This window comes from Kocuria sp. CNJ-770, from assembly GCF_001942375.1.
Lineage (GTDB): Bacteria > Actinomycetota > Actinomycetes > Actinomycetales > Micrococcaceae > Kocuria > Kocuria oceani.
This window is the reverse complement of sequence record NZ_MKJW01000078.1, coordinates 84,969-142,639: the sequence shown is the minus strand read 5'-3', so window position 1 is coordinate 142,639 and position 57,671 is coordinate 84,969. Positions and strand designations below refer to the sequence as shown.

The 57,671-nt window shown below is 67.5% G+C and carries 41 protein-coding genes and 1 riboswitch (1 of these 42 only partly in view); of the genes, 24 read left to right on the top strand and 17 right to left on the bottom strand.

The genetic code is table 11. The annotated features are described in order from the left end of the window. From BJF77_RS05025 to BJF77_RS19905, 11 genes are all read left to right on the top strand, one after another. Positions 1-357, top strand: partial view of a carbon-nitrogen hydrolase family protein gene (locus tag BJF77_RS05025; RefSeq protein ID WP_075871467.1) — the end only. 435 nt of this gene lie to the left of the window's left edge; the window shows 357 of its 792 coding nt (coding positions 436-792); the start codon falls outside the window, past its left edge; the stop codon is at positions 355-357. A gap of 76 nt (positions 358-433) precedes the next feature. Then, positions 434-997, top strand: coding sequence for a hypothetical protein (locus tag BJF77_RS05020; protein ID WP_075871466.1), 564 nt, complete (start codon positions 434-436; stop codon positions 995-997). Positions 998-1,230: 233 nt separating this feature from the next. After that, complete coding sequence (locus BJF77_RS05015; protein WP_075871465.1) at positions 1,231-1,800, top strand: GIY-YIG nuclease family protein; 570 nt, start codon at positions 1,231-1,233, stop codon at positions 1,798-1,800. A 125-nt stretch (positions 1,801-1,925) separates the two neighbouring features. Beyond that, a complete protein-coding gene (locus BJF77_RS05010; RefSeq protein ID WP_075871464.1) occupies positions 1,926-2,993 on the top strand; it encodes a LacI family DNA-binding transcriptional regulator in 1,068 nt (355 codons plus the stop codon). Between the two features lie 285 nt (positions 2,994-3,278). Next, entirely contained in the window at positions 3,279-4,526 is a 1,248-nt protein-coding gene (locus tag BJF77_RS05005; protein WP_075871463.1) for a M20 family metallo-hydrolase, read from the top strand. A gap of 79 nt (positions 4,527-4,605) precedes the next feature. Next, positions 4,606-5,331: a DUF5058 family protein gene (locus BJF77_RS05000; RefSeq protein ID WP_047803631.1), complete on the top strand. Its 726-nt coding sequence runs from the start codon at positions 4,606-4,608 to the stop codon at positions 5,329-5,331. A gap of 27 nt (positions 5,332-5,358) precedes the next feature. Beyond that, complete coding sequence (locus tag BJF77_RS22515; RefSeq protein WP_369821362.1) at positions 5,359-5,628, top strand: hypothetical protein; 270 nt, start codon at positions 5,359-5,361, stop codon at positions 5,626-5,628. Further along, entirely contained in the window at positions 5,625-6,089 is a 465-nt protein-coding gene (locus tag BJF77_RS22510) for a hypothetical protein (RefSeq protein WP_369821361.1), read from the top strand. Before BJF77_RS22515 ends, BJF77_RS22510 begins: the two co-directional genes overlap by 4 nt. 67 nt (positions 6,090-6,156) lie before the next feature. Then, positions 6,157-7,386 carry an amidohydrolase gene (locus BJF77_RS04990; protein WP_075871462.1) on the top strand — a complete coding sequence of 410 codons (1,230 nt, stop codon included), beginning with the start codon at positions 6,157-6,159 and terminating at the stop codon, positions 7,384-7,386. Then, the gene (locus tag BJF77_RS04985) at positions 7,383-8,837 is read left to right on the top strand and encodes an amidase (RefSeq protein ID WP_075871461.1); all 1,455 of its coding nucleotides are present in this window, start codon (positions 7,383-7,385) and stop codon (positions 8,835-8,837) included. Before BJF77_RS04990 ends, BJF77_RS04985 begins: the two co-directional genes overlap by 4 nt. A 132-nt stretch (positions 8,838-8,969) precedes the next feature. Continuing rightward, positions 8,970-9,152, top strand: coding sequence for a hypothetical protein (locus BJF77_RS19905; RefSeq protein ID WP_139318442.1), 183 nt, complete (start codon positions 8,970-8,972; stop codon positions 9,150-9,152). A gap of 98 nt (positions 9,153-9,250) precedes the next feature. On the opposite strand, the gene BJF77_RS04980 is transcribed toward BJF77_RS19905, so the two are convergent. The 3 genes from BJF77_RS04980 to BJF77_RS04970 are packed head-to-tail and all read right to left on the bottom strand — an operon-like array spanning position 9,251 to position 14,658. Next, positions 9,251-10,981 carry a DUF3320 domain-containing protein gene (locus BJF77_RS04980; RefSeq protein ID WP_075871460.1) on the bottom strand — a complete coding sequence of 577 codons (1,731 nt, stop codon included), beginning with the start codon at positions 10,979-10,981 and terminating at the stop codon, positions 9,251-9,253. Continuing rightward, on the bottom strand, positions 10,968-11,963 hold the full coding sequence (locus BJF77_RS04975) for a hypothetical protein (RefSeq protein WP_139318441.1): 996 nt from the start codon (positions 11,961-11,963) through the stop codon (positions 10,968-10,970). Before BJF77_RS04975 ends, BJF77_RS04980 begins: the two co-directional genes overlap by 14 nt. Next, positions 11,917-14,658 carry a DUF4011 domain-containing protein gene (locus BJF77_RS04970; RefSeq protein ID WP_075871458.1) on the bottom strand — a complete coding sequence of 914 codons (2,742 nt, stop codon included), beginning with the start codon at positions 14,656-14,658 and terminating at the stop codon, positions 11,917-11,919. The genes BJF77_RS04975 and BJF77_RS04970 overlap by 47 nt, the downstream gene beginning before the upstream one ends. Positions 14,659-15,229: 571 nt before the next feature. Here BJF77_RS04970 and BJF77_RS04965 point away from each other — a divergent pair. The 8 genes from BJF77_RS04965 to BJF77_RS04930 all read left to right on the top strand — a co-directional run bounded on the left by BJF77_RS04965 (position 15,230) and on the right by BJF77_RS04930 (position 32,753). Next, positions 15,230-18,112 carry a PD-(D/E)XK nuclease family protein gene (locus BJF77_RS04965; RefSeq protein ID WP_158041185.1) on the top strand — a complete coding sequence of 961 codons (2,883 nt, stop codon included), beginning with the start codon at positions 15,230-15,232 and terminating at the stop codon, positions 18,110-18,112. Then, positions 18,109-21,498 carry an exodeoxyribonuclease V subunit beta gene (locus BJF77_RS04960; RefSeq protein ID WP_075871456.1) on the top strand — a complete coding sequence of 1,130 codons (3,390 nt, stop codon included), beginning with the start codon at positions 18,109-18,111 and terminating at the stop codon, positions 21,496-21,498. The genes BJF77_RS04965 and BJF77_RS04960 overlap by 4 nt, the downstream gene beginning before the upstream one ends. Positions 21,499-21,639: 141 nt before the next feature. After that, positions 21,640-22,818: a DUF3320 domain-containing protein gene (locus tag BJF77_RS04955; protein WP_075871455.1), complete on the top strand. Its 1,179-nt coding sequence runs from the start codon at positions 21,640-21,642 to the stop codon at positions 22,816-22,818. A gap of 98 nt (positions 22,819-22,916) precedes the next feature. Then, the gene (locus tag BJF77_RS04950; protein ID WP_075871454.1) at positions 22,917-24,851 is read left to right on the top strand and encodes a DUF262 domain-containing protein; all 1,935 of its coding nucleotides are present in this window, start codon (positions 22,917-22,919) and stop codon (positions 24,849-24,851) included. Positions 24,852-26,294: 1,443 nt separating this feature from the next. Further along, a complete protein-coding gene (locus BJF77_RS04945; protein ID WP_075871453.1) occupies positions 26,295-26,957 on the top strand; it encodes a hypothetical protein in 663 nt (220 codons plus the stop codon). A 70-nt stretch (positions 26,958-27,027) separates the two neighbouring features. Next, complete coding sequence (locus BJF77_RS04940; RefSeq protein WP_139318439.1) at positions 27,028-28,983, top strand: dual specificity protein phosphatase family protein; 1,956 nt, start codon at positions 27,028-27,030, stop codon at positions 28,981-28,983. 577 nt (positions 28,984-29,560) lie between these two features. Continuing rightward, the gene (locus BJF77_RS04935; protein ID WP_075871451.1) at positions 29,561-31,984 is read left to right on the top strand and encodes a sigma-70 family RNA polymerase sigma factor; all 2,424 of its coding nucleotides are present in this window, start codon (positions 29,561-29,563) and stop codon (positions 31,982-31,984) included. A 280-nt stretch (positions 31,985-32,264) separates the two neighbouring features. Next, entirely contained in the window at positions 32,265-32,753 is a 489-nt protein-coding gene (locus BJF77_RS04930) for a hypothetical protein (protein WP_075871450.1), read from the top strand. Positions 32,754-32,855: 102 nt separating this feature from the next. Here BJF77_RS04930 and BJF77_RS19360 read toward each other — a convergent pair whose 3' ends face one another. From BJF77_RS19360 to BJF77_RS20990, 6 genes are all read right to left on the bottom strand, one after another. Next, complete coding sequence (locus BJF77_RS19360; RefSeq protein ID WP_255396142.1) at positions 32,856-34,619, bottom strand: DNA methyltransferase; 1,764 nt, start codon at positions 34,617-34,619, stop codon at positions 32,856-32,858. Further along, positions 34,603-35,310, bottom strand: a complete 708-nt coding sequence (locus tag BJF77_RS19355) for a type IIL restriction-modification enzyme MmeI (protein WP_139318438.1) — start codon at positions 35,308-35,310, stop codon at positions 34,603-34,605. Before BJF77_RS19355 ends, BJF77_RS19360 begins: the two co-directional genes overlap by 17 nt. Beyond that, complete coding sequence (locus BJF77_RS20795; protein ID WP_187347254.1) at positions 35,283-35,501, bottom strand: hypothetical protein; 219 nt, start codon at positions 35,499-35,501, stop codon at positions 35,283-35,285. The genes BJF77_RS19355 and BJF77_RS20795 overlap by 28 nt, the downstream gene beginning before the upstream one ends. Beyond that, positions 35,498-38,788 (bottom strand): helicase-related protein, encoded by a 3,291-nt coding sequence (locus BJF77_RS04920; protein ID WP_075871449.1) that lies wholly within the window; start codon positions 38,786-38,788, stop codon positions 35,498-35,500. Before BJF77_RS04920 ends, BJF77_RS20795 begins: the two co-directional genes overlap by 4 nt. Positions 38,789-38,968: 180 nt before the next feature. Next, the gene (locus tag BJF77_RS19350) at positions 38,969-40,144 is read right to left on the bottom strand and encodes a hypothetical protein (protein ID WP_222844964.1); all 1,176 of its coding nucleotides are present in this window, start codon (positions 40,142-40,144) and stop codon (positions 38,969-38,971) included. Next, the gene (locus BJF77_RS20990) at positions 40,114-40,725 is read right to left on the bottom strand and encodes a DUF262 domain-containing protein (RefSeq protein WP_075871448.1); all 612 of its coding nucleotides are present in this window, start codon (positions 40,723-40,725) and stop codon (positions 40,114-40,116) included. Before BJF77_RS20990 ends, BJF77_RS19350 begins: the two co-directional genes overlap by 31 nt. Positions 40,726-41,285: 560 nt before the next feature. Here BJF77_RS20990 and BJF77_RS04910 point away from each other — a divergent pair. The 5 genes from BJF77_RS04910 (at position 41,286) to BJF77_RS04890 (ending at position 47,172) form a co-directional block, all read left to right on the top strand. Then, positions 41,286-43,154 (top strand): hypothetical protein, encoded by a 1,869-nt coding sequence (locus BJF77_RS04910; protein ID WP_083664969.1) that lies wholly within the window; start codon positions 41,286-41,288, stop codon positions 43,152-43,154. Between the two features lie 144 nt (positions 43,155-43,298). Then, on the top strand, positions 43,299-44,012 hold the full coding sequence (locus BJF77_RS04905) for a class I adenylate-forming enzyme family protein (RefSeq protein ID WP_075871447.1): 714 nt from the start codon (positions 43,299-43,301) through the stop codon (positions 44,010-44,012). After that, on the top strand, positions 44,009-44,794 hold the full coding sequence (locus BJF77_RS04900; RefSeq protein WP_075871446.1) for a TIGR03084 family metal-binding protein: 786 nt from the start codon (positions 44,009-44,011) through the stop codon (positions 44,792-44,794). Before BJF77_RS04905 ends, BJF77_RS04900 begins: the two co-directional genes overlap by 4 nt. A 373-nt stretch (positions 44,795-45,167) precedes the next feature. Then, positions 45,168-46,004 (top strand): alpha/beta fold hydrolase, encoded by an 837-nt coding sequence (locus BJF77_RS04895; RefSeq protein WP_222844963.1) that lies wholly within the window; start codon positions 45,168-45,170, stop codon positions 46,002-46,004. Between the two features lie 476 nt (positions 46,005-46,480). Beyond that, positions 46,481-46,666: riboswitch (cyclic di-AMP (ydaO/yuaA leader) on the top strand. Positions 46,667-46,671: 5 nt separating this feature from the next. Further along, positions 46,672-47,172 (top strand): NlpC/P60 family protein, encoded by a 501-nt coding sequence (locus BJF77_RS04890; protein WP_075871444.1) that lies wholly within the window; start codon positions 46,672-46,674, stop codon positions 47,170-47,172. A 76-nt stretch (positions 47,173-47,248) separates the two neighbouring features. Here BJF77_RS04890 and BJF77_RS04885 read toward each other — a convergent pair whose 3' ends face one another. The 8 genes from BJF77_RS04885 to BJF77_RS04850 all read right to left on the bottom strand — a co-directional run. Continuing rightward, positions 47,249-48,022: a GntR family transcriptional regulator gene (locus tag BJF77_RS04885; protein ID WP_083664968.1), complete on the bottom strand. Its 774-nt coding sequence runs from the start codon at positions 48,020-48,022 to the stop codon at positions 47,249-47,251. A gap of 199 nt (positions 48,023-48,221) precedes the next feature. After that, positions 48,222-49,571, bottom strand: coding sequence for an NAD-dependent succinate-semialdehyde dehydrogenase (locus BJF77_RS04880; RefSeq protein ID WP_075871443.1), 1,350 nt, complete (start codon positions 49,569-49,571; stop codon positions 48,222-48,224). After that, positions 49,568-52,621: an FAD-binding and (Fe-S)-binding domain-containing protein gene (locus BJF77_RS04875; RefSeq protein WP_075871442.1), complete on the bottom strand. Its 3,054-nt coding sequence runs from the start codon at positions 52,619-52,621 to the stop codon at positions 49,568-49,570. The genes BJF77_RS04880 and BJF77_RS04875 overlap by 4 nt, the downstream gene beginning before the upstream one ends. 402 nt (positions 52,622-53,023) lie before the next feature. Next, positions 53,024-54,145, bottom strand: a complete 1,122-nt coding sequence (locus tag BJF77_RS04870; protein ID WP_075871441.1) for an alcohol dehydrogenase catalytic domain-containing protein — start codon at positions 54,143-54,145, stop codon at positions 53,024-53,026. A gap of 81 nt (positions 54,146-54,226) precedes the next feature. Further along, entirely contained in the window at positions 54,227-55,747 is a 1,521-nt protein-coding gene (locus BJF77_RS04865; RefSeq protein WP_075871440.1) for a tripartite tricarboxylate transporter permease, read from the bottom strand. Between the two features lie 13 nt (positions 55,748-55,760). Then, positions 55,761-56,369: a tripartite tricarboxylate transporter TctB family protein gene (locus BJF77_RS04860; RefSeq protein ID WP_083664967.1), complete on the bottom strand. Its 609-nt coding sequence runs from the start codon at positions 56,367-56,369 to the stop codon at positions 55,761-55,763. After that, on the bottom strand, positions 56,338-57,318 hold the full coding sequence (locus tag BJF77_RS04855; protein ID WP_075871438.1) for a tripartite tricarboxylate transporter substrate binding protein: 981 nt from the start codon (positions 57,316-57,318) through the stop codon (positions 56,338-56,340). The genes BJF77_RS04860 and BJF77_RS04855 overlap by 32 nt, the downstream gene beginning before the upstream one ends. An 80-nt stretch (positions 57,319-57,398) precedes the next feature. Beyond that, the coding region (locus tag BJF77_RS04850; RefSeq protein WP_187347253.1) for a 4-hydroxythreonine-4-phosphate dehydrogenase PdxA at positions 57,399-57,671 on the bottom strand (273 nt) is incomplete at its 5' end.

Sequence of the window (57,671 nt, the reverse complement as noted above, 5' to 3'; positions counted from 1 at the left end):
GGCCTGCTGACCTGCTACGACCTGCGCTTTCCGGAACTGGCCAGGGCGCTGGCCGACGCCGGGGCGCAGGTCCTGCTGAGCTGCGCGGCGTGGGTGCCCGGGGAGCACAAGCTGCGGCAGTGGCAGGCCCTGTCCACGGCGCGGGCCATCGAGAACGGGGCCTACGTCGTCGGGTCGTGCCAGGCGGAGCCGATCTCGATCGGCCACTCCCTCGTGGTCGACCCCATGGGCGCGACCGTGGCCGAGCTGGGCCCCGACCCCTCCCTCGCCGTGGCCGAGGTCCTGCCGGAGCTGATCAGCTCCGCACGGCAGCGCTTCCCGATGGCCGCGCAGCGACGGCTTCCCGCCCCCGGATGACGCGCGGTCAGGCCCGGAGCACCACCTGCGTGAGGTGGCTCACCTAGACTCGGGGCCACGGAGACGAGGGACGGACATGAGCATCGAGGACCAACGGCGCTCCCGGGCGGCGGCCACGGGATCACAGGAGCCGACGTCGGACGGTCGCGCCCGCTCCGAGGCCGTGGCCCGGGAGGCCGCGGCACCGAACGCCGACCTGGAACAGGCGCTGGCCGAGGTGCGGAAGGTCGGGGTCGAGGCCAGCGAGCTGCTGCGCACGGAAGGCCTGACGCCGGCCCGGCTCGTGCACTTCCCGCCGGGCGCCCGGTCCTATCCCCTGATCGGCCGGGCGATGTCCGGGGTCCGGTGCGGATACGGGTGGCACGTCGTCCGTGGCCTGGTCGTGGGCACGGACGGCCGGCTGTGGGCGCGCACACCGGGCCCCGACGCCACCCCGCACCACGACCTGGGCGCGTGGCGGCTGGAGGTGGAGCCGCCCGGCGGCCCGGGGAAGCTGCCGCCTCCCGTGGCGTTCGACGGCGCCTCCCTGCACACCGTGCGCCGGATCTCCGAGGACGAGCACCTGAAGGTCGACCTCATCGACCGCCTCACGGACGGCTATGCCCGGTTGCTCATCCTCCACCACCGGCAGCGGTCCTGAGGGGGCGAGTCACGGCCCGGACACGGCCCCTCCCGACGGGCGGACGCACGGCCTCTCCACACCGTCGTGCCGCGCAGTGCGTCACCGACGGCGGCCTGCCCTCCTCGTGCTTACAGTCGAAGCTGTGATTGCAAAAGGAAACGGACCGTCCGAGGTGCCCTTCCCCGGCCGGTGGCGGCAGCTGGTCACGACGTGCCGCCGGCGGACGGTGCGGCAGGTGATGACGCGTGAGCATGCAGCCCACTGACTTCAGCCTGCCCAACCTCCCGCTCAGCGCCCCGCTGCAGGCGGATCCGGGCCGGGAGCGCGGCGTCTACTCCTGGTGGCTGGACACCACCCGCTGCCCCACCCCCGAGGCGGCCGGCCTGCTGCAGCTGCCGGACGTGCCGCGGCTGGTGCACGCCTCCGGCGGGGCGGAGCTGCTCTACGTGGGCCGGGCCCGCCGCAATCTGCACCAGCGCATCGTGGGCCAGCACCTGCGACGCACCCGGTCCTCGGCGCTGCGGCGCACCCTGCTGGCGGTGCTGCTGCCGGGCGACCCGTCCTGGCGGGAGGGCGCGGCCCTGGACGGGCGGGGCCGCGTGGTGCTCGGCGAGGCGCAGGAGCAGCGGCTCACGAACTGGATGCAGGAGCACCTGCTCCTCGGCTGGGCGGTCTGTGAGACCAAGGACGACGTCGACGCGCTGGAGCAGCGGTGGATCGCCGAGCACCGGCCGGTGCTGAACACGGACGGCACCGATCACGGCGCTCAGCTGGCCGAGTTGAAGGAGACCTTCCGCGCGGGCCTGCCCCGGCGGCCCTGACCCCGGCACACGGGGTCCTTCTCGACCACGCCGGCCATCGGCCGCACGTCCCGGAGCTGCTGCGGCGACCCCACGGTTCGCACGGCAGGCCGCCGCCCCGGCGGCTCACCACTTACACTCGGAGCGTGCCGAGAACCCCCAGCACGCACCGCTCCCGAGGGCCGAAGCACCCCACGCTGGCCGACGTCGCCCGCGCCGCCGAGGTCGACCCGTCGACGGTCTCCCGCACGCTCCGCCGGGGCGAGGACAGCGCCCGGACCGAGCGCGCCCGGCGGATCTGGGCGGTCGCCCGCGCCCTCGACTACCGCCCCAACCTCGCCGCCGCAGCGCTGCGGACCAACCTGACCCGCCTCATCGCCGTCTTCATCCCCCGGCTGCGGGACGAGGTGCTCGCGCTGATGTACGAGGGCATCGAGGAGACCCTGGAGGCCGCGGGCTACCAGTGCGTCGTGCTCGCCACCGGTGACGACCCCGACGTCCAGCTGGCCAAGCTGCAGATCGCCCTCCAGCGCCGCGTGGACGGCGTGCTGGTCGGCGACGCCGTCATCGGCTCGCCGTTCCTGGCGCGCGTGCGCGCCGCCGGGATCCCCTGCATCCTGTTCAACCGGCCTCGGCGCGGCTACCGCTCGATCACCATCGACGACCGGGCGGGCGGGCGGATGGCCGCCGAGCACCTCCTCGCCCGGGTCGAGGGGCCGCTGGCCGTCTACGGCGCCATGGACCACGCCCAGAACCTGATCCACCGGGTCGACGGCTTCCTCGACGCCTGCCGCGCCGCCGGCCGGGCGGTCGACCCGGAGCTGGTCTTCCACGGCGGCCTCTTCGCGGAGGACGGGCTCGGGATGGCCGAGCGGCTACTCACGCTGCCCGACCCCCCGCAGGGCATCTTCGCCGTCAACGACGCCGCGGCCGTCGGCGTCCTGGGCGAGTACGTGCGCCACGGCGCCCGCCCCGGGGAGGACGTCTTCGTGGTCGGGTTCAACAACGTCTTCCTCGCCCGGGTGATGTCCGTGCCCCTGACGACGGTCGCCAGCCCCATGCGGGAGCTCGGTGCCGCCGCGGCCACCGCCCTGCTCGAGCTCATGGCCGGCGGCCGGCCCACGTCCCGGGTCATGCCCGTCGAACTGCTCGTGCGCGCCTCGACCGGCGGACCCGGCCGACGGGCCAGGACCGAGGCGCTTCCCGGGGCCTGAATCCCCCGCCGCCGGAGACCTTCCCGTCGACGACGAAATGCAATCGATTGCGAAAACCGTTGACCCCGGCCGCCCCACCCCCTAGCGTTCGAGACATGGCTCACGTCCGCGGCGGAGCCCGGCCGGCACCCGACCGGCCACCTCCGCGGTGGACCACGACCGGCACGCCGCCGGACGGAGCCGCCGCCCGGCGGCGCGTCGCCGGGGACGGGCGCTGCCGGAGACCCTCCGGCACCGCACCGTTCCCCACCGACGGGCCGAGACCCCCGACGAGGGAGGACCCCGATGCCGTTCGACGTGGTGGAGGCGACCCAGCGGGTCCAGGAGCAGATCGACCGGCTCTCCCGGCTGCGCGCTGAGGACCGGCCCGGCTGGAGCCGGCAGGTCTTCGGCGAGCCCTACCGCGAGTCCCGCGCGTGGGTCGCCGCGACGATGCGGGAGGCGGGGCTGGAGGTCCACCGGGACGCCGCCGGGAACCTCGTCGGCCGGCTGGCCGGCACGAGCCCCTCCGCCCCGGCGCTGATGACGGGCTCCCACACGGACACCGTCGACGGCGGGGGCCGCTTCGACGGGGTGGTCGGCGTGCTCGGGGCGATCGAGGCCGCCCGCAGCATCCGCGAGTCCGGCACCCCGCTGAGCCGGGACCTGCTCGTCTTCGACTTCCTCGGCGAGGAGTCCAACGAGTACGGGCTCAGCTGCCTGGGCAGCCGGACCATGGCGGGAGAGCTGACCGCCGCCGACCTGGACCGGCGCAATTCCTCCGGGCGGTCGCTGGGCAGCGCGTACGATTCCTTCGGCCTCGACCCCTCCGCCCTGCTGGATCCCGCCCGCACGGCCCCGGGGCCGCTGCACGGGTACGTGGAGCTGCACATCGAGCAGGGACCGACCCTCGAGCGGGAGGGCGAACAGATCGGCGTGGTGACCTCGATCTGCGGGATCGAGCGCTTCGTGGCCCACTTCGCCGGCCGCGAGGACCACGCCGGCACCCGTCCGGTCGCGGACCGGCACGACGCCATGGTCGCCGCCGCCGAGGCCGTCCTGGCCGTGCGCAGCGAGGGGTGCGGCGCCCCCGGCGTCGCCACCACCACGCACGTGCGCAACCGCTCCTCCTCCCCCAACGTGGTGCCCAGCGCGGTGGACGTCTCAGGGGAGCTGCGCAGCATCGACCGGTCCTGGCTGACCGGGGCCAAGCGGCGCCTGGGCGAGCAGATCCTCAGCGCCTCCCGGGGCTACGGCGTGGACGTGGACTTCGACTGGACCTCGGACAACGAGATCGTCGAGGCCCACCCGCGCGCCTACGACCTCGTCGCGGCGACGACCGCGGAGCTGGGCTACTCCTGGCGGCCCGTGCCCAGCGGGGCCACCCACGACGCCGTGCACCTGGCCTCCCTCGCGCCGATGGCGATGATCTTCGTGCCCTCCCGCGACGGCCGCAGCCACTGTCCTGAGGAGTGGACCGACGCCGCGGACATCGGCCGCGGCGTCCACGTCCTGGCGGAGACCCTCCGCGCCCTCGACACCGCCCGGCTGTGACCGTGCGCCCCGCACCGGGCGTCCTGCCCGCCCCGACCCTCGAGCTCCCGTTCCGTCATCCCGTTCTGGAGGGACCCGCATGAGACCGCTGTCCGAGTACGTCAACCTCCCCTTCCTGTGGGTCTGCGCCCTCGGCGTCTTCGCCGTGATCATCCTGCAGACCGTCATCTACGTGCGGGCCGCCCGGACCGCCGGGCCGGACCTCGGGTTCACCAAGGAGGACCTGCGCCGGTCCTTCAAGTCCGGCGGCATCGCCGCGATCGGCCCCTCCCTCGCGGTGGTCGTCGTGGCCATCGCGCTGCTGCCGCTGTTCGGCGCGCCCGCCGTGCTCGTGCGCATCGGCCTCGTCGGCTCGGCCGCGACCGAGACCTCCTCGGCCAACCTCGCGGCCGGGACGATGGACGCCGAGCTCGGCGGCGCGGGCTGGACCCCCGAGGTCTTCGCCGTCGCATTCCTGGCCATGAGCCTCTCGGGCGGGCTGTGGATGCTGGCCACCCTGGTCCTCACGCCCATGCTCAAGCGCGGGGACACGAAGCTGCGGTCCGTGAACCCCGCCCTGATGGCCATCGTGCCCTCGGCGGCCCTGCTCGCGGCCTTCGCCTCCCTGGGCGTCGCCGAGCTGCCCAAGGGCAGCGTGCACGTCATCACCGTGGCCACCTCGGCGCTGGTGATGGCCGTGTGCCTGGTCCTGACCAAGCGCCTGAACGCCCCGTGGCTGCGCGAGTGGGGCCTCGGCATCTCCATCATCGTCGGGCTGGTCGTGGCCTACTTCGCCCACGGCGCGGGCCTCGGCCCCGCCGCCTGACCCCCGTCGCGATCCCCAGGAGCTCCCATGGCCACCACCACCAGCTCAGCAACCGCCGCCTACGCGGCCTACGACCGCACCACGTCCCGATGGGGCCGGATCACCATGACCATGGGCCTGCTGCTGTCCCTGGCCGGCCCCGCCTACCTGCTGTTCTTCAGCGGCCTGGACATCCCGCTCTCCACCGTGGTCACCGCCTACCTGGCCGTGGCCGCGGTCTTCGCCGTGCTCGCGATCGTCGAGCCCCTGACCTACTTCCCGGTCCTCGGACCGGCCGCGATGTACCAGGCTTCATGATCGGCAACATCGCCAACAAGCTGCTGCCCTCGGCGATCGTGGCGCAGGCCGCCATCGACGCCAAGCCCGGCACCCGCCGCTCCGAGCTGGCCGCCGTGATGGCGATCTGCGGCGCCGCCGTGGTGCACATCTTCTCGCTGCTGATCTTCGTCGGCATCCTCGGCACCTGGCTCGTCAGCATCGTCCCCGCCTCGATCACCGAGGTCGCCCAGCTCTACATCTTCCCCGCCATCATCGGCGCCGTGATCGTCCAGCTGGCCGCCTACGTCAAGCAGCCGCGGATCACGATCATCGCCCTCGCCGTCGGCGCGGTGGTCCAGCTCCTGCTCGTGCCCGTCCTGGGCCCGACGTTCCGGAACTTCGCGACCGCCGTGGTCGTGCTGCTGACCATGGTGCTGGCCTGGGTGCTGCGCAACCGGAAGACCCGGCACGCCGGTCCCGGGGACGAAACCCTGCTGTGATCCCACGGCCTGCCCACCCGGACGGGCCGCCCGCGCTCTACGCCCACGAATCCCACGAAAGGACGTCATGACCACCACCGTTCCCGAGGTCCCCACCGCGCTGCGCGACGACCTGCACGAGCTCTACCGCCACCTGCACCGGAGCCCCGAGCTGTCCATGCAGGAGCACGCGACCGCCGAGCTGATCCGCGACCGCATGGAGGCGCTGGGCTGCGAGACGTTCGTGTGCGGCGGCACCGGCGTCGTCGCCGTCCTGCGCAACGGCGAGGGGCCCGTCGTCGGCTTCCGCGCCGACACGGACGCCCTGCCCCTGGCCGAGGACACCGGCCTCGACTACGCCTCCACGGCCCGCGGCACCCTGCCCGACGGCACTGAGGTGCCGGTGATGCACGCGTGCGGCCACGACACCCACATCACCAGCGCGATCGGCGCCGCGACCCTGCTCGCCGGCGACCGCGACGCGTGGGCGGGCACGGTCGTGTTCCTGTTCCAGCCCGGCGAGGAGACAGCCGAGGGCGCCCGGGCCATGCTCGACGACGGGCTGTGGGACCGGGCCCCGCGCCCGGAGGTCGTCTACGGCCAGCACGTGTGGCCGGGCCGCGCCGGGCAGGTCGAGATCAGCACGGGCCCGGCCATGGCGATGGCCGACAGCTGGCGGGTCACCGTGCACGGGCGCGGCGGGCACGGCTCCCGCCCCGAGGACACGATCGACCCGGTCGTGCTGGCCGCCCACATGATCGTCCGGATGCAGAGCATCGTCTCCCGCGAGGTCCCCGCCCAGCAGTCCGCCGTCATCACCGTCGCGACCTTCCACGCTGGGCTGAAGGAGAACATCATCCCGCCGACGGCGGTGTGCACCGTCAACGTCCGCAACCTCGACCGCGCGGTCCGGGAGAAGGTGCTCGCCGCGCTGCGCCGCGTGATCCTCGCGGAGGCCGACGCCTCGGGCGCACCGGCCCCGGACATCGAGGAGCTCTACACCTTCCCCCTGCTCGTCAACGACCCTGCGGAGACGGCCGCGCTCAAGCAGGCCCTCGGGTCCGTCCTGGGCGAGGGAAACGTGCTGGACCGTCCCGCCCAGATGGGCAGCGAGGACTTCGGGCACCTGCCCGACGCCATCGGGGTGCCCGGCGTCTACTGGTTCTTCGGCGGCACGCCCGACGACGTGCTCGACGGCGGGAAGCCGGTGCCGACCAACCACTCGCCCTTCTTCGCCCCGGTCATGGAGCCGACCCTCACCACGGGCGTGACCGCCGCGGTCACGGCGATCCTCTCCCGCCTGGGCGTCGCCCGATGAGCGCCCGCGCGGACACCGCCCTGCTCGAACTCTCCGCCCGGGAGCTCTCGGCCGCGATCCGGCAGCGGAGCGTGTCCGCGCGGGAGGTCCTCGAGGCCCACTTCGCCCGGATCGACGCCGTGAACCCGGTGATCAACGCCGTGGTCACCCAGGTCCGGGAGCAAGCCTACGCGGCCGCCGCCCAGGCGGACGAGCTGACCACCACCACGCCCGCCGACGAGCTGCCGCCGCTGCACGGGGTGCCCATGACGCACAAGGACACCCACGCGACCGCCGGGATCCGCACCACCCTCGGCTCTCCGGTGTTCGCCGAGCAGGTGCCCGACCACGACGACCTGGTCGTGGCGCGCTTCCGGGCCGCCGGGGTGATCAGCACCGGCAAGAACAACGTGCCGGAGTTCGCCGCCGGCTCGCACACCTTCAACGAGCTCTTCGGCACCACGCACAACCCCTACGACCGCACCCGCAGCGCCGGCGGCTCCAGCGGCGGGGCGGCCGCGGCGATCGCGTCCCGGATCCAGCCGCTGGGGGACGGCTCGGACATGGGCGGGTCGCTGCGCAACCCGGCGGCGTTCTGCAACGTGGTCGGGTTCCGGCCCTCCGCCGGGGTGCTGCCGCTGGCGCCGTCTGCCGACGCCTGGGCGTGGCTCGCACGCTGCGGGCCGATCGCCCGCAGCGTGGACGACGTCGTCCTGGCGATGTCCGTGCTCGCCGGACCGGACCCCCGGGTTCCGCTGGCCTGCCCGGTGGAGCGGGCGGCGTTCCGCACGCTGGCCGCCGAGGAGCTGCCCGAGCCCGACGCCCGGCCGCTGGCCGGGGTGCGGATCGGGCTGAGCACGGACTTCGGGGTGGGCGTGCCGGTCGAGGCGGAGATCGTGGAGGTCCTGAGGGACCAGGCGCGGGTGTTCGAGGAGCTCGGGGCCGTGGTCGAGGAGGCGGTGCCGGACCTGCGTGACGCCGACGAGGTGTTCGATGTGACCCGGGCCTTCGACATGGCCGTGAACCTGCGGACCGTGGTCGCCGAGCACCGGGAGCTCGTGAAGCCGGAGGTCGTCTGGAACGTGGAGAAGGGGCTCGCGCTCACCGCCGGGCAACTGATGGACGCCGCCCTGGCGCGCACCCGCCTGCACGAGGCGACCCGGGCGTTCTTCGGCGACTACGACCTGCTCCTGTGCCCCACCTCCCAGGTCCTGCCGTTCCCGTCCGAAGAGCGGTGGCCGCGGACCGTGGCGGGCGTGGAGATGCAGACCTACGTGGAGTGGATGCGCTCGGCCACGCTCATCTCGGCGACGGGCTGCCCCGCGGTCTCGGTGCCGGGCGGGTTCAACCCGGGCGGGCTGCCGGTCGGGCTGCAGCTGGTCGCCGCCCACGGCCGGGACGTCGAGCTGCTGCGTGCCGCCCGCGCCTACGATGTCGCGACCCGCCACGCGGACCGGGCGCCCGTGCTCTAATGCAGATCGGCACTGCGCCGGACGCTGCCGGCGGTCCTTCAGACCGGTGACGCCAGTCGGACAGAGAGACGTCGTGCTGGACAGCCGTCGCCGGGTGATCCCGCATGCGGACGCAAAGGACCGGCTCATTATGTGGGTGACCGATCACCTGTTGCTGGGGTGGTGCCGTGCGGGCCGAAGGACGAGACAGACGCACTCGAGGCCCAGTGGATCGAGGAGCACCAGCTGGCGCTCAATATAGGTGGCACCGAGCCCGGCCGTCTCCTCATGGACCTGAAGCGCGGATTCATGACTGCCATCACCCGCCCAGGCTGAGGCATTCTTTCTCCGCATGAGACTGAGGTGCGGGCGGCGACCGGCGTGAGCGGAGAATGCCGCGCACAGTTTCGCCGAACCGAGACCGTGTCCCTACTTCACCACGTCGAACGATGAGCATCCCTAGTCAGGGCGATAAAGCACGTGACTACGGATTCAGCAGCGCCGCTTCGTTCAGACTGAAAAAGACGCGCGAGTGCCGCGATCAATTCCTCCCGTGAAACGGCGCCGACATCGCGGAGCATCATCGCGCACGCGAGACCAAGTTCATCGTCGTGGATCTGCTCCACCTTTCGAGCAGTTCCGTTCGCGGGAACGCGTACACGATCGACAGGTCGGTTCGGCAGGTCCACGAAAGCATCGTCACGCGCCACTTCCGCCAGCTCGATGGCAGCATCGATGTTGTCACGGACCCGGTAGCCGATCCGTCCGATGCCCCACGCCGATCGGAGACGGTGGTGAATCAGGTCGATGTGGACCGGTCCCTCGACCTCCGCGATTTTCTGCACCGCGGAGGCCAGGTCGGACCGACTCTCCTTCTCTGCCGGGTCCGCCCACCGAGGACGTTGCCCGACTTCGGCGAGCACGTACTCGGTCGACCACGAAGGCACAGACGAGTGCTCGACCGGTGCGGTCTCGACCTTGGGCCGTCCCAAGCGAGTCGGTGCGACTCCCGCGTCGGTGTCGTCTGCCTCGCGGACAGCATTCTCGATGGCCGCCCGCAGACGCTCCTCCTCACCCTTGCGGTCGCGGTACCAGGCGGTGCCCCAGATCCTGTGCAGCCGCCAGCCGAGCCCCTGGAGGACCTGCTCACGCAGACGATCGCGGTCCCGGGCCGCCGGCGCCGAATGGTACTGGTATCCGTCGCACTCGACACCGAGAGCGAAGATCCCCGGGCGCTCCGGGTGCCGGACTCCGATGTCGATGCGATAGCCGGCCGCGCCCACCTGGCATTCCAGGACATAGCCCCAGGAGCGGATGACACCGACCACCGACTCCTCGAACGGGCTCTCAGGCCCGAGCCCGCTGGCACCCAGGTCGACGGCCAGCGATTTCCGCCCTCGTTCGGCATAGTCGAGATAGGCGCGCAAATGTTCCACGCTTTCGTTCTCGGACGGCGGTATGTTCCCTGCTCTCAGCGAGGCGACGACCTCGACCCGCTGCCGAGCACGAGTGATGGCCACGTTGAGCCGCCGCCACCCCTTGGGCTTGTTCAGCACGCCGAAGTTCGTGGTGATCTTTCCCGCTTCGTCCGGGCCGTATCCGATGGAGAAGATGATGACGTCGCGCTCGTCGCCCTGCACGGATTCCAGTGACTTGATGAAGAAAGCGTGCAGACGGTCGGCGTTGTCGAAGAACCGATCGAGGTCTCGTCGCGTTTCTCGCGCCTTGTCGAGAGCGTCGTAGATCGCCTCCGCCTGAGCCGTCGAGAAGGTGACGACGCCGAGGGTGAGATGCGGCCGGTTGGTGAAGTGATCGATTACCCGGTCCGCGACCATCGCCGCTTCGAGAGGGTTGTCCGCTCCCCCACCACGCCGGTAGACGCCTCCCGCGTGGAAGAACTCGACGCCGACCTCCGAGCCGTCGGACTGAGCGCTCGGGTAGGTGACCAGCTTCCCGTCGTAGAACTTCTGGTTGGAGAACGCGATCAAGTCCTCATGGCGGCTGCGGTAGTGCCACTTGAGACCGAGGTTGTTGAAGGCACCACAGCCCTTGGTCAGCTCCAGCACGGACTGAAAATCGGAGACGTCGGTTTCTCCGTCCCCTTCGTCGTCCCCGACGCGCTCGAAGAACGACGTCGGGGGCAACTGCTTGTCATCGCCGGCCAAGATGAGCGCCTGGCCGCGGTAGATGCAGTTGATGGAGTCCCCCGGGGGTGACCTGAGACGCCTCGTCGAAGATGACGACGTCGAATTTCATGTCAGGAGGCAGGTACTGGCTGACCGCCAGCGGGGACATCATGAAGCACGGCTTCACGGCCAACGCGGTGTTGCGCGTTCGTGCGATCAGCTCACGGACCGAAAGGTGACGGGATTTCTTCATCCCCTCTCGTCTGATGACGCCGGGCTCGCCGACGGCGGTCATCGACGGCCGTCGCGCATTGACCGCGCGCATGATGTCACTGGCTGCGTTGAGGATCAGCTCTTTGTCGAGGTCCTGGTACCGGGCGACGAGATCATCCCGGTCATCTGCCCCGAACGGTTCGAGCCGGTCGTCACTCTGGAAGACGTGGTCGACCCACGACCTCAGCAGCGCCCGTTCGGCCACATCGGCGACAGCATCGGATGGGAGTCCCTCTTTGACGCAGAATTCGATCGCGGCATCGAGCCCGAGCACGGCGAGCTGCTCCCGCGCTTTCACGTGCGCGAACCATTCATCCTGCCCGGCGCTGTCCTCCTGCAGCTCGCGGATGAACTCCGCCGCGTTGCGATACTCGTCCAGTTCGCTCAGCAGTTCAGCATGTCGTGCCTCTGCGAACGCGTGCACGATGCGCCCTCGGGCCTCAGCCCACTTCTCGAGCGCCGGCGCCAGATTGTCGGTCCGCGACGAGGTGGCCAATGCCTCCACCTGACTCACGGTGAGAGGTCCACCCGCGAGCGAGCGCATGCGCGCGGCCCATGCCAACGAGTCGTCGAGCGCCGCCAAGTCCGTGTCGACACCCCTGTAGTGGCCGCCGAACATCTCCGCGAAGGCGTCCGCATCACGGTCGAAGCCGTCCCGAACCTTCACGGTGGAGGAGTGAAGCGTCAGGAGCTGTCCTGCCTCATCGAGGGTGACGGCTCGTCCGACTGCTGCGTCGATCGTGGCCACTCGGGCCGCCGTCTGCTTCAACGGCTCGACGTGCACGTCCAACCACGCTGTCGACGTGCCGATGGGGGCCAGGAGCAGATCGTTTCTCCCCGCCAGCAGGTGCCGGACGCAGGGATCGCTTCCAGTGCTCGAGGTCCTCGGTGATCTCCTGCACCAGGGCGCGATACGCAGCGGGAGGCTCGTCGACGGCCAAGTAGCACATCAGTGCGGACGGCATTTCGCCCTCTCGCACGAGACGCATGGCCGAGTGTGCCGTCCGCAATCCCTGGGCGACTTCGACGAAGTCCGTCTCCGCCGCACTCCAGTACGGCCCCAACGCCCCGGAGTGCTGTTCGACAGCAGATGCGTATTCGTCCGCCGCCTCTCCCCACGCAATGGCAAGATGCAGGTGCTCGATGCCCGCCTCGACGTCCGTTGAGTCGTTCAACAGTGCGGTCACGGCTCGCTTGTCCGCGCGATATGCGCCCGACAGCTTCTTCAGGCCCTTGTGGACGTTGACGAAGCGATCGTGGAGCTCGGCCACAGGAGCGTTAAGCGCCTCGTCGGTAAAGTACTCACGGGCCCTCGTCTGCACGGCGTGGAAGCGGACGATGCGCTCTTCGAGGACGGCAAGTGCCTCTTCAGCCGCCGCGTGCCCCTCACGCGTCAGCCAATCCGGATGGGGTCGCGGCGTCTCGAACCCGAGGGCGACCAACCCCAGGATCCTCTCCGCGTCCTCGTACGTCTCCACCGAGGGCATTCCGAGACGCTGTGCAAACCCGCGCAGCTGGTTGAGACACTCTTCCAGGCGGCGTGAGGCGGCCTCGAACTCGGCGGCGAGCTGTTGTGCTGACGCGGCCGTCAGACTTCCCAGGACGATGGGCGTGGGGTCCGAGGCGATGGGCGACGGCGCATCCGGCACGTGGTCGGGGGCCGGCATGGAGGTCCACGGAACACCGGCGCCGTTCAGGAACGCCTTCTCGGCGGACGCGACCGCACCGATGCCGGCCCCCAGCTTCTCGCGGCCACCGGTCAGCTCGTCCCAGCCCGCTGTGGTCAGCCATGCGTCCAGCACCCCGGGCGGCCGGCGCACGTGCTGTTCTTCGAGGAGGGTCACGAGCGTGCTAGCCTCGCTGGGGCGCACCAGTCCGAACGACGCAGCCAGTACTGCGTGCGTCGTCGTGACGCCTTCCAGTTCTTCGAGTGCGGAATTGGCCTGGTAGAGGCGTATCTCGAGGGACGACGGGTCCAGGACCTCGCGCCACAGGTACGTGCTTCCCTGCTCCGCGGGCCCCCATGCGCGTCGGAGCCGCTGGACGGTCTGCTGGAACGACTGGTAGTCGGCCTGGCTCAGGTCTGCCGGCAGCAGCTCGGGCATCGGCGCCGCAGGTGCGTGGACCAGGTGGCTCAGAAGTCCGATGACCTGGTGCAGCGACATGCCCAGCGGCAAACGCACCTCGTTCATCGCCTCTGCGTACGCATTGAGACGTTGCCGTTGGTCGGTCACGCTCGTCCGCGAGAGGGCGTCCATGCCTCGGGGCGGGATGGGTACGGTGTCGAGCGCCTTGGCGAGGCTCAACGCCACTTCCTTGCGGCTTGCCTTGTGGCTGTGCAGCTCCAGCAGATAGTTCTCCAGGCCGGCATCGGCCAAGCGGTTGCGTACCACCTCCAGTGCGGCTGCTTTTTCAGAGACGAACAGCACGCTCTTGCCGGCGTGCAACAGGGCGCCGATCATGTTCGCGATGGTCTGGGACTTGCCTGTGCCCGGCGGGCCGTCCATCACGAAGCTCTTGCCTGCCACCGCTGCGGCAATCGACGCCCTCTGGGAGGAATCTGCGTCCAGGACGAGGGGCATGTCCTCCGGGGGCGCCTGGTGATCGATGTCGGACGCCGGGATGGGGTCGAAAATGAACTCCGGGCTCTGCGACGCCGGGTCCCGCGTGCCGAGCGCTTGCACCACGGGGTGGGCAAGGACCAGTTCCTCGTTGTCCAGCAGGTCGCGGTACATCGCCTCCTTGTGGAAGGAGAACGTGGACAGGAGCACGGTCGGCTCCACGCCCCAGTGGGCGTACTGGCGCACCGATCTCCTGACGCTCTCCAGAAGGTCGTCGACGCTGGATGCCCCGGTCGTTTCGACGTCCGGCAGCGTGACACCGAGTTCACGCATTCTGAGCGTCAGTGCCGGATTGAGAACCACGTCGTCGTCGCCCACGGTGAGCGTGGGCGTGCCCTTGGGCCCCGACGGGTGGAGCTCGACGGGAACGAGCAGCAGCGGGCTTGACATCGACGTCCCGTCGACGTCCTCCCAGTTCAGCATGCCCAGCGCCACGTACAGGACGGTCAGCCCTCGATCGAGGTACTCGGCGTTGGCCTTCCGCATGAGGTTCCGAAGCGCGGCCCCCAGCTCTGCGTCGGGACGGGGACTGTGGAGCACTGCGCCTTTGGTGTCTGCATCGACCACAGGATCGGTGGTCGATTCGTCATCCTCCTCGGGCGGGTCGTCGCCGTCCTGGACCCGCCGGTCGGGGGCGCCCTGAAACCTCCATTCCGTGCCCGCCGACAAGCCGGAGAAGATTTCCTGAGGATCCGGACGGTTGATGGCCACGGTTCCGGACTTGCTGGCCTTGAACTTGATGAGTCGATTGACGCCTGAAAGGTTCACCAGCCCTTCGCGCCACACCTCGAGAGCAGCCGCGACTTCGGTGCGTTCCTTCATTTGCCCACCGTCCACATCTTTTGATCCCCCTGTGCTCAGCGCCTCTGCCCTGGGATCCTCCGGACAGGATTTTGCACCAGTTAAGTTTCATACTGTAGGTGCTGCAACCACGCAAGCGGACTGAACGAATGGCTGCAACATGCCGACCTCAGTAGGACCAGCGTTCCTGGCGGCTCTCGAGAGGCCCTCCAGGGGCGTGCACGACGATGGGGCTCTGCACGGCCCCTGCGGCCGTTGAATCTGCCTCCTCAGTGAAGCGGCTGTTCAAGCACCATCACCAGTCACGCGGTGACCATCTTGTGCCGCCCTGCAACAGGCAGGGCTCCAGGCCTGTGCCACAGACCGAGGAGTCCTGCACTTCAAAAAAAATTAGCAACCCTCGGGACTTCAAAAAATAAAGCTGGCCAGTCGTGCGATGTCCCAGTCCGCCCTTACAGTCGGATATCGGATTGCAGATGAAAACAGGCCTGCCGGATGCGTCCCCTGCAAAGAGGACGCGACCCACGAAATCGTCGTCGTGGCGGCGACCTCGCTGCGATTCCGGAAACGCTTCGAGGAGAGGAAGAACGCCGTGACGACTGCAGAGCCGGTGGACGTGGAGTCGGCCTGGATCACCCTGGCGGACCGTGTGTCCGAGGTCCGCGCGGGCTCCCCGCTGGCCCGGGTCACGATCCTGGTTCCCACTCCGGCCAGTGGCCTCGACGTCATCCGGCGCCTCGCGCGGGAGGCGGCTCGCGGAGGCGGGCAAGGGATCGCCAATGTGCGCGCCGTGACCGTCGACCAGCTCGCCACGGAGATCTTCCTCCTCGTCGACGCTGCCCGGTCCCGCAAGCCGCTCACCCCGATGGTGCGGCAGGCCGCCGCGGCGGGGCTGCTCGCCGTGGAGCCCGGGCGCTTCGATTACTGCGCGGACCGCCCCGTCACCGCCCAGGCCCTCGCCCGGTGCTCGGCCACCCTCGACGGCATCGAGCTCGATCCCACCGGAGCGCCTCCGGTCGTCTCCGAGGTGCACCGCGCCCACCAGGCCGTCACCGCAAGGCTGGAGGGCGGCTTCTGGTCCCGCCACGAGGCGCTGACCACGGCCGCGGAGCGGATTGCCGCAGGCAAGGCCGGCGACATCGGCACCGTCCTCGCCTTCGCCCTGCCGACGGCCACCGAGCCGGCCACCGCCGCGGTCCTCGAGGCGCTCGGCCTCGACGACAGCGACGTTTTGAACGCCGGTCGCCCCGACCTGGCCGGAGCTCACTGGACGAGCGCCTCCGACCCCGAGGACGAGGCTCGTGCCGCCGCTCGGGCAGTGGCGTCCTGGCTCGCAGGCGGCGCCCCGGGCCACCGCATCGGCGTCTTCTGGTCCTCGGGGGAGATCTACCGTCCGCTCGTCGCCCGGCGGCTGCAGGATGCGGGCATCGAGTTCAACGGCCCGGCCCCTGTGCAGCTCGTCGACACCCCCATGGCCCGCAGCGTCCTGCGGCTGCTCGATCACCTCCCCGCGCCCGGGGAACTGCTGTCCGTTCGCCCGTTGCTGGACGCGATCGCCGAGGGCCTTGTGCGCCACCGGGATCTCCCCCTGCCCTCCTCCGCGGCCTGCGAGCGCCTGTGGGTCAACCCCGTGAGCACGGAGGACGACGACGCCGAACCGGTGGCAGATCCCGGCGACCAGGGCACCGCCGCGGCGGAGGACCGCGCAGCAGAGAAGAAGCGGAAGCGCAGAGAGGCCCAGCGGGAGTTCGATGCCTTCCACCAGGCACTGTCCGCCCAGCTGCACGAGGTCGGACAGGCCGGCTCGTGGAGTGCTGCCTCCGAGGTCCTTCTGCGCCTGGTGGACGACTTCCTGACCGCCACCGGCCCAGAGGAGCCCACCCGGGCCGCGGCCCGGACGATGCTGCGGGACGCCCTCACGGACCTGGCCGACCTCGACGGCTGCGGGTCGACCCCGGAGTCGCGGACCGTGGCGCACACCGTGCAGGAGGTCATCACCGCCCACCGCTCGAGGACCGGGCGCATCGGCACCGGCGTGACCACCGGCTCGCTCGGCGACGCCCTGGGCCGCGACATCGACCATGCCGTGTTCCTGGGCCTGGCCGACGGTCTCGTACCCGTCCATGCCCGGGAGGATGCGCTGCTCCCCGAGGACGTCCGCAGACGCACCGAGGGTCTGCCGGAACTGGACGAGCGCGTCCGGAGACAGAGGGAACTCTTCGAGGCCGCACTGAGCGTAGTCCCGGCGCCGCTGCTGCTCCAGCCTCGGGGCAGTCTGCGGGAGAGCCCCACGTACCTCCCCTCGCGCTGGCTCCCGGCCCTGCTCGGCCGGGATGAGCCGGAGACCGCGATCCCCTCCGCCGTCGCGGCCCTGCGGGACAGCGCCGGTTGGGCCACGGACGAGACGCCGCAGCCGGCCACGGCGCAAGAACTGCGCCAGCAGTGGCTGACCGTCCGCGGCCATCACCCGGGCGATCTGGATAGCGAACACCTGAACCGCGCCCTCGAGATACGCGCCGACCGGCGGCGCGGCCGGTTCACCCGCTATACCGGCCACGCGGGCCCGGCGGCCCTTCCCGAGGACTTCCTGAACCGTCCCGTCTCTCCCACGGCGCTGGAGGAGTGGGTCAACAACCCCTTCGGCTACTTCGTCACCAAGGTCCTGGGCGCCGAGCTGTTCGCGGACCGGGAGCTCGCGCAGCACATCGACCCGCTCACCAAGGGCAACATCCTGCACGAGGCGCTGGAGCACCACGCGAACCAGGCCCTGGCGGACGGTGCCCTTCCGCCGGTCGAGCACCTGCTCGGGGAGGCCGAGCGGATCATGGCGCGGGAGCGCAACGAGTACTGGATCGAGGACCTCTGGCAGCACCATCGGGCCGAGATGCTCGAGCAGCTGCGGGAGACGCACGCGCACCTCAAGGACCAGCACGCCGGAGGCTGGGGCCTCAACGCTCCCGAGGTCGACTTCGGCGAGGACCCGGAGATAGCCCTCGACCTCCCGGACGGCACCGTGTTGCGCTTCCGCGGCAAGGTGGACCGAGTGGACCGCCACGAGGACGGCACGATGCGGGTGGTCGACTACAAGTCGGGACGCCGGGACAAGTTCAAGGCCATCACCCCGGAGGACCCGACCGCCGGCGGCACCAAGTTCCAGTTGCCCGTCTACGGCCTGTTCGCCCGCTCCCTCGGCGGGGCGGACGTGCGCGCCGAGTACTGGTTTCTCGGCGCACCCGGCGAGCCGGTCGGCTACGAGTTGACCGACGACGTGGTCGACGCCCTCCGCGCCGATGCCCACGGCATTGTCACCGCGCTGCGCGCCGGGATTTTCCCGCACCGTCCCGAGTCGGAGCGCTACACCAACGTCACGACCGTCTGCGGCCATCGGGACGTGACGACCCTGTGGGAAAAGCTCCAGGACGCCCCCGAGCTCGGACCCCACCTCGTGCTGCTGACCCAGGAGGAGACTCGATGACCCCGGAAACCCTGCAGATCGAGCTCGTCGACGAGGACGCCCGCGAGACCATCCGCCACGAGCTCGGGTCCTCCGTGTTCGTGGAGGCCGGCGCCGGCAGCGGCAAGACCCGCGAGATGGTCCAGCGCGTCGTGGCGCTGGTGGACCGCGGCACGCCCATCACCGCGGTCGTCGCCATCACCTTCACCGAGAAGGCGGCCGGGGAGCTCCGCGAGCGCGTCCGGGCCGCGCTCGGGGCCGGGTCCGACGACGACGCCGTGCGCTCCCGCCGCGGCACAGCCCTGCAGGACCTGGACATCGCTCCGATCGGCACCATTCACTCCTTCGCCGCCCGGATCATCCGGGAGAACCCGCTGGAGGCCCAGGTCCCGCCGGGCATCGAGACCCTCGACGAGATCGCGTCCTCGCTGGCCTTCGAGGACCGGTGGCAGCAGATCGTCGGCGCGCTGTTCGGCAAGCCCGAGCACTCCGCGGCCATGGAGGTGCTGTTCTCCTGCGACATGAAGCTGAACACGCTCCGCGACACGGCCAAGGCGATGGACCGAAACTGGGACCGATTGCCGTCGGAAGAAGCAAAGAAGAGCGACTTCACCATTCCGGACACAGAGTGGTCGAAGATCGTCCGGCCGTGCGACGAGCTACGCCGCATGCGCGGGGGGTGTAAGACCGAGGACGATCTTCTCTACATCGCGACGGGTCTGCTGCTCGGCTGGGCGAATGACATTGAGACCGCTCGGCGCGGTGCTCTTAGAACGGCACTCTCTCACCTGGCCAAGGTGCCCACCAAGAACTTCAGCAAGGGATCCAAGACGAAATGGACTGGTGACGTCGGTGAGGTCCGGGCGCTCGCGAAGGATATCAGCGACCGTGCTGTGGCACTCAAAGAAACGGTGATCCGCCAGTCCTTGGACCTCGTCATCGTCGTGATGGCCTCCGTTCTGCGCGAGGCCGCCGACGAGCGCCGCCGGCAGGGACGGCTGGAATTTCACGATCAGCTCGTGCTGGCCCGGGACCTGCTCGTTGGCGAGGAGCACGCCGAGGTCCGGGCCCGCCTGCACGGCCGCTACGCGTGCCTGATGATCGACGAGTTCCAGGACACCGACCCCATCCAGGCCGAGATCGCCCTGCGCCTGGCCTCGTCCGTCTCCTGCGGGCCCGACGACTGGCGGGAGCTGCCCGTGGACGGCGGGCGGCTGTTCACGGTCGGCGACCCGAAGCAGTCCATCTACCGGTTCCGGCGGGCGGACATCGAGACCTACCTGGGCTTCCAGGAGCGCGCCGCGGCGGAGGCGTCGTCGTCGATCGCGACCCTGCAGACCAACTTCCGCTCCGTGGGGCCCGTGCTGGAGTGGGTCAACGCGGTGTTCGGCGTGCTCATCGAGGAGGAGCACGGCCGGCAGCCGGCCTACGTGCCGCTCGTGCCGGACCCGGCGCGCCCGCCGCTGCCGGAGGGCTTCGGGCACCCCGTGAGCGTGATCGGCCTGACCCTGCCCGGCGCCGAGGACGGCGGGAAGCTCAAGGCCGCCGAGCTGCATGAGCGGGAGGCCCGGCATGTGGCGCACACGGTGCTCACCGCACTCGGTCGGACCGGCGGACCAGCCTGGCGGCACCAGGAGGGGCGCGACGACGCGGAAACCCGGCCCGTCACCGAGGAGGACATCGCGATTCTGCTCCCCACCCGCACGTCGCTCGAGGTGCTGGAGAAGGCGCTCGACGAGGCGGGCATCGTCTACCGGGCCGAGGCCTCATCGCTGGTCTACGGCGCCGCGGAGGTCCGGGAGCTCATGCTGATCCTGCAGGCGCTGGCGAACCCGGCCGACTCGGGCCGGCTCGTGCTGGCCCTGCGGACGTCGATCCTCGGTTGCGGGGACGACGAGCTGGCCGCCTGGCGCCTCGGGGGCGGCTGGTGGAACTACCGGGCGGACGCCCCCGAGGGGCTCGAAGACACCCGCGTGGCCCGCACCTTGCTGGCGCTGCGGAACCTCTCGCAGGAGCTGTCCCGGTCCGGCGTCGCGGACCTCATGGAGTGCGTCCTCGAGCAGTTCCTGGTGCTGGAGGCCGCCACGGACTCGCCTCGGCACCGGGAGACGTGGCGGCGGCTGCGCTTCGTCGTGGACCAGGCCCGCGCCTGGGGCACCGCCACGCACGGGAGCCTGCGCGACTACCTGCGCTGGGCCGAGACCCAGACGGCGGAGGGCGCCCGGGTGAAGGAGGCGGTCGTCCCCGAGACCGACGCGAAGGCCGTGCGGATCACCACGGTGCACGCGGCCAAGGGCCTGGAGTACCCGGTGGTGATCCTCGCCGGCACCGGCACCAAGGTGCCGCCGACTACCCACCACGTGCTCTTCGCCGAGGACGGGGCGATGGAGGTCTCCCTCAAGACCGGGCTGAGCACCGCCGGCCATGGGGAGCTCAAGGAGCGGGAGAAGGAGATGCTCACGGCCGAGCGGCTGCGGCTGCTCTACGTGGCGTGCACCCGGGCACAGAGCCACCTGGTGGTGTCGCTGTACACGGTCTCGGAGACGGGTGGGTCCTCGCACGCGGCGCAATTGCGGAAGGCGCACGTGGCCGGCACGCCCGAGCTGCCGTTCGAGGTCGTCGAGAGCGTCCGCCGCCCGACGGAGACCGTCCCGGAGGAGAGGTCCTGGGACGAGGTGCTCGCCGACTGGACCACGGTGAGCGGGCGCTGGGCCGAGGCATCGCGGGTCGAGGGCAGCCGGTCGGTGACGCGGGTGGCGCACGCGGCGCCACCCACTCCACCGGTCGAGAGCGGAGTCTCCGTTCCCTCGCCCTCCCCCGCGCAGGCACCGGCGGGCGACGACGCTCCCGCCGCCCCGCACCTCCCGTCCCCGGCGGAGCCCGAGCGGTTCGTGCCGCTGGAGAGTCCTCCCGTCGAGTCCCGGCACGAGTTGCTGCACGGCCCGGAGTTCGGCACGGCCTTGCACCGGCTGATGGAGCTGTGCGACCTCACGGACCGCGAGTCGCTCGACCGCCACGCCCCGGCCGTCGCCGAGCTGCATGACTTGCCCGACATCGAGGCACTGCTCGCCTGCGCCCGCTGGGCCTGGGACTCCGACCCCGTGCGGGCGGCCGCCGCGGGCGAACACTGGAAGGAGCTGCCGGTCGCCACCGTGGACGAGGACGGCGCCGTGCTCGAGGGCGTGGTGGACCTGCTGTACCGGGAGCCGGGCGGGGACTACTTCGTGGTGGACTACAAGACGGACATGGCGCTCTCTCAGGTGAGCCAGGAGGCCTACCGACAGCAGCTGTCCCTATACGCCGGCCAGCTGGAGCGGATCACCGGCGGACGCGTGCGGGAATTGGTGCTGGTGTGCTGTCAGCCGACGGTGCGGCAGGTGATGGCGTACGAGCACGTCGGGCGATGAGCTGGAAAACGGGAACGCAGTACATCGATGAGTCACTCACGGGGACTGCCGTGGTCCCTTGCTAGCGCGTCCGACCCGTCTCATAGATTTGCATCAAGGAATGCGCCACGATGTCGCGGCGCTCCCCAGAATGGAGAAGCCATGCACATGACCCCCGACCTATACGTGCACCAGTCCTTAAAGATCCTCGGACAGGGACTGGAGCCACACATTCGCGCAGTGTTGAAGGCGCACCTCGGCAATCTGGAGTGGACCGAAGTGCTGCGCGTGCTCGACGAAGATCGCGGTAAGCACGGTTACACCTACGACCCTCAAGACGTTGCCCTGCAACTGCGCATGGTCACCGAACGGCTCGGCAACCTGGGCTTCCCCTTCAGCGCCACCGACAAGCACCGCACACTCGGCACTTACGGCGGCGTTCTGCGCCTGGTCCGTAACCAGGTGGCGCACCACGCCGAACTCAGTGTGCTCGATGCCCTGCGCGCCGTGGACACCGTGCGCATTGTGCTGGACTTCATCGGCGACGGAGCCGGCGTCAGCCAGATCATGGATCTGCGCCACCAGGTCATCAACGAGCTGGTCAAGGACCACGGGCCCGACGAACTCGAGGCTCAGCAGGAGGAACCCGTTCCGCCGGAATCGACGACAGGCACCGAGGAGCCGACACCCGCGCCGGAACGCATCCCGACGGAGGAGGACGAGGAGGTCGATGTCCGTGGGGGTGTCCAGGAGACCGTCACCGACCGACCGCGCGGAGCACGCTCTCTCAAGTGGGAGCCGTGGGAGGTCGAGGTCGTTGGCGAGCCGGAGATGCTCGAAAGTCTCAAAAAGCTGGCCCACCGTGAGAGCGTGCGGGGGGTCATCGAGACTGTGGTCGACGCCGAGGGGCCGATTCACCGCGACCGGCTCGTCTCGCTGGTTTGCCAGGCCCACGGCGCCAAACGGGCGACCGCAGCCAAGCGAAAGAAGGTGGAGCACCAGATCGGCAACGCCGAGGTGCAGGTCGACGCCGACGGTTTCGTGTGGCCGCAGGGTCTCGACGTCGACCGCTGGCTCCTGGCACGCCGGAGCACCCCGGCGCAACGGCGGATTGATGAGGTGAGCCCGGTCGAGCTTGCCAATGCTCTCGAGGTCGTCCTGTCGCGCCACGGCTCATTGCCCATGGACGAGGCCAAGCAGGCAGTGCTGAAATTTTTCGGCCGAGTGAAGACCAACAAGTCCACGGATGCCCAGCTCGGGCGATCCCTGCTGGTAGCCCAGCAGCGTGGTCGGGTCGCGCTGGAGGGTGAACAGCTGGTGAGTGCTGCGGTGCCGGCCTAGAAATGATGCAGGCATCGGGCCACGCGCCCGAACCTGCCCGGGGGGATGCGCGGTCTCCGAGGCCGCTCCCCGATCAACGACAAGGTATAGATGGAGCCATGGTTGCCGCACAGGAAACGACACTGCAGAAGATTCTCGAGGGCGAGAATCAGTATCTGGTGCCCCTCTACCAGAGGCCGTACCAATGGGGAAAGGCGCAATGGAGCGTCCTGTGGCAGGACATCGTTCAGCTCACCGAGGACATAAAAGAGGATCCTTCCTCGAACCACTTCATCGGCTCGCTGGTCCTCGCTCCGTATGCAGGCAATGTCGCCGGCGGGCTGACCCGTCACCTCGTCGTCGATGGCCAGCAACGCTTGACCACTCTGACAATTCTCTTGGTCGCCATTCACGACCACATCTTGAGTCATGACTCCGCTGCCCGGCGAGGAGCGGAGCGGATCAAGAACACGTTCCTCACCAACCAGTACCTGGAAGATCCGTATCGCACCAAGCTGGTCCCCACTCAGGCCGACCGAGACGCCTACTCGGCCGTTATCGATGGGGTGCCCGGCGCGGACGGTGAGGGGCACATCGGCTCCGCTTACCGCTGGTTCCGCACCGCTCTGATCGATACGGAACTGCCGGTGGAGGAGATCGAGAAGGCAACCACTAGCCGGCTTTCCTTGGTGTCGATCAGCACGGCCGAGTCGGACAACGTTCACCGCATCTTCGAGTCGCTCAACAACACCGGACTCAAACTGTCGCAGGGAGATCTGCTCCGGAACCACATCTTCATGCGGCTTCCCGAGCAGGGTGACCACGTCTACCGCACCCTGTGGAAGCCACTCCAGGATCTGCTGACGCGGGAGGAGTTGGACACTCTCTTCTGGCTCGATCTGGTGCAGCGCAAGCCCACGGTGAAGATTGGCGACACCTATCAGGCGCAGAAGAAGCGTTTCGAGGCGTTCGGTACGGAGGACGAGATCGCCGCTGAAGTACGGCGCCTCCTCGAGCTCGCCCGTCTCTACCGCCTCATCGTCCGGCCCGAGGAGGAGGGGTCGGCGCCCGTGCGGCGCCGACTCCAGCGGTTGCAGGCTTGGGCTTCAGCCACTGTCGCCCCGCTGGTCCTGCACCTGCTGCATCTGCGGGCCGAGGGACGCTTCGACGACGAGGCGCTCGCCGGCGCACTCCTGGTCATCGAATCGTTGCTGGTGCGGCGGCTGCTCGTGGGCCGCCCATCGATGGGCTTGAACCGCATGTTCGCGCAGACGGTCCAGGACATCGGCCGCAGCTCAGACGTCGACAAAGAGCTGCGAGACTACTTCTCCCGCGGCCAGCGGCACTACTCGACCGACCAAGACATCCGGCAGGCCGTGGCAAACGTCCCGTTCTATGCGGTCGGACGTGCCAGCCAGCGCAAGCTTCTGCTGACCTGGATCGAGGAGCTCTTCGAGAGTCGAGAGCCTGTGGACCCTGCAAAGCTGAGCATTGAGCACGTCCTTCCGCAGACCCTCTCCTCGTCATGGCGGCAGAGCCTCTCCGCCGCGGTGGGCGAGGACGCCGCTATCGAGTGGGGACCCGAGCAGATCCAACAACGCGGCCAGCAGCTCATGGAAATGATCATCGAGGCGTGGCCCGGCCCGAACACCGCCGTCAAGGACAGCGGCCCCAACAATCTGTGGCACCGCTTGGACCAAATGCTCACGGAAATTCCTGCCGGCCGGTGGACTACCTACGGAGATCTAGCGAAGGCTCTGGGGACGGCAGCCCAGCCCATTGGCAACCGGCTCCGAGACGCCCCCGTCCCGAACCCGCACCGGGTGCTCACCTCCTCCGCGAAGCCATCACCAGATTTCCGCTGGGGTGACGAGGACCGGACCGATGATCCCGCCGAGATGTTGAAGCAGGAAGGCGTCCTTTTCGACAAGTCAGGGCGGGCGGATTCCGAGCAGCGGCTCTTTGCAGCCGACCTCGTGCGGTTGGTGACGGACGAGGAGGATCTCGACGACGAGGCTCTCGCCACCGACTCGTCCTCGGATGAGTTGTTCTAGCACCCTCATCGGAGGGTCGAAGAATTCCCGGGCAAAGGAATATGTTCTTTCCGATGTCATGTCATGCCAGCGGTAGACCTGCGATTTCTGCAAGTCTTCGACGAGAGGAAGAGCGCCGTGGCGACTGCACTGCCGGCCAGCGGTATCGGTGTTGTGGGCGGGCTCGCCCACAAGACAGAGCACAACTCGTTCTCGACTGGGATCAGTCGAGTTCCTCCTAACAGGCTGCCGAGCCATCCTGGACCTCCCGTGGAAGGACCCATGGCATGAGCGAAAACACTCCCTTTGGGCGGAGGCAGCCGCCACCCCGGCTCACCGTCGCCCAACAGGATCGTGCCGCTGGCCTACTGGTGGGTATGGCGGTTGGTGAATCAATGGCGTCAGGGAACCGCGCCGAGCGCGTCCCGCGCAGATACTCGGGCGACGTCACGGACCGGGCGCTGATCGCTGTGGAGGAGGATCAGCCCGAGCCCTTCGAGTACCTGACGTGGGACGCATGGACCTCGCCCCTCTTGCTCACTTTCGGCTACTTCAGCGGCCATGTCCTCCGGGAGCTCGGTCAGAAGCCCGAACAATTCTTCGCCTGGACCCAAAAGTTGGCGGAGGGTGACGGGGAGGAAATGGAGTACGGGGATCCCAGAGCACTCGGGGAGGCGTGCGGGTTGTGGGCGGCGATGCTTCAGCACGCTGTGCTGACCGGGGAAGCCGATCTGCGCGTCGGCCTGCAGTTCCTGAGCGGCGGCAGCTACCACTGGAACCGTCGGATTTGCGACATGGAGCGGGGCCTCGACCCGGATCTTGACGGCGGTGGTCCCTATGACCTCTTGCACTCTGCTTGGGCCGCCGTGTCAACGTCCGGCACCACGAAGCGATCACAACGGTTCACCACGGGCATGGAGGCAGGGCGCTCCACGGAGGGCAAGTGGACCGTCGGCCCGCTGGTGGGTGCAGCGCTCGGCGCGATCCACGGCTATTCAGCCATCCCGTGGGCCTGGCGACGGTTCCTGCGAGATGGTCGCGGTGACAGCATGGAGCACCTGATGCGCTCGGCGGTGTCTGCGGCGCTGGACCTCGAGCATGTCCCCAACCGCTGGCCTGAGTTCCAGCGGGCGGAGCCGCCCGAGTCCGTCTCTCCGGTGACGGTGGCCCACCCGAGCGACCCGGGCGTCCTGCTCAGTGGCATCGAAGCGCTGGAGGGAACGCGGACCAAAGCCGCCGTGAGCCTGTGCAAGCCGGGAGCGAAACTCCAACCTCCACGTGGCTCGGTGGCTGACCACGCCATTTTCTGGCTGGTCGATTCCGACGATCCACGGGACAATCCCAATCTGGACTTCGTGCTGGAGGATGCCGTCCGCGCCATTCTCACTCTTCGCAAGGAGGGCAAGACAGTCCTGTTGCACGGTCTGACCGGCGAAAGCCGGACGCCCACGGTGGCCGCGCAGTATGGGGCACCCCAGGGAGTTGACAGAGGACGTCATCGAGGAGCGAGCGCCCTTCGACCATTTGGCCGTGGATCGGCAACTCATCGAGCTCCTCAGCTGGACGATCGCCGCCGAGCTGCTCAAGAAGGACCACGCGGACGGATGGGTCGAACCGATGGACGGTCCCGGAGACGGATTCGTCGTCCTGCTGGGAGGCACCCGGATCGAGTTCCTGCGTGCGGGAGCGGGCATCGCCATAGACGGCGAGCCGTTCCTGAGCTGGTTCCAGATCGTCACGGCCGGTGGGCCACACCTCGTCGTGGCCCGTCTCGAGGCGGAACTGGGCCTGCTGTTCAAGGGATGCGTGGTCATCCAGACGACCACGTCCCCGTGGAAGGCGGAGTTCGCCGCGGCCCTGGTGCGGAGCGGCTACGGTTCCACCCGGACTGTGCGGGTGCAGCCGTTGGCCGAAGCCGAGGAGAAGCGGGATTACATACACAAAAGGTACGGCCCGAGATTGCTGTGCACCGTGGACGACTTCTCCTTCGTCGTGGACCAGACAGACGTGATCGCCACCGGGATGGCGCCCCTGTGGACCGCCGGCTCCGGCGACGAGGGTCCGGAGCTGGCGGCGTGCACTGTTCTGAACAGGTTGCTGGAGTGGCGGCGGGACCGCGACGAATGATGCCGCACCGGGCGAGAGCCAACACGGCCGCCTCGATGACTGCTGTTCAGGCCTGCGATCGGAGAACGACGTGAAACTGACTGGACCACAACAGGACCGCGCCGCCGGACTTCTCGTGGGGATGGCGGTCGGGGACGCTCACAGCCGCTTCACCTCAGATGCCGCGTCCGCCCGGCACACGTGGGGTCCGTCGACGTCGACCGCTCGGGCAGCTCTTGACGTCCTGACGTCCTGGCCTGGTGCGCCCGCGACGAGCTGTAACTCGATCACGACCGACCTGGCTCGAGTTCGGGCGGACGCCCTGCTCTCGGCCGAGGACGCTGACTGGGTCGCGGCCACGGCCCGGGCGCCCCTGGCCATCGCCGCGGCTGTCTCTCTGACGACGCTCGGGGAGGTGCCACACCGGATATTCGATCTCGCCCGGTCCTTGGCCGGTGAGACCTTCGACGACGCCCTGGCCATGGCCTGTGGGATCTGGAGCGTGATGCTCGCCGAAACTGTGCGGTCGGGAGACGCTGACCTCAGGAAGGCAGCAGCATTGAGCGGCGAACCTGCCTGCGCCCGCTGGACGCAGATTGTCGACGAGGTGCAGGCGAGCCATCCTATGGATGTCGCCGGGGGCAACCTCGGCCTGCACCAAATCCAGAAGGCGTGGTCCGTCGTCGCCTTTGCGCAGCACACCCCGGGACCTCAACGGTTCCTCCGCAATGTCTCCGTGGAAGCACTCCGGTACTACCAGGCTGAGCCTGTGGGCGCTCTCGTGGGTGCCACTCTGGGCGCCGCACGCGGTTTCTCGGCGATCCCTTTCGCGTGGCGTCGCGACCTCACCGGCCCCACTGGGGGCACCGCAGACGAGCTCATGCGCTCCGCTATCACGGTGGCTTTCGGCCGTGACTTGAAATCGGATCGATGGCCGAACGTCGCAAGGATGGACTACAGCACGTGGCCGGCCCGGAACACCGTGGTGACTCACCCGGCCGATCAGGGCGTCCAGCTTGGTGGAGTCGGCGCGCTGGAAACAATGGCACCCTCCGCGGCGGTGAGTCTGTGCCGACTCGGCACGGCACAGCGCCCTGCCTCGGTGCAGGAAAGCGACCATGCCAGCTTCTGGCTCGTGGACTCGGACCAGCCCGCGGACAACCCCAACCTCTCGTTCGTCCTGGAGGACGCGGCCAACACCGTGAAGCTGTTCCGGGCGGAGAAGAAGAGAGTGCTGCTCCACTGCGTGCAGGCGCAGAGCCGCACGCCCGCCGTCGCTGCACTCTACGGGCGTCTGATCACCGGGGAACCTGCCATGGACCAACTAGGCCAGGTGGTCAGCGCGTTGCCACCCGTCCACATCCTCGAAGCCTTCGCACGAGAACTCAGGAACCGCTCCTCCCTCCCGGCACAGGAGGACCAGTGGTATCACCAGCAGGGCCCCAAACGGCATGTCATCGAAGCGATCAGCTGGTCAGTCGCCGCAGAGCTGCTCCGTCTCCATCCAGATGCTTGGCTTGAGGTCGCCACGGAGGGAAGCGGCGCGCATGCTCAGCAGTTCGAAGTCGCGTTTCCCGGACAGGGCTACGTCGGGTTCCGGAGATCAGGTGCAGGAATCATTGCTGAGGCGGGCTTCCGGTCCTCGTGGCCAGAGGCAGTCATGAGCGGCGACGTCCATGGTCTCGTTCTCGGTATTGAGCAAGCCATGGGACTTGTTAGGCCCCCCGAAGGGCGAACACTCTCTGCCCCCGCTCGCCTGGCCGCGTTGGCAGCCGCTGTGGTGACCATGAGCTACGGCACGGTCCAACACCTCGCACTCGCCCCTTCTCCCCGCTGGGAAGGCGACTACCTCCATGGAATACGTCCCACGGAGCAGCAGGTGCACATCGGCGTGGCCGGCCACCACATCGAGGCTCGGGACGACGGGACGATCCGAGTCGACAGCCACCTGTATGCCCTGCCCACGACTCGACCTGCCATCCAACAGGTGGCCCAGGAGATCCTTCTGGCACTCGGCGTGCTCAGTGCGGGACGCCATGTCGAGTGATTTTCGAGTCAACCCACCTGATATCCATCCCGATTGCTGTGTTCGCTACGAGGAAGATGCCGTGAAAACCGTACGGGAGCGAGGCGCCAGAGCCCTGACCCGCTGGCTCAAGGAGCGCGGTCGGACAGTTTGTTCCGCGCACCGGCGCCCATAGACGTCCTCAACACAGGGAAGCACGTCTCGCGGAGACACATGCGTTGGCCCACCCGGACGCGCGGTGACTGACAGACGACCACGCGTTTTCCGCCATTCGAACGGGACGCACAGCTGGAAAACTGGGTATGGGCGTTCGTCGACGTCGAGGTCTCGACGGAGGTCGCCGATGTCATCGTCCTGCCCAAGCACGCCGTGCGGCAGGCCATCCCCGACGGACACGCAGAGTATCTCGGTCTCCGAGGCGGCACTCGTCTCGTCACCGCCGCCAGCACGCATTTCGCCGCAAGCGACCGCATGGTCGCTCCATTGCGCCGCTAGGACATTACGAACTGGTAAGGACGTCGACTCGCTGATTTAGCGTGTCCTACCGCACAGTTACTTTTGCAAGGAAACAACTGCCACTGTCCATTGTGAGGTTCCCGTGCTCCTGAAGATCGATCCGCCGGTCCGGCAGGTCAACGACGCCCCGTCGGCTGCGCAGGACTACCCGTTCCTGTACACGTGGCAGGTCGAGGCGCTCGACGCCTGGCACGCCGCCGGCCGACGCGGAGTCGTGCAAGCGATCACTGGCGCCGGCAAGACCGTACTCGGCCTCGTCGCGGTGCACGAGGCCTTGAGGATCGGGCAGAACGCGCTGATCCTGGTGCCGACGATCGAGTTGCAGCGACAGTGGCTGGGCGCCCTCAAGCGGCACCTGCCGTCGGCGTCGGTGGGCGCGCTGGGCGGCGGCTCGACGTCGTCGTTCGCGCAGGTGGACGTCATCGTCGCTGTGGTGCACTCCGCCGCCCGGCAGGAGGTCTTGAGCAGCCACCGCCAGGGCGTGGTGATCGCCGACGAGTGCCACCGCTACGCCGCGCCCCTGTTTCAGTCGGCCCTCTCCGAGCGGTTCGTCCACCGGCTCGGCCTCACCGCCACCTACGAGCGCGCCGACGGGGCGCAGAGCACCGTCCTGGACCCGTACTTCGGCGGCGTCATCTACGAGCTCTGGTACGACCGCGCGCTGGACGACGGGGTTATCGCGCCGTTCGACATCGCCATGGTGGGTGTGGACCTGCGTCCCGACGAGATGGCCCAGTACAAGGAACTCACCTCCGTCATGGTGGAGACGCGCCAGTCGCTCCTGGGCTATCCCACCGTGCCGGAGCAGCCCTACGCGGCGTTCCTCGCCAAGGTCACGGAGCTGGCCGGACAGGAGGCCACCGCGCCGATCCACTTCCTGGCCAAGAAGTACGTCAAGGCCCTGGCAGCCCGGTTGAAGATCCTCTCGGGCACCGAGACCAAGACGAAGGCCGTGGCGGCACTGGTCAGCGTGTTCCGGCGGTCCGGTGGCTCCCTCGTCTTCACCCAGACCCAGGAGTCCTCCGAGGCGTCCAGGGACGTGCTCGTCGGCAAGGACATCCCGACAGGGATGGTGCATGCCGATGTGCCCGCCCTCGAAAGACGGCTGGTGCTGAAGGATTTCGCCGCGGGCCGATACAAGGTGGTGACTGCCCCGCGCGTGCTCGACGAGGGCATCGACGTGCCCGAGGCCGACTTCGCCGTGATCATGGCCTCGCACCGCTCGGAACGGCAGTTCATCCAGCGCCTGGGCCGCGTGGTACGCCTGAAGCAGGACGGCCGGCACGGTCGCCTGGCGGTCCTCTACGCCAAGGGCACCGTGGAGGATCCGGATGTGCAGGGCGACCACAGCCTGGACCGGGCCATGCAGCACGCCCGCGAGATCGGTTTCTTCGATCTCGCCAACGAGCTCGCCGATCTCGTCGACTTCCTGCTCTACCGCCCGGAGGACCTCAAGGGGACGCCGACGGCGCGGCCGCCGTGGGAAGGACCCTTCTTCCCCGTCCGAGCAATAGAAAGTGCTGACGACGACGTCGCTCCCGGCGGAGGCCTGTCCGTCGGCGGCGGCGAAGGGCTCACCGTGCAGGTGGTCCCGCCGGGAGGTCGGCCGTCAGCCCATTCCGAGGATCCGGTCCGTCAGTACCTCAAGGAGATCGGCAGGGAGCCGCTGCTTACTGAGGAAGAGGAACGGGAGCTGGCCCTCGACATCGAGGCGGGGCTGGTCGCTGAGCAGATCCTCAGCGGAGAATCCCTGCAGTGCATCGCGAGCGACGCGGAGTTGCGCGCCATGGTGCGCATCGGGCGGCGCGCTCGTGAGCGGATGATCACCGCGAATCTGCGGCTGGTCGTGAGCATCGCCAAGCACTACCTCGGCCGGGGCCTGGAATTCCTGGACCTGATCCAGGAGGGCAACATCGGCCTCATGCGGGCCGTCGACAAGTTCGACTGGAAGCAGGGTTTCCGACTCTCGACCTATGCGACCTGGTGGGTCAGGCAGGCGATCACGCGCAGCCTCGCCGACCTCGGACGGGCCATCAGGATTCCTGTCCACTTCTACGAAATCATGGCCCGAACGCGCAAGGACCTCGCAGCCTATCGTCAGGAGCACGGCAGGTGGCCCTCCCGCCACCAGCTCGTGACGATGTTCGACATTACCCTCGATCAGGCCGACCTGCTCCGTATGCATGTCAAGGATGTCGTCAGTCTGAACGGTCTGCGTGACGTCGGTCAGCAGGAGTGGGAGCAGCTGGAGTCGATGCTGTCCCACGGCTGGGTGGAGTCGCCCGAGACGATGTATCTGTCCACTGAGCAGCGCTCGTACGCCGAAGGACTGCTCGACACCCTGCCGGAGCGCGGCGCTAGGATCCTCGCTCTGCGCTACGGCTTCGTGGACGACGTCGAGTGGACGCTCGACGCCATCGGCAAGGAAATCGGCGTCACGCGAGAGCGGATCCGCCAATTGGAGAAGCGGCACCTGAACGAGCTGAAGGAACTACTGGGTTCATAGTCAACGAAGACTTTTTACAGCACAACCATGTCGCCGGGTTTTGAAAGTTAAATTCTTATCGCTTGTCCGTGCGCCCCTCCGCCACGCAAGCGTCGATGGTCGTGGCAGTGGCCATGGGCATACCTGATCAGCTTTCCCATGCCCAAACGTTTCGGCCGAGACGTCTCGCATTCCTCGCCTTTCAAGACACCTCGATGCATAGGCGCCGTGAGTGCGGGGCTTACAATGCAATGAATGTGATGCATATCGTGCCCCGCATCCACTGACTACAGGAGCAATCATGCCGTTCGAGGTGTTCGACAAAAGGATGACTCCGCTGGTCAAAGCGCCGAGTATCACCATTCAGAAACGCGGCATGATCTCGCTGAACAAAGCAGCCCACGACCTCGTAAACAACGCCGAAACAGTGGAACTGCTCTTCGACCGCGAACGGCAGGTCATGGCCCTGCGTGGCACCGACGACTCCTCTTGCCACGCCTACGCGGTGCGCCACGGTTCTAAGCGCGGCTCCGGGCAGGCCATCGTCTCGGCCACCGCCTTCACCCAGCACTACGGCATCGACACCACCGCCACCCGGCGATGGAAACCCTTCATGGAGGACGGCATGCTCTGCGTCGACCTCACCCACGAGGGCACCGTCATTACCGGCAACCGCACCAAGCCCTCGACACCGGCCCAGGACACCGAGTGGGTAGAGGCGGCGGAGGACATGGACGCCGTCGCTTTTCAGGAGAACCCGCCTAGCGATGACGCCCCCGTCGAGACCTGACCAACCAGACGTCGGCACCACCCCGTTCTATGATCCGCTCACCCGGAAGGGTCCCTCACCCATGGCCGAGAAAGCTGTCAAGCGCTCAATATTTGAACTCCCCTAGTGAGCGGTCATTTCGGCGTATCGAGCGAAGAGAACCTCCTGCCGCTGCTTCTCGCTCGTGCAGGTTCTCTTGGCCCCGAAAGCCCGGTCCACGACGGCGTCAAGTTCATCATGGGCCTTTTTTAGCTGAGGATCCATGCCATGCAACTTATAGTGCTCCGCAAGCGAGTATTCCGGATGGAAATCTCGAGCCGCGAGGACTCCACGCCCGGCTTCAATAATTTCTTGGCGAATAGCCTTCTCCACTGCTGGCAACGGCAGGTTGTTCCACACCAAAGTGTTAGAAAATCGGATGTCTGACTTAAGTCGACCTCCTACGGTTTTCTGCCAAGTGAGGAACATGGACGATGAAGCCACAGCAAATAAATACCCATCAGGGTCTTCCGCCTTGAACACCGCGTCGCTGACGATGGTGGTGGACGGCAGATGCGCAACGGTAAAGTACGGTCGTCGTTCGCTGACCACCCTGGGAAGACAAACATAGTCCGTGTCAGGCTGAGATCTTTGGCCGAACAGGTGCGGAGTCATTGCCATGGTCCGCGTGGAGGCCGCAGTGCTGGCCATACGGAACGTTCGCACAGACTCCAGCCGTTCGCGCAGAACGGGGGATCGTTTGACGTCGGCGGGATCGAGATCGACGAGCCACAAACACCAGCGCTCTTCTGCGCGCACGAGTTCGCGGGCGCCGATAAACAGGCGCAAGTACTCAGAAGCTACGGGGTCCCTAACTACCTCCTCGTACTCCTCCGGGGCGACCACAAGATGCCCCCCGTCACGGGGCATGTTGCCGAAGGTGGCAGGCGGCAGACCGGGTGCCAGTGGCGCACGTCGTTGCTCTACCAGGACGTTGGGACCATCGACGAGATACCCGTTAATGAACTTGGCGGGTTGCTGATCTGGCACACCTCGTAGGTCTAAATAGGAAAACAGGCGGCCAAATGATTTAATATTCTTGTCGAAGCCTATAATCACGCAGTGAACAGCGGCAGCACTCGGTGCTTCAGAGGCCCATGCGAAGGTACGGTGGGCGAAACGAATACGCCATCCCGCTGCAAAGACTGGGCCAAACAGGGCTGGAACCGGCTCACCTTGGACGATGGAGTTCGTTGAGACAAAAGCCCAACGTCCACCATTAACGTCACGAAAGTAGTCCAAAACCTTGGCATACCAGCCAGTGACGTAGTCGAGCCGACCAATGTCCTTGCGTCTCCAGACGTGGCGAAGGTCCCCCGCCTGTTCGTCATTGCGTGTGGCGTGGCCCAAGAAGGGTGGGTTACCAAAGATAAATACATTAACCGAGGAGGGTAACAGATCCTTCCACTCAGTTCTTAGAGCATTGCCCTGCATAATAGCGGCGCTGACCTTGATGGGGAGTTTAGCGGGAGCGGTGCCGAACTCCTCGGCCATGGTTTGATTAGCTTGGTGATCCACCAAAAGCATGGCGGTTTGTGCGATGCGGGCTGGCCAGTCTTCCAGCTCAATACCGTAAAAGTGGTCGAGGCTGACTCTAACTTCGGTGGCACCTTCAAGATGAATCGCGGACTGCGCGCGGTTCTGGCCGCTTCTGCGACTGTCGAGGACGTCGAGTTCCTCGCGGCGCTTGAGCAGGCGTAGCTCGAGGGCCCGGAGTTCGCGGTAGGTGACGACGAGGAAGTTGCCGCAGCCGCAGGCGGGGTCCATAAAGCGCAGATCGCCGAGGTGGTTGTGAAGCTTGGTGAGCTCGGCTTTGTTGTCCCAGGCGCGGTCAAGACGTTCCTCCACCAAAGACCGCAGGGGAGATCACGGACCAGTCGAATTTGCACGCCTCCAGGAGCTCGCCCCGGAACGTGGCGTCCAGCGGGGGGATGTTCAGGGTTTCGGCGAAGAGGCTGCCGTTGACGTAGCGGAAGCCCTCATACTGCTCGTCGAGTGTCCAAGGTTTGGCGTTGGCAGTCCCATTGTCGGCCTGCGGATCGTCGAGGACACCGAACAGCTCGCCCAGCTTAGTGCTGACCTCATCGGCAGTGACGTACTCTGCGATCCAGTCGCGAAAAGCGTTGGGGCGCCACATGCCGGTGTCGTCGCCGAAAAACAGGAATAGCAGCCGGCTCAGCAGCAGGGTGGCTTGGGTAGGTTCCATCCCGGCGGTGTTGAGGTGTTCGTAGAGGGTGCCCATCAGGCGGGCAGCCTGCTGAGAGGCGGTCTCGGACTCGACATCGAAGGCCACCCGCATCCGGGTCAGCAGTTGGGTGAGGGTGACGTCGTCATCGATGCCCAGCTCTATGGCCTTGAGCCGGCTCTCGAGGTTCTGGTCGGGTTCGCCCACGGTGTGGGGGTGGACCATGAGTTTGGCGTTAACCCCGCCGAGCTGACGGTGCCGGGGCCAGCGCCATTCCTGATGGGTGCCGTCGGAGAAGATGACCAGGCGTTCGGCGTTGGCCTTGCTCAATTCATTGTCGATGCCGCGCTGCACGGACCGGGAGGGGAGGGTCGGGCAGTGCCAAACGCGCAGGCCGCTGAAGGAGGCGCCTGGGTGAGGGTGTAGCCCTCCCCTGCGGTGGGTGGGGTCCAGGTCTTGTGGGCGTCGGGGCGGTCCCAACCGAGCTCTTCGACGAAGAGCTTGGTGAACTCGTGACCGTCGACGAGGTCGAGGATGGTGCTCATGCGCTGACTCCCATGGTGGAGACGATCCGGATTGGATCGGTCCCGGTTTTGGTACTGATGGTGAGGTCGTTGTCCTGGTGCAACCTGCGAATCAGGGCCAGCAAGTTCTCATCCGTGGCGCCGGCACGCCGTGCTTGGCGCAACCGATGAGTGGCGGTGACCGTCAGCGGGGCCTCGTAGATGGCGGAGACGGCTTTGTCGGTGACCGGGTCGTAGTTGTGCAGGGTCTCGCCGAGGCGCTGCCAGATGATCTTGCGTTCCCCGCGCAGTCGCCCGGCGGTGTTCTCGGATTCCTTCAGCGGGCCCCGGACCATGGCCTCGACCAGCTCGTCGTGGTCGCCTCGGCGTTCCAGGCCGGGTTGGCCGGGGGCGGCCTCAAAGGCCCGCAGGGCTTCGTGGCCGGTGAGCAGTCGGGTGGTCCCGTCGGGGTGGGCGTAGGCGAAGCCTTCGTTGCCGGAGTCGGTGCGTACATAGCAGGCCACTCCCTCCTGTTCCTGAAGCCGGGGGGTGCGGGTGGCGTCGATCATGTCCGGCAGCCCGGCGATGCACTCGGCCAGGGCCGGGTCGTCCTGGGTGGCTTTGCGCCAGACCTCGAAGGCCAGGGAGGAGGCGTCGACGTCCTCCTGGGCTTCGGTGTCGGCCAGGGTGCCGTCGTAGAGGTCCTTGATGACCCGCACTTCCCCCTCGGTGCCGAAGAACCGTTCGTCGGAACCGAAGGCGCTGGCGTTCTCGGCCAGGCGGTGCTGGATGCGGGTGCGCAGGTTCAGCACGTCTTCCACGCTGCCATGGCTGATCGTGTAGATCAGCACCTCCTCGGCGTCCTGGCCCACTCGGTCCACACGGCCGGCGCGCTGGATGAGCTTGATGATCGCCCAGGGTAAGTCGTAGTTGACGACCACGTGGGCGTCCTGGAGATTTTGGCCCTCCGAGAGCACGTCGGTGGCCACCAGCACGCGCAGCTCGTCCTGCGGGGTCAAGGACTCGTCGGTGGCGATCAGCCGGGAGTTCGATTTCGGGGAGAACCGGCGGGCCAGTGCCGTCGGGTCCTCTACCTCACCGGTGGCCACGTCCACCTGCTCGACACCGAGCTCCTGGAGGGCGGCGGCGACATAGTCGGCGGTGTCCTTGTACTCGGTGAAGATCAGCACCTTCTCCCCCGGGTGCTCCTGCTGCACCAGACGCAATAGGCCCGCCAGCTTCGAGTCCCCCTCCGGGCTCCACGCCCCGTAGTCGCTCAGCAATCCCTCGATGGCTTCAGAATCCGCCACCAAGTCACGGCGCAGATGGGAGGTGAACAGCTGCGGGCGGATCCATCGCACCGAGGCCGGAGCCTTTTCCTCGAGCAGGGCGTAGTCCTGGGCCGGTTCGGTCAGCTGCCCGCCCAGGCGCAAGGACGTGGTGCTCTCGTCCTCCACTTCGGCGTCCGTATCCCCTTGGAGGACGTTGGCGTCGATCGTGCCGGCCGGTAGCGGCAGGTCCTCATCGATGGCGTGGAGAAACAACCGGTTGCGGGACAGGTGGCGCTGCAGCGAGAGGATGAAGGAGTGCCCGCAGGAGGACAGGCGCTTGTAGAAGTTGGTGCGCACGAACCCGGCCACCTGCCCGCGGGAACGTTGCAGGTCCTCCACCAGGGATCGTTCGTCGTCATTCATCAGGCCCGCAGCTGACGGCGCCAAGTAGGCGGCCAGGTCGTAGCGCGGCAGCTGCAGTTCCTTGATCGCGTCCAGGGTGGTGTCGGCGACCATCTTCGCGGCCGGGTCGTCCTCGGTGAACTCGTGGTCCACCGGGATGGCGCGGCGGTCGGGGAAGGTGAAGCGTTCCCCGTTGGAGAAGGTCAGATACTGCCGGCCGGCCTCGTCGGTTTCGGCATAGTTGTCGCGGATGAAGGACCGGGTGCGACGCACCAGGTTCTCACCCATCAGCCGTTTCCAGTCCTCGGGGTGCTCGGATTTACGGAACGCAGCCAGGGTGGTTTGGCCAAACTCGAGGTTCTCGGCCAGGTGCGGGTTCTCCGCCAAGGCGTTGACCGGGGCGATCCCTAAGTCCTCGTCCTCATCGATGTACAGGCCCAACTGGTTGGCCACATCGGTGAACCGCAGGTTGTACGGTGTGGCCGTCAGCAGCAACACCTTGGAATCGTTGACACTGATGTACTCGTGCACGGCGTTGTACGTACGGGTGTTCTCGTTGCGCAGCGTGTGGGACTCATCCACGATCACGAACGGGTAGCGCCGCAGGTCCGGCAGCACTCGGTGGACCATGGAATAGGGCACGACGCGGCCGTGCAGGTCATAAGCCTCCATGTGGCGTTCCCACATCGACTGAAGGTTTTTCGGGCACACCACCAGCGGCTGGTACCCGTGCTCATCGCGCAGCACCTGGGCGACCGCGACCGCCGTTAGCGTCTTGCCCAAACCCACCACATCACCGAGCATCGTGCCGCGATGGGCCATCACCCGCCGGGCCAGGGTCTTGACGGCCGTGGCCTGGTACTCCAGCAACTGGCCGGCGATGGGGCCGGTGAGCACATACCCGTCCAACCCCTCCCGCACATCCCGGGACAGGTCGTGGCAGACCTTCAGGTACACCTCATACGGGGAACGTACCAAAGGAGACGCCCAGGACTCCTCCAGCAGCTCCAGCAGTTCATCCTGGATTGACAGCGACCATCGGTCCACCCAGCGCTCCTGGAACCACCGGGCAAGCTGCTCTGCTGCGTGCTGCTCAACAACGTCCGTGTTGAGCTCGAGGTTGCTCATCAGTCCTGGAAAGGTCAGGTTCGACGAACCCACGAAGCCGATGTGCGGGGCCGAGACGTCCTCCCGGTGGAAGATGTACGTCTTGCCATGGAGGGGACGACGGGTGAACACCTTGAGCTCCACAGCTCCCAGCTGGACGAACTCGTGCAGGGACTGAAGGGCCTCTCGGTCCTTTTGAGTCGGCATCCCGTGCATGAGCTGCTCCCGGAGATGGTTCACCAGTTCGTTTCGCCGCTCCCTGGCGCGAGGACGATCGGCCTCGGCCTCCTCGGAACCGTCCACCGCCCGTTGGAGGGCCTCCAGAGCTTGCCGGTGCTCCCCAGGCATGACCATTCCGATCAGCACCCGAGCGACGGGAAACTCGGCGCCGGCGGTCATCTTCGCGCGGACCTCGGCGTCCAGCATCTCCCAGCCCCGCAGGTTGAAGTACCCCACTGCCACATCCATGGAGCTGTACGCCTCGAAGACCTCCTGCAACCTCCACCCCAGACGGGTCTTGTCCTGCAGGTTGTCGAAAATCTGGGTCAATGTGCCTCCTGGGCGTGCTTCACTGGCTGCGTCCGCTTCCACGCCGTGTCGAATTGCCAACAATTAAAGACAACGGTCCCCTTTTCCCGGACTGCGCCCGTTGGATCGACTCGTTCCAGCGCCTACTGCCTGTTTCCTGCAATATCTCGCGTGCCAACCCTCAGCTCCCTCGTAAGCAAGCTACTCGTCGAATTCTCTAGTGACCCCTTTCCCAGTAACGCTTTCGATGGCCATAATGACGTCGTCAAGTCGTCGATCAATGAATTCCTCGTAGTTATCCTTACGCAATGGATCATCCTCATCGTCAGCATCCATGAGGTGCGATCGGAGAATCTCAACCAGTTCTTTTTCACCCAAGGTTTCTCGCAGGGCCTGAAAATAGATGCTTGGCGCCTTCGCCCCTATGGTTTTGTTTGTGACCGGATCGATAAGAACGCGGTTGAGCACTAGCTCAGAATTAAATCGACGACCCTTCTCGTCAGATTTACCATTGAGGAAAGCCTTAGGAAAAATGTGATGGGAGTCGATTTTATCAGCCTTGACTCTTTCAGCAGTTAGCTTCATACCGTTGTGGAAATCACGCGCACCGGTCGTCACAGCAAGAGCAAGCATTCCGGCATTGAGGGCCTTCCGCCTCGTTGTTGCGGTCCGAAGAGAAGATTCCGCGAGGGAAAATTCCGAAACCGCCTCGGGTGCATCCTGCGACGAGTCAAACAGCCAGTACTTGAGTTTGGCGTAATCAGCGCCTGCTTGGCTATTTGCACCTTGATCATAATTAGTTGAAAATACAGTGCACCAAAAAAACTGCTTGAGTCGGTTCAGAACATTTACCTGTTCGGGACCCTTGACTTTTGCGATATCATCCCACACTGCCGCCATTGGAACGAGGAGCATGGTATAGGGGAGCAGCTTCGGCGCCACAACGCCGCACTCGGCTTGAAGCAGGTCCAGAACACGTGCAAATCCTCGTACAACTGCCTCCCAGTTGGCTTGAACATCGCTCGCCTCCAACTTACGCAATACGTCGCTCCGTTGCGCGGAATTACGAGCTCTTAGTGTGATCGCCTGGAGCACACTATAAGCATCGATCGAAAAGTCCTCGAGAATTTCATGGTCTGCAACCGCCTGATCCCATAGGTCTCGAAGGAAGACATCTTCAGGGTAGAACCTAGCCGTAAGCAACTCAAAAGGCCCAAGCGGCTTCCCGGTGTTATTCAAGGTCTCGAAGACGGTTGCAACTGCCTCTATTTTGGTGTGACTCGGAAGCGTAACCACTGGAAACCCATACGAGCGGAGCGGCGTTAGGTAACGCTCACGGAATTGCCTTAGCAGCTTTTTAGTGGACTTTTCGTCCATGCTGGAAGCGTAGTGGGCCGCGTACTCGTCGAGCCAGTCATCAAAATCCCGATGTTCATCCACGGAAAAAACATGTTCTTTGATGCGCGCGCTCGGGACTCCAATGCCTTGGCCTCTTTTGACTCCACTGGATGCCAAAAGACCGCGTTCTCGAACTCAACATCTGACTGGTCAAAAAGCTGACCCTCAAGATTTGATTCTGACGGAAGATCAACAAATTCGCGAATTTTCAGATAGAAGCGCTCCTCCCCTACACCATTCAACGCTCGATAGAGGGAGGTCAGCCTTTGCTGGCCATCCAATATGAGTTCCTGCGGGTGTGTTGTGCGGGAGGGTGCGCCCTCAACAGCGCGCCAACCGAACTTCTGGTTCTCAGGTCCAACTGCCCAAAAGAGAAACGTGCCGGCGGGGAACCGGGACATCATTGAACGAAGCAGCGTAGCTGTTCGCTTCGGCTCCCACGTAAAGTCTCGCTGAAAATCCGGAATGGCGAGCGCCCCATTATGAATCTTTTGAAGCAAGTAATCCAGGTGCGAAGGGTTCGCCTGAAATACCGGGTCTGCGTCATAGGCACCCACCATGGTGTCACAACCCCACTTCCATCAGCTTTTTATTATCGGACGATACGAAGCGCCTAGCTCGGCTGCGCAAGCTCACGACAGATGGACGGCCAACGAAAGCAACCGCTCGCGAATGGGACGGCCGCCGGCCGCCGATTCGCGTGCTGAGGTCCGGCGCGAGCGAAACCTGTCCCCACTCTGCCAGAGACAGCCCGCCCCCAGCTGTCGAAGAACTCGCCCAAAGTGAGACCAGCGACTTCACGGCGCGCCATGCGCACTAACCGTTCAGCGCCGTTGTGCTGTGCTGGCGCAGCATTGACCTGATCGTGACCAGGGCACCACCGGCGATGCCCGCCACAAAATTCCTCAGCACCACCCACACCAGTCTGATCAACCGGCGAGAGTGCCCGTTCGTGGGGCTCCAAAGATCCAGTTCGGCGCATGGCCGCGTGCGCCGAAAGATGTCGTCCTCCGGTCATAAGATGCAAAAACATTAGGTTCACGCCGCGGAGGGGGCGACGGACCCCAGCACCCAGGCGAGATGCACACGCCGCTGACAGAACAGGGACACGATGTCACAAGTGGTGGAGACCGAAGATCCAGATGCACTTGGACCGCGCGACTACCGCGCGTTCATGCGCACCGAGACGCCCCAGCTGACCCTTCCCACTGTCCAGGACCAGTTCGTGACGTGGTTGCGCGACAAGGGCATCGACTTCGACAGCACGAACCGTGTCGAATTCATGGCGAGAGGAGTCCGGGCGTCGGTCGTCGAGCACACCCGGGGTCATGACGACTACGTCCGGTGCCGGCTCGTCGAATCGGAGACACCCCAAGGCACGTGGTGCACCGAGGTGGTGGCGTCCTCCGCCGGATGGATCGACCTGACCGTCACGAATTCCGAGGGGTACTTCGTCGCCGTTCCCAAACTGGCCCGGTATCTCATGCAGGCCCTCGATGTGCGCGACGCCTCGATGCAGCTCCTTGACGAGGTCAAGCAGTGGGACATCAACGAGGTCGACCGGCTCGTGGAGCTGCTCGAAGACCAGGACCGGCACGGGCTCGTGTTCGTCGCGGGGACCGGTGACGAGCCGGACCTTTACGAGGCTTTCCGGAAGCGGGTGTCCACGTGGACCCGTGAGGTGTTCGGCATGGCGCAGTCGATCGTCCTTACACCACGCGCCACCCAGATGCTCAGCGATCGACTGGGCTACCACGCCGTTGGCCCATGGATGTTGCGGACGTACTACCCGGGAGTGGCGCCGGCTCAGATCGTGGACTCCCGCCGCCACCGGTATTTGACGACGGCCACCCTCGCCAACGAGAAGGACTGGCGGCTCCGGCAACTCCTGGCGAACACCGCCCGCCGTCATGCGGCCACTCGCCTGGATCCGACAGAAGTCATCCGCGCGAAACGAGCCTTCGCCCGCGCGGAGACTCGTGCACTGCTCGCGGCTTTCGGGGAACCCACCCCCTCTGACCGCGACCGCACAGAGGTCGTCCCGTCGCCAGCCGTCATCAGCGCCGCACCGACGGACGCGAAGCCCCAGGCGCTGGACCTCGAGGACATCGACACAGATCGTGCCGAACCTCCTGCCGTCGCTGCGGCGGAGGCGCAGCTCGATCTCATCCGTTTGGTCCTGGGCATCACATCCATCACCCGCGTCGCCCTGGAGCAGGCGATCCATCCCGGCCACACCGCGCCGTCTCCCGAAAGCCTTCGCAGCGGGGCGTTACAGGCGGCTAGCCTGCGCATCAAGGAGCAGCTCGATCGGATCGAAGAACTCGAGGACTTTCGACGCGATGCGGTGCGCGCGCTCGAGGATCAGCAACTAGAGCGTGCCGAGCTACAGGACGATCTGGAGAAGTCCCGTCGGACGGTCCGCTGGTTGCGGGACCGGTTCGCGGAGATGTCCGACTACGAGACGGCCTTCGGCGAGGCGCCTGAGGACACTCTGGAAACCTATCCCGCGTCGTGCGTGGAACTCATTGATCGGCTGGGGAAAGACCAGGACGTCCTGGTTTTCACAGGTGATCGGAATAAAGCACGTGTCGTCGACGACGCGGACACCCTTCAGCTGGCCGTGCGAAGCGCATGGGAAGCCTGCATTGCACTCCGCGAGTACGTCCGGGCGCGCAACGACGGCAACTGGGACAATGGCGTGGACCAATTCCTGAAGAACCGGCCCGAAGGCTACGACGGGATCAGCGCCGGCAAGCACGGCGCGACCGAGACCGCAGTCACTATGAAGCAGTTCGGCGGCGAAAGGATCTTCCCAGTCCCGGCGGAGGTCTCGTCCGAACAGGTCATCGCGATGAAGGCACACTTCAAACTCGCCTCGATCGGGATGCTGAGTCCCCGTATGCACTACCACGATGACTACACGAACACCGGCAAGATCTACATCGGGTACATCGGCCGTCATCTCACGAATACGATGACTAACTGACGGAGTTGCGGACTGGCACTGGCACATCACTCGGTTCTACGTCCGTCGCGCTTGTCACAGCTTGGGACTGCCCTGACTTTCCTTGACTCGCCGACCAGCCTTTTAGTCGTGTCATTCAGGGGTTCTGCAACCACGGATTGATCCGTGACGGAGGCGCGGCTGCGGCCCTTTGTCGCCGCCGTCGGCGGCTCGCCCCTCCCCCGGACTCTCGTGGACCAGCGGGCGGCCAAGGGCGTGACCGTCATGGCCGACTCCGGCGCCACCGAGGCCGGGTCCACCGTCCTGACCATGCCCCCGCGCGGTAGCGACAGCACCTCGGCCATCAGCGTGCCGGTGGTCCACGCCCAGTGCAGCGTCCGCGACCTCGACGGCTCGGAGCTGCCCGCCGGCCGGATCGGCGAGCTGTGGGTGCGCGGCCCCCTGCTCATGCAGGGGTACTGGAACAAGCCGGAAGGGACCGCCCAGGCCATCACGCCCGAGGGCTGGTTCCGGACCGGCGACGCCGCCCAGGTCGACGAGGACGGCATCTTCCACATCGTGGACCGGTGGAAGGACATGTACATCTCCGGCGGGGAGAACGTGTACCCCGCCGAGGTCGAGAGCGCGCTCTACCAGCACCCCGACGTCGTGTTGGCCTCCGTGGTCGGGGTCCCGCACGAGCGGTGGGGCGAGACCGGCAGGGCGTTCGTGGTGCTGAGCAGGCGCTCCACCACAACCGCCGAGGAGCTGCGCACCTGGTGCCGCGAGCGCCTGGCCGCCTACAAGGTGCCCACCGACGTAGAGTTCTTGGACGACCTGCCCCGCAACGCGACCGGCAAGATCCTCAAGAAGGAGCTGCGCACCGTGATGAGCCGATGACCCGCCCCGATCCCGCCGCCCTGCTGGCCGACCTGCGCCAGGAGGGAGACCTGCTCGAGGAGCTGCTGCGGCCGCTGTCCGCGGAGGACTGGGACCTCCCCACCCCGGCGGAGGGGTGGACGGTCCGCCACCAGATCGCCCACCTCACCTGGACGGAGCGGACCGTGCTCACTGCCCTCGAGGAGCCGGAGGTCTTCGCGCAGTTGCGGGAGCGGTTCGCGGCGGAGACCGACGTCGTCGACCGCGGCGCCCAGGAGGGAGCCGCGCGGCCCCCGGCCGAGATCCTGGCGTCCTGGCAGGACAGCCGGCGCCGTGTGCTCGAGCGGCTCGCCGCCGTGCCGGAAGGCGAGCGCATCCCGTGGATCGGCCCGCCCATGGGGGCGCCCATGATGGCCAGCGCCCGGATCATGGAGACCTTCGCCCACGGCCAGGACGTCCGCGACGCCCTCGGGGTTCCCCCGGTCGCCTCGCACCGGCTGCGGCACGTTGCCCATCTGGGCGTGGCCACCCGCGACTACGCCTTCCGGCAGCGCCGGCTGGATCCACCGGCCGAGCCGTTCCGCGTCGAGCTCACCCACGAGGAAGAAACTTGGACCTGGGGACCGGCCGAGGCAGGTCAGCGTGTCCACGGCCCGGCCCTGGACTTCGCCCTGCTCGCCACCCGGCGGCGGCACCGCCAGGACGGGAACCTCGTCGCGGAGGGCCCCGACGCCGACGCCTGGCTCGACATCGTCCAGGCCTTCGCCGGCCGGCCGGGTCCGGGGCGAGCCCCGCTGTCGTAGGCCGGATGCGGAGGAACCGCCGGACCGGACAGCGGCGACATCGTGCGGAGCGCTGATTCACGACGACGCTGCTGGTGGCACAACCGGTTGACGTGACGAGCTCGGCCGAGCGCTGGAGCAGGACACCCCCGCCGGATGGGCCGCGCTGCCGTCGCGCCCGGTGCCGGCCCGTCACATGCCCCCGCCGCCCTGGTCGCGGACACTGCCGAGCCCTAGCGTGTAGGCCACCAGGCGCCACAGCAGCCCAGCAGCGGCCACCGGAGAGCGGGGACGGCATGAGCGCGCACACGGAGAATCAGGGCAACCGCAGCGTCGCCGCGCCGGAGGGCGCCGCCTGGAGTTCCGGCTCACCGGCCCGCCCGGCGGCCTGCCGGTGATTTTCCACCACGGCGCCCCCGGCGCCGCGGTCCCGTTCGGGCCGCTCGAGCGCGCGGCTACGGAGCGCGGGCTGCAAGTGCTCACCGTCTCGCGCCCCGGCTACGGCACCTCGGACCCGCTCCCGGAGCATACGGCCCCCGGCACGGTGGCCGACGCCGTGGCCGACATCCGGTGCGTCCTGGACGAGCTGGGTGCGGAGGAGTTCCTCACTTTGGGCTGGTCCAGCGGCGGCCCGCGCGCCCTGGCCTGCGGCGCGCTGCTGCCCGGCCGCTGCCGCACGGTCAGCTCCCTGGCCGGCTGTGCTCCGCCGCGCGCCGAGGGACTGGACCCGGTCGCCGGGATGGACGAGGACAGCGCGGCCGAGTTCACCGCCGCCCGGCAGGGTCGCCGGGCGCTCGAGGCCTACCTCGAGGAACAGGTGCAGGCCATGACCGCGGCCGCCTCGGCGCCGGATGGCGACGTCGTCGAACTGCTGCGCGCTATGCTCCCGCCGGTGGACCGGGCGGTGATGACCGGGGACTTCGCCGACTACGTCATGGGCGCGGCCGAGCACTCCCTGCGCCAGGGCATCGTGGGCTGGCGCGACGACGACCTGGCGGTGGACCGTCCGTGGGGCTTCGCCGTGGAGGAGATCGCCGTGCCGACGCGGATCTGGCACGGCCGGGAGGACCGCACCGTCCCGGTATCCCACGGGGAGTGGCTCGCCGCGCACGTGCCGGGCGCCCGGGCGCACCTGCTGGAGCACGAGGGGCACCTGTCCCTCGTGGCCCGCCTCGACCGGGTCCTGGACGACCTGCTCGATGCCGCCGAGGTCGACAAGGGCGGGATGTAGGGCAGGCACGCCGGAAGGGTCCGCGAAGAAAACCGACCCACACCGGGCGGTCATGACAAACGCAGTAATTTCTTTTAGCGAATTCCCGTTTGGACCCTGGGACCCACTAAGAGATCGCCTTTTCCGCCCCCACCAAGGAGCCGCCCACGTCGGCTGCTTAATGCTCCGTGAAGCATTCCCCGCGGTTTCTCGCGCCATAACGTGCGTGTCACCCCCGGACGCCCCGCCCCAGAGCAGAGGCGGACTCGCCGGCGAACACGAGTGGAACAGAGCCCCAGGTCAAGCCCACTTTTGTCTTGAGATGCACCGACCAGAGGATCCCCGCCGCCCCCCTCCCCAAGCAGCTTCGCGCGAGCGCGAAGGCCCACGGCCGGATTGCAGCAGATTCTGAGACACGCCCGTGATCAAAACGAGACTTTCTCGTTACTTTTCGATTAGTGTTCTCTCCGTGCCGATCCCCCCACTGATCGACACCCCCGTGCACATCGCCGAATTCTGCCGGTGCCCGGGGCCCCCTGAACACATCGCTCGGCAGAAGCGGGGGAACCACGAACGGTCCCTCCCCCGGGACCTAGGGGTTAAGTCGCCAGGGCCTCCACCCTGCGACCGGGTGTCTCCCACCCGCATCCGACAGCTCACCTCGCAGGCAAGAGGGAGGACATCACTCATGCCCATCTTCCACTCCCGCACGCCCCGCCACCGCGCCCAGCGCTCGTTCCCCCTGGGGCGCACCGCGACCCTGGCGGTCGCCGCCGGCGCCATGGCGCTCGGCAGCGTGGCCCCGGCCCAGGCCGCCCCGGTCGCAGCCCCCCAGCAGCTCCTCAGCATCCAGTCCCAGTCCGGCAAGGCCGCGACCATCGCCGCCGCGGCCAAGAGCCAGCTCGGCGTGGGTCAGGACTGCACCTCCCTGGTCACCAAGTCCCTGCGTGCGGCCGGGATCAACCACCACGGGTGGCCGGTCTCCTACCTGAATCTCGGCCACCGGGTCTCCGCCGCCCAGGCCCAGCCCGGTGACCTGGTCTACTACGCCAACGGCGGCATGGGCTTCGCCCACATCGCCGTGTACATCGGCGGCGGCAAGGCCGTCCACGGCGGCTGGAACGGCTACCAGACGGTCATCCAGACCGTCCACGTCGGCTCGGGTCCGGTCTACATCCGGGTGCGCTGACTCCACGCTTGTGAACCGGGTGTGCGGTTCCTCTCCCGATGGGAACCGCACACCCGATCCCCCAAGAAGCGTTGCTCTAGGACGGCAATCCCTGTGCCGGGCCTGCTTGTCGTGCAGTCCCATGTCGCCGCACGTATCGGGCAGTGGCATTCCGGGCATTCCGATCAGTGCGCTCGTATTCGTCCATCGCACGCTCCCGTACGCCGCAGATGTGCCCGGCCATCGCAATCCGGGCTGCCCCGGCATCACCTCGGCGCAGCGCCTGCAGGATCTGCGTGTGCTCCTCGGTGGCGCTCCGGGCGTCCTGGACCCCCAATCCGCCGAAGAGCCGAAACCGGTGCACGTGCCCGCCGAGGGACTCGTAGGCCCTCAGGACGAACTTGTTCCCCGCCTGCTCCGCGATGAGCCGGTGGAAGCGCTCGTCCGCCTCCCAGTAGGAGCGGTAGTCGGAGAAGTGGGGCCCGTTCGGGGCGTCGCGGTGGTCCTCGATGGAACGCTCGAGGGCCTCCAGGAACGGCGGGTCCGCGCGGCCGCAGGCCAGTTCGGCGTTGTACGGCTCGATGAGCAACCGCGCGTCCATGAGGTCCAGCAGCTCCTCGTGGGTCAGTAGGGGCGCCACGCGGTAACCGCGCAACGCGGCCCGAACGACCAGACCCGTTGATTCCAACCGCGCCAGAGCCTCCCGAACCGGCGTGGGGGAAACGCCCAGCTCCCGCGCCGTGCCGTCGATGCTGACGGGATCCCCGGACTTCAGCTCCCCGTCCATGAGGCGCGCGAGGATCTCCTTGTACACCTGGTCCGCGAGGATGCTGCGCTGCACGCACGACCCGCCCGAAATGCCTATCTCCATGCCGCTTTCCCTCGCTTGCAGTCGCGTTGCCACGAAGTGTGGTGTTCTCCTGGGACGCCGACTTCGTCAGAAGCCCACAGTCGGAGCAACGGTGGCGTACGCCATTGCCGGACACCACGATCTCCGATGTCCGTCCGCCCATTTGCCGGACTTGCGGTTGCTGGGTTCAGCCGTGAAGCGACAGACCGAGGCCTGCCCGTCATGCACGGGGAACCGCCATGTACTTGGTTTCGAGGAACTCCTCGATGCCCACGCGGCCGCCCTCGCGGCCGAGGCCGGGGGTGTCGTTGGCCATGCGCACGACCTCCTCCTCGGTGTCGAACGGGATGACGGGGGCCACCGGGCCGAAGATCTCCTCGTTCATGAGTTGGGCGGAGGGGTCCACGTCGGACAGGACGGTGGGGGTGTAGAAGTAGCCGGGGCGGTCCGGGCGGGAGCCGCCGCAGACCACGGTGGCGCCCTTGGCCACCGCGTCGTCCACCAGTTCCTGGACCTTGGTGAGGGCTTTCTCCTCGACGAGGGGTCCGACGTCGGTGCCGTGCTGGGCGCCGTCGCCGACGGACAGCACGCCCAGGCGTGCGGCGAGCCGTGCGGAGAACTCCTCGGCGACCGGGCGCTGCACGAACAGCCGGTTGGCCGCGGTGCAGGCCTCGCCCATGTTGCGCATCTTCGCCGCGACGGCGCCCTCCACGGCGCGGTCCAGGTCCGCGTCGGCGAAGACGAGGAACGGGGCGTTGCCGCCCAGCTCCATGGAGGAGCGCATCACGTGCTGGGCGGCCTGCTCGAGCAGGCGCACCCCGACCTCGGTGGAGCCGGTGAAGCTGATCTTGCGGGCGATGCCGGAGGACATCCACGGGCCCACCACGGAGGAGGCCCTGGAGGTGCACACGACGTTGAGCACGCCGGCGGGCAGGCCGGCCTCCACGAGGATGTCCACCAGGGCCAGGGAGGACAGCGGGGTGAGGTTGGCGGGCTTGAACACCATGGTGCAGCCGGCGGCGATCGCGGGGCCAATCTTGCGGGTGCCCATCGCCAGCGGGAAGTTCCACGGGGTGACCAGCACGCACGGGCCCACCGGCTCCTTGGAGACCAGGATGCGGTTCTTGCCGTCCCCGGTGGTGGTCTGGTCCCCGCCGATGCGCACGGCTTCTTCGGAGAACCAGCGGAAGAACTCTGCGGCGTAGGCGACCTCGCCCTTGGCCTCGGCGAAGGGCTTGCCCATCTCCGTGGTCATGATCAGGGCCAGTTCGTCCTGGCGGTCCATGATGATGTCGTAGGCGCGGCGCAGGATCTCGCTGCGCGCCCGGGGGGAGGTCTTCGCCCAGTCCTTCTGCACGCGCCCGGCGGTCTCGATGGCGCGGGCGGCGTCCTCGGGGCCGCCGTCGGCGACCGTGGCGATGACCTCCTCGGTGGCCGGGTTGACGACGTCGAAGCGGGCCCCGGAGGCGGCCTCGCACCACCGGCCGTCGATGAACAGGCCCGTGCTGACCTTGCCGACGGCGTTCAGAGCCGGCTGGGAGGTGCGGGAGGCGTTGACGTTGGTGGTCATGGGGTGTCCTCTTTCGGGGTCGTGGAGTGGGTTCGGTCGGGGGCGGCCGCTCGGAATTGTGGCCGGCCCGGGTCCAGGAGCTGGGCCAGGTGCACACCCGTCCTGGTGGCGTCGAGCTGGTTGATCTGCATGGCACAGGAGAACCCGTCGGTGAGCACCGCGGCCTCGGCTCCGGTGCCGCGCAGGGCAGGTGCCAGAGCGTTCTCGGCGACCTGCATGGACACCTCGTAGTGCTGGGCCTCGAAGCCGAAGTTGCCGGCCACCCCGCAGCAGCCGGTGGCATCCACCACCTCGGCCACCCCGACCGCGGCCAGCGCGGCCCGCTGGTTGCCCGCGCCGAACACCGAGTACTCGTGGCAGTGGGTCTGCAGGACCACCTGTTCGGGCACGGGGCGGGCCGGGGTCGGAGTCCACCCGTCCGCGACGAGGTCGGCGGCGTGGGCGGCGAAACTGCGCACCCGGGCCGCGACCCGTTTGGCCTGGTCGGTGGGGACGAGCTCGGGCAGGTCCTTGCGCAGGGCTGCGGCGCAGCTGGGCTCCACGACCACGATCGGCCGATCGGTGCCGTCGTCGAGGGCTTCTGCGGCCCGGGCCAACAGTTTTTTCGCGGTGCCGAGTTGGCCGGTGGAGATCCAGGTGAGTCCGCAGCAGGCCTGTGCTGAGCACTGCACAGATTCCCCGGCCTCGGTCAGCACGCGTGCGGCGGCCCCGGCGACCTCAGGACGGAACCCGCGGGTGAAGGTGTCCACGAACAGCACTACTGCTCCCTGCGGGTCACCTGGGGACAGCACCCCGGCGGCGGCAACCTGCTGACGCCATTCCCCTGTTCTGGCGAATCGGGGCATCGCCCGGCGGGTGGTCAGTCCCCCGACCAGGGCCGCGACCTTGGCCAGTGGTGTGGCCAGCACCGCGTTGACCAGCGGGGCAACCCGGCCGGTCAGCTTCAGCCACCGCGGCAGCCAGCCCAGGGAGAAGTGCGCCATCGGTCGCAGCCGGCCGGCGTAGTAGTGGTCGAAGAACTCGGACTTGTAGGTGGCCATGTCCACCCCGGCCGGGCAGTCGGTGGAACACGCCTTGCAAGACAGGCACAGGTCCAGCACCTCGCGCACCTCCTCCGAGCGCCAGCCCTCCTGCACGGTGGCCGCCCCGCGGACCATGTCCTGCAGCACCCGGGCCCGGCCCCGGGTGGAGTCCTTCTCGTCGCGGGTGGCCCGGTAGCTGGGGCACATGACCCCGCCGATGTCCGCACGGCAGCGGCCCACGCCGATGCAGCCCTGCACTGCCTGCACCCACGGGTCAAGGCCCGCGCCGCCGGCCGTCGCGGCGTCGTCGGTCTCAGCGAGAGATCCCCCGCCGCGGTGAAGCGGGCGCAGGTCGAAGCTGGTGCGCCACTCCCGCGCCGGGACCCCGGCCAGCGCCAGGTGCGCGTCCATCGGGTCCGGGACGGTGATCGAGCCGGGGTTGAGGATCCCGGCCGGGTCCCACAGCCGGCGGTAGGCGGCGAAGGCGGCGAGCACCGCCGGGGAGTACATGATCGGCAGCAGCTCGGACCGCGCCCGGCCGTCCCCGTGCTCGCCGGACAACGACCCGCCGTGGCGGACCACCAGCTCGGCCGCAGCACGGGTGAAGTCGCCGAACACGGCCCGCCCGGCGTCGGTGCGCAGGTCATAGGTGATGCGGATGTGCATGCAGCCGGCGCCGAAGTGACCGTACATGACGCCGTCGAGCCCGTGATCGGCCAGCAGGGCGCGCAGATCCGCCAGGTAGTCCGCCAGCTTTTCCGGGGCGACCGCGGAGTCCTCCCAACCCGGCCAGGACTCCCCTCCGGAGGCGAGCCGGGAGGCCAGTCCCGCCCCGTCCTCCCGCACCCGCCACAGCGAGGCACGCTCCACCAGGTCCGGCACGGCCCGACCCTCCACCAGCCGCCCGTTCTGTCCCAGCCGGGCCAGAAGCCGCTCGGCCGCGGCGGCCACGGTGACCGGGTCCTCGCCGTCAAGGTCCACGAACAGCCACGCCCGTCCGGCGGGCAGGCCCAGCACGGAGTCCGCCCCACGGCGGAACCGCATGGTCTCCACGATGGCCTCGTCGGTGCCCTCCACCGCCGCCGGGGAGAACTCCAGGATCGTGGGAACGTCCCGGGCGGCCTCCACCACGTCGGCGTGCAGGCACACCAGCAGCGCGCTGGCCGGCTTGGGCACCAGCCTCATCCGGGCCCCGACCACGACGGCGCAGGTGCCCTCGGTGCCCACCAGGGCCCGAGCCATGTTGAACTTCTTCTCCGGCAGCAGGTTCTCCAGGTGGTACCCGGAGACCTGGCGCTGGATCCGGCCCAGCTCGAGCCGGAAGACGGCGAGGTTCTCCCGCGCCAGCCGCGTCAGTGACTCCGTCAGCTCGGCCGCACGGGCGGCCGACGCGTCATCGGACGGGTCGGTGGCGCGCAGGCCCGTGGTGGTGGCCGTCAGCCGCGCGCCGTCGGTGGTGACGACGTCGATCTCGACCACGTGGTCGGAAGTGCGGCCGTAGCGCACGGAGTGGTTCCCACAGGCGTCGTTGCCGATGGCCCCGCCCACCGTCGCGCGGCTCTTCGAGGAGGGATCCGGGGCGAAGGTGAGTCTTCCGCCCGTGGCTGTCTCCACCTGGCGGGTGAGATCGGCCAGCACCACCCCGGGATCGACGTCCACGGTGCCGGCGGTCTCGTCGACGCCGTGCACACCATCGAGGTGACGGGAGAAGTCCACAACCACACCGGGGCCCACGGCATTGCCGGCCATGGAGGTACCCCCGCCGCGGCCGACCAGCGGGGTACCGGTCTCCCGGCACGCCGCCACGGTGGCCACTACCTCGTCCCGACTGCGGGGGAACACCACCGCCAGCGGCTCCACCCGGTAGTTGGAGGCGTCGTAGGCGTACTCGGCCAGCCGGCGCGGCGAGGAATCAGCGGCCACGCCGGCAACCTGCAAGCGCTCGAGCACATCCGGCTGCGCCCGGGCCTGCTTGCTGGTGGCGCCGGACTCCGCACGGACCGTCCCGTGGTCAACAAGATCTTCCATGCTTCTCCTCAGGATCCCGCACCGGTGGGAACCGACTCAGCGATGACGGAGAGGTCGCCGCCCACGGTGACCCGAATGTCTGCACGGTTGCCCATGGAATTCCCTTTCTTGCGGGTCTGAGGCCAGACCAGCGGCATGTTCATCTGAGGTTGGATGCGAAGGAAGCATCCTCCGGGCACATCGGTGTCGGGGCCACCACATGTCCGTGCTGTCCGGGCCGCCGAAGTACCGGCACCGATCACAATCCTTATTGGTCCACCCGCGGGGGAACAGGTCCACCAGCCGGTCCCCGGACACCAGCACCGGGCGCGGACCGCCGGACACTGGATCCCCCCGTCCGCCGACCCGGCACCGGGCTTCTGCCACGGACGCAGGACGGGGCCGTGGCCCGGCGCAGGACGCTCAGTCGAAGACGATGATCTGGCGGACCGCCCTGCCGTCGGCCAGCTCGTCCATGGCTTCGTTGATGTCTTCCAGCCGGATGGTGGCCGAGGCGAGTTCCTCCACCGGCAGGCGCCCCTCGCGCCACATCTGGGCGTAGGCCGGTATGTCGTGTTCTGGCACCGCAGATCCCAGGTAGGACCCGATGATGGTCCGAGCCTCAGCCGTGACTCCCAGGGGCGCGATGCAGGAACGCGCATCTGGGGAGGGAAGGCCGACGGTCACGGTGGTCCCTCCGGCGGCGGTTGCCGCGACCGCCGTCTCGAACGCCTTCGGGTGGCCTGCAGCTTCTACGACCACCGGGGCCTTGATCCCCAGTTCCTCCACCTCCTGTGGCGAGTACACCGAGGTGGCCCCGAGTTCTCGGGCACGTGCGAGCTTGTCCGGATTGGCGTCGACTCCGATCACCTTTCCCGGGTTCTCCGCCTGGCTCGTGAGCGAGAGCGCCGTGAGCAGGGCGGCCATGCCCACACCTCCCAGACCGACGATCATGACGTCCTGACCGGGTGACGGCTTGCCGGCGTTTCGCACCGCACCGCCGCCAGTGAGGACCGCGCAACCGAGGACGGCGGCTGCGGCAGGTGGGATGTCGTCGCCCACGGGCACCACCGACCGACGGTTGAGGACAGCATGGGTGGCGAAACCGGACACGCCCATGTGGTGTTTGACGGCCTCCCCTTGGCGGGACAGCCGGGAGTTTCCTCCCAGCAGCTCACCGTTGTTGTTGGACGCCGAGCCTTCGGTGCAGGGCAGCTTGCCGTTGGTCGCGCAGTTGTCGCAGTCACCACACCGCGGCAGGAACACCGTCACCACCCGCTGCCCGGGACGCACATCGGTCACTTCCGATCCCGTCTCGACCACGATCCCGGCGGCCTCGTGCCCCAGCAGCATCGGAACCGGACGTACGCGGTTGCCGTCGACCACCGACAGGTCCGAGTGGCACAGACCGGCTGCCTCGATCCGCACGAGCACCTCGTGCGGCCCCGGACCGTCCAGCTCCAGCTCACAGACAGAGATGGGCCTTGAACTGGAATAAGGCCGTTCGCGTCCGATCTCCTCGAGGACAGCGCCCATGATTTTCATCGTGATTGCCTTTCATGTTGTTCATGCCGTGCCGGCCCCCGCGAAGCGGGTCCGGAATTCGCTTGCGTGGCGCTTTCGGGCTCAGGCGGGGATCTTGTCCCGGTCGCGGTCTCGGTCGCGGTTGCGATCGCGTCGACGACGAAGCACGCCGGCCATCGGCGGCCCGATGAACGCGAGGATCGCCGCCAGGACGAAGAAGGTCGAGATGGGGCTGTGGAAGAGGATGAGCGGATCCCCCTGGGCCAGGGACGAGGTCTGCACGAGGTACTTCTCCAGCAGGGGGCCCAGGACCAGACCGAGCACGAGCGGAGCCGCAGGGAAGTCGAACCGCTTCATGAAGTATCCGAACAGGCCCGCGACGAACACGACCCACAGGGCGAAGGTGTTGTTGCCCACGGCGAACGCCCCGATGAGGCTGATGAAGAGGATCATCGGATAGAGGTAACTGTAGGGAAGCCGCAGGATCTGGGCGAAGACAGGAGCCAGAGGCAGATTGAGGATCAGCAGGAACAGATTGCCGATGAAGAAGGAGACGAGGAGTCCCCAGATGAGGTCCGGCTGCTGTTCGAACAGGAGCGGACCCGGCTGAAGACCGAAGATCACGAAGGCACCCAGCAGGACCGCAGTAGTGCCGCTGCCGGGAATGCCCAGTGACAGGGTAGGGATGAAGCTGGCATTGGCGGCGGCGTTGTTGGACGCCTCAGGAGCAGCCACACCTTCGACGGCGCCCTGACCGATCTCATGGCGGTACTTGCTGACCTGCTTTTCCGCCCCGTAGGACATGAAGGAGGCCAAGGTGGCTCCCGCGCCGGGAAGCACGCCGAGGGCGAAACCGAGACCGGTTCCCCGCAGTGCCGGAGGGAACGAGCGTCGCAGCTCTGTCTTCGTGACGATCAGGTCGCGGAACCGGGCCTTGATGGGTTTCTCCCCACCGCGGTGGATCTGGTGGAGGACCTCACCGATGGCGAAGAGCCCGATCAGCACCGCGATGAACCCCAATCCGCTGAGGAGATTGACGCTGCCGAAGGTGTAGCGCGCCGTCGCGAATCCTGACGCGACGCCCACCATGGAGAGGAGGAGGCCGACCGCCGCCATGATGATTCCACGCAGCACGTTCTCGCCGGCGAACGAGACGATCGTGGCCAGGGCGAGCAGCATGATGGTCAGGTTCTCCACCGGGCCGAATTTGAGCGCGAAGGCCGCGATCGGTGTGGCGAGGATCATGAGGCCGACGAGCGAGAGGATCGCCGCGATGAAGGACGATATCGCTGAGATGGCAAGGGCCGCGCCCGCTCGGCCGTTCCTGGCCATCTGGTAACCGTCCAGGGTCAGCACCACGCTCGACGAATCACCCGGGGTGGAGATCAGAATGGAACTGATGGAGGCCCCGTACTGGCTGCCGTAGTAGATGCCGGCCAACATGATGAGCGCAGTCACCGGCTCCATGCTCAGAGTCACGGGCAACAGGATTGCCACGCCGGTGGCTGAACCGAGGCCGGGCAACATGCCGATGACGGTGCCCAGCATCACACCGATGAAGCACCACAGGAGGTTCTCCACCGAGAAGGCTGTGTCGATACCGAGGAGGAGGTTGTCAAGCACGCTGGATTCCTTACTAGATCAGGCCCAACATGCCCTGAGGTACGGGCACACCGAGGATTTGAACGAAGATCAGGTAGACGGCGGCCAAGCCTCCGAAACTGATCAGGACGGAGGGCACCACGGGCTTGCGCTCGACCCACAGGACGATGACCAGCACCATGGCCGTGAGCGCCAACAGCAGGCCTGTCACCGGCACCAACAGCAGTGCGACGAACAGAGCGAAGAAGACCTTGACGATCGCCCGGTTGCGCTCGGCGCTGGTCCGGCCGAAGGTGTCCTTCTCCTCGCCGGATTCTTCCTTCAGCTTCCGTGCGGCAGCCTTCGCTTCTTCCTCGGCCCTTTCGGCGGCATCCATGAGAGCACCGCCACGTGTGCCGGAGGAGAAGTACAGCCGTGCGACCTCGGCCAGGGAAGCCACGAGAATGAAGGCGCCGGTCAGGACGGGCAGGAAGCCTGGACCGATCTGGTTTTCATCGCGCATGAAGCCGTAGCCCAGACCCATGAAGACCGCGACTGCTCCCACCACACCCAGCAGAGCCGTGCCGACGACGTCGGGAACTGCCGGCTTCTTGCGCTCCGGCCTCCCGCCCTTACTGGTCACCGATGACGTCTTCAAGCTCATTGTGGTACTCCTCCAGGTAGCTCGTGAACTCGTCCCCGTACGCGACCTGAGCCTGCAGCAGGTTGGACTCGATGTACTCGTCGAAGCCCTCCGTCTCGGCATACTCCTGCCCGGCTTCGATCCAGTGCTGCTTGGCCTCCTCGGAGATCCCTCCTGGGGCAATGAAGCCGCGCCACTGGGCGAAGGTCACGTCGATGCCCTCTTCGATTCCGGTCGGCACATCGGCCAGAACTTCGTATTCGTAGCGCTCGGGCGCCAAGGCACACAGCGGTCGCAGATCCCCGGACTCGAACTGGCCCATGGCCTCACCAGGATTGGTCATGGCGACATCGATGTGCCCACCCAGCAGAGCGCCGGCGATCTCCCCGCCCGACTCGTAGACCACGGGCTCGAACTTGACGTCGAACTGCTCCTCGATCTGGGTCCACGCCACGAACTCCGGACCGGTCGCTCCGGAGATCGCGGTGCTGACCGTGCCGTTCCGGGCAGCGTCGACGACATCCATGCAGGTCTGGAACGGCGAATCCGCGTTCACCATCATGACGTTGTAGTCCTCACCGACCTTCATGATCGGGGTGAAATCCTGGTACGTGAACTCGACGTCCTGGGCGATCGGCAAGGTCATCAGGGCCGTTTCGCTGGCCAGCAGCACTCCCGGATCGCCCGCGCTGCCCAACAGCTCGGAGTATCCGATCGCGCCGTCCCCGCCGGTGATGTTCTCCACCGTCACGGTGGAACCCGTCACCTCCTCCAGTCCCTGGGCGATGGCGCGGCCGGCCAGATCCGACCCGCCGCCGGCAGCGAACGGGACGATCATGCGCACGTTGTCGGGAGCGGAGAATTCCTCCCCGCCACCTCCCCCGCTCCCGGAGGCGCCCCCGCAGGCGCTCAGACCCAGAGCTGCCGAGATCGTCAGCGCGGGCACCACATACTTGGAACGTCGATTCATCACTATCTCCTTGGCTGTACTGCGGCGGCTTGCCACGGTGGTCTATGTGCATTTCTCCGGTCGTGCTCGACCGTCAGCTCTCAGGCGACGTCGGCGGCCATCTTCTGAGAAGCGAGGCCGACGGCGATCTCGAAAGCACGTTGGCTGGGGCCGGTCTTGGCGACTCCCTGGCCGACGATTTCGAAGGCAGTACCGTGGGCCGGGGTGGCGATCGGGACGGGCAACCCGCCCTGAACCGTCACGCCCTGGTCGAAGCCCATCAGTTTCATCGCGATCTGGCCCTGGTCGTGATACATCGTCACCACACCGTCGAACTGCCCGTCCGAGGCGCGGATGAACACGGTGTCGCAGGG

Coding starts and splice junctions, on each gene's coding strand:
- BJF77_RS05020 (WP_075871466.1), top strand. CDS start 434: ATGAGCATCGAGGACCAACGGCGCTCCCGGGCGGCGGCCACGGGATCA.
- BJF77_RS05015 (WP_075871465.1), top strand. CDS start 1,231: ATGCAGCCCACTGACTTCAGCCTGCCCAACCTCCCGCTCAGCGCCCCG.
- BJF77_RS05005 (WP_075871463.1), top strand. CDS start 3,279: ATGCCGTTCGACGTGGTGGAGGCGACCCAGCGGGTCCAGGAGCAGATC.
- BJF77_RS05000 (WP_047803631.1), top strand. CDS start 4,606: ATGAGACCGCTGTCCGAGTACGTCAACCTCCCCTTCCTGTGGGTCTGC.
- BJF77_RS22515 (WP_369821362.1), top strand. CDS start 5,359: ATGGCCACCACCACCAGCTCAGCAACCGCCGCCTACGCGGCCTACGAC.
- BJF77_RS22510 (WP_369821361.1), top strand. CDS start 5,625: ATGATCGGCAACATCGCCAACAAGCTGCTGCCCTCGGCGATCGTGGCG.
- BJF77_RS04990 (WP_075871462.1), top strand. CDS start 6,157: ATGACCACCACCGTTCCCGAGGTCCCCACCGCGCTGCGCGACGACCTG.
- BJF77_RS04985 (WP_075871461.1), top strand. CDS start 7,383: ATGAGCGCCCGCGCGGACACCGCCCTGCTCGAACTCTCCGCCCGGGAG.
- BJF77_RS04970 (WP_075871458.1), bottom strand. CDS start 14,658: ATGAAGGAACGCACCGAAGTCGCGGCTGCTCTCGAGGTGTGGCGCGAA.
- BJF77_RS04960 (WP_075871456.1), top strand. CDS start 18,109: ATGACCCCGGAAACCCTGCAGATCGAGCTCGTCGACGAGGACGCCCGC.
- BJF77_RS04955 (WP_075871455.1), top strand. CDS start 21,640: ATGCACATGACCCCCGACCTATACGTGCACCAGTCCTTAAAGATCCTC.
- BJF77_RS04950 (WP_075871454.1), top strand. CDS start 22,917: ATGGTTGCCGCACAGGAAACGACACTGCAGAAGATTCTCGAGGGCGAG.
- BJF77_RS04945 (WP_075871453.1), top strand. CDS start 26,295: ATGGGGCACCCCAGGGAGTTGACAGAGGACGTCATCGAGGAGCGAGCG.
- BJF77_RS04930 (WP_075871450.1), top strand. CDS start 32,265: ATGCCGTTCGAGGTGTTCGACAAAAGGATGACTCCGCTGGTCAAAGCG.
- BJF77_RS20795 (WP_187347254.1), bottom strand. CDS start 35,501: ATGAGCACCATCCTCGACCTCGTCGACGGTCACGAGTTCACCAAGCTC.
- BJF77_RS19350 (WP_222844964.1), bottom strand. CDS start 40,144: ATGGACGAAAAGTCCACTAAAAAGCTGCTAAGGCAATTCCGTGAGCGT.
- BJF77_RS20990 (WP_075871448.1), bottom strand. CDS start 40,725: ATGGTGGGTGCCTATGACGCAGACCCGGTATTTCAGGCGAACCCTTCG.
- BJF77_RS04900 (WP_075871446.1), top strand. CDS start 44,009: ATGACCCGCCCCGATCCCGCCGCCCTGCTGGCCGACCTGCGCCAGGAG.
- BJF77_RS04890 (WP_075871444.1), top strand. CDS start 46,672: ATGCCCATCTTCCACTCCCGCACGCCCCGCCACCGCGCCCAGCGCTCG.
- BJF77_RS04885 (WP_083664968.1), bottom strand. CDS start 48,022: ATGGAGATAGGCATTTCGGGCGGGTCGTGCGTGCAGCGCAGCATCCTC.
- BJF77_RS04880 (WP_075871443.1), bottom strand. CDS start 49,571: ATGACCACCAACGTCAACGCCTCCCGCACCTCCCAGCCGGCTCTGAAC.
- BJF77_RS04875 (WP_075871442.1), bottom strand. CDS start 52,621: ATGGAAGATCTTGTTGACCACGGGACGGTCCGTGCGGAGTCCGGCGCC.
- BJF77_RS04870 (WP_075871441.1), bottom strand. CDS start 54,145: ATGAAAATCATGGGCGCTGTCCTCGAGGAGATCGGACGCGAACGGCCT.
- BJF77_RS04860 (WP_083664967.1), bottom strand. CDS start 56,369: ATGAGCTTGAAGACGTCATCGGTGACCAGTAAGGGCGGGAGGCCGGAG.
- BJF77_RS04855 (WP_075871438.1), bottom strand. CDS start 57,318: ATGAATCGACGTTCCAAGTATGTGGTGCCCGCGCTGACGATCTCGGCA.